Here is a 57,671-nt window from a genome sequence, read left to right as displayed (position 1 = left end):
GTTTTTGCCAAATAGACTCAAAACACGAGCAATAACCATTTTAAAGTAATCTTGCGCGATAACGACGCTGCCAAGCACCAGATCGCCTTGTGTATTATCAGCAAGCGCTGGCTGATAAAAACGCTCAGTGGATACAATAATATGACTTAGGGATTTTTCTGCAAGTACTAACTGTGCGAGATGCTGACGTTCATGACGCGCACCAAAAAACCAACCCACCACAAACAGGACGATAAGCGGTGCATAGTTCATCAGCATTTGGCTGAGAGAGTTATTCATGGGACGTCTCTTGTCATCAAAAACCATCGTTGCTTTAAACCAGTACTTTACATCAGTGCTTTAAATCAGTGCTTTAAGCAGTGGCTCATTCACCAAAAGGGTTGAAACGTGGTAATTCATCCGTAGCTGCTGGCGTCGTAGTGGGTGATTGAGCAGGCGCTTGCGCTGGCTGTTGATAATGCGTATGACCGTAATGGTCGCTCGGAGGCTGAGGCGACGCAGACTGTTGTTGCACGCGTACAACTTTGACAGCGGTACCGTAAACAAAAAGCTCGGAAGCTCCTTGCGCAATGCTAGACGTCGAAAACCGCAAGCCAACGACCGCGTCAGCGCCCAAGGCTTCTGCCTTTACCACCATACGATCTATCGCCTCTTGACGCGATTCTTCTAACAGTTCGGTATAGGCGGTCAGCTCGCCGCCAACGATGTTTTTTAGACCAGCAAACAAGTCTTTACCGACGTGCTTTGAGCGCACGGTACTGCCATAAACCACATCTAAGCGCTCTGTTATCTGGTAGTTTGGCAAGTACTCAAGGTTGGAGAGTTGCACGGTCATAATACTGCCTTATCTGTGAGTTATCTGGATTAAAAACAACGTCTATAGTTCGCCCTAGTCGTTGGTATGAAACAATAAAAACAGCTCAGTCAGATTGCCTTCAATACTATTGGCCATTTGCGCCATTTTATCTTGATCCTTACGCATCTCGATAAGGTCTGGATCTTCGTCATCAATACCGCTCAACACAATCATCGGCAAGGTCAAGACTGCCACATCTTCTGCTGTCTCTTCGTTTTCCATCCAATCACTGGCTTCATCGCCATACATCGCATCGACGAACCCAATCGACCAAGCAACGATATCTGAATCATCAGAAAAGTCGACCGCCACTTCTTCATTGCCCGCATCTTCACCAAACGGCAGCTCAATAGGCGTCTCGTTTTTTAGCTCAGCAATAATAGACTCACGCCAGCGCTGAATACCATCAATCACGTTTGCTGGAATCTCGCTCACATGACCTTCAAACAATGCCTCCAACCAATTAGGCAGCGGACGTCCAATGACGGTCGCGGTCAAAAAACCATGGGTGGCGACACTATCGAGCACAAACTGACTTTCTTCATTGTCTAAATAATCTAATAATTCATCGAAACTTAGTTGGTTATTCATCGTGTGGTTGTCCTTGGAGGATAGCTTGCGTCAAGCGCAATAAATAATGTGTTAAATACAAAATGGTAGGAAATATAAGGATGACATTTATTTGAATTCAGAAAATAAATCCAAATAAACTTTGATAAAGTAAGCTTATTGAAGAGGGCTGGTTGAAAGGCCATTGTCAAAAATAGAATACAACCAGCTTAGCACAGTCAACTGAGGATCATTAGTTAACGATGGTTAGCTAATACCAATTAGGTCATTATCACTTATTAAGAAGTGGTTTTACTGAGTATTTAAGCGAAAACTCTACCGCTTAAATGACGAATTAAATATCGTCATCGTCCCAATCATCACCGTCTTCATCGAAATTATCTATATCGTCAAGATCGTCTTTTAGCTCTTTAGCCAAACGTTTTTCTTCTAGCAAATTATCGATCAAACGGCGTTTTTCAAGACTGCTTAAGCGCGTACGCACACTCGTCTCGGCTTCTTCTACCATCTTTGCATCGTCATCGTCGACAAAATCATCATCAAAATCGTCATCAATATCAGCATCACTCATGACAAACTCCTATCGTTTTTAGGCAAGTGTATTAAAAATATATCGTTATATATATGCCTTATAAAGTCTCTACTAGGCGTTGTCAATCCTTTTTATCACTATGACTGATTTATGAGTAAATACCAAGATAAAGATAACGATTATCGCACAGGCAATTGTAGAGGCTTTGGTTAAGCTAAAGGAGCTATTTACACCTACTCTGCTGCCTCTTCAATCATCAGTACCGCGTTACGCACATCTGCTAAACGCTGAATCATGGCATCATTGCCGCCATCAAATATCGCACACTCACGCTCATAAACAGTCGTTGGACGCATGACACTTTGTACTTGTACATGATTACTGATTTGTTTGAGACCGCCATTGGGGAGCAAGATGAGCATCTGCTCTTTTTTACCCACGCTTTCTAACAGCTGACTCATGGCCTCGACTTGAGCATTATCACTCACCCCAGCTTTTGCTGGCAGAGCAAATCGTGATAACTCGATGTGCTTATCATGAATGATTTTATTGAGCATCAAATACAGCTTACCCAACATGACACCTGCTAAGGCCACTTTTGCGTGGCTATTGTCTGCCTTGAGCATCACATAAGCGCCACTTTCATCAAAGTATGGCTCATTCAATGCGCTCACACCCAGCAACAATGGCTGTTTGAGTAATTCAGTCACCGCTTGATTCAATAGCTGCGTACATAATGCTAAATAAGGCAGGCGCTGAGACGGTGCTAAGCGCTCAAGCATATTAAATTCGTCATGAAATACAATTTGTACGCTGATACTATCAAATGGCCGCGTGGCAGACAATCGAGAGGCATTATGAGATTGATTGCTACTATTAATGCCATTCGCACCGTTTTGACTACTATCTACTGCGTGATTGATCGCATGGCTTTCAGTCGTATTAACAGCATCGGCACCAGTGTCATTAGCATCGAGCGCTGTATCTTGATTCTGCTGTGTTCTTACATACTGATTTACGGCACTATGAATGTCTAATTTTCGAGTATTAGATAAAGGGTTATGTAGCGCACTGGCATCTGCTTGAGGGTTAAGCTGGCTATCTAAAAGACTATCAACATCATACCCCAAACCATCACTCTCGCCAGTTTCCTTCTGAGCAGCAGTAGGCGCTGATTGACGACGTTCCAATTCACGATCGTAGCCGCGCTGATCGAATTGTTTATATTGCTCGCGATGCAAGTCTTGGACATCACGGCTAATGGCGTTGATTTGATCCCTAGTAGGGCGCGCAATGTAACTATAAATGAGCCATAGCAATAAATGTAGCAGCATCGTTCCAATGACAAACGGCCATTGCATCGCAATGATTTCGCCTTTGCTAATATCTTTTAGGGTCAACGCCACACTACCGATAACCGCATCGCCTTTGGTGGCGATTTGGCTAATCGTGTCGCCTTGCTGCATTGGCGCATTGCCGACGGGCACTAATATATCGCCATTATTGTCTTTGATTAGTATACGGGTCACATCCTGCTCGCTGGTATAGCGATTGGCAATGACACTCAAACTGACACGGTCTTTATTTTCTAAAGATAGCCGTGCTTCATCAATGAGCTGAGCGACCATTTGCTCGCCTTTTTGCGCACGACTGTTGCTCAGCTGTTGATCGGTGCTGATGACCAACAATAGAGTTTGCAAACAAAAACTAACCAGAAGAATAATGGCAAACAACCCTTGCCGCGGCGCTAAATAGGTCATGATATGTTAAACTTTTTTGGATAAATGGAATTAAAAAACGAGGCGTTGGCTCATTTTTTAGAAGAATATGTCGCTATATTTGCTTAATTTAATACCGCATCGTCTAAATGAATCCTTATTTAAATAAAGACTATTTATGAGACGCTGCCATCGTACAGTAGATTTGTTGTGCAAGTATGTTTGGGTCAAGCATTTATCAAGTACTTATTAAGCACTCGCCCGCTCATTTAAGCCTACTATATCACCATAGTAAGGGTTATGGCGTTAGCTAGTATCATAAATTTATAGTAATACGTTTCTTTTATTCTACCGACCTTTTTGGACGTGACGGGTGTTTCTATCCGGCTGTGATACTTTGCGCCTCATCTATAGGCGCTGCCGAGTAAAACTGTTATTATTCCTAATCTTATACCAGCATACAAGGGACAATTGAGCGATGCTAAAAAATACATCTTACTCGTTACCAAAAGACAGCAAAGCATGGCAACAAGCCGTCGATTCTGTGGCCTCGCTATTACCAGAGGGTACTAATTTACAGGATTTCGATGCGCTACAATCCTTGCCCATTTTTGCCTTGATTGTGGTACTGCCGACGCATGTATCCTCGCTCGACATCCATCAATATGTGCAGTCATGGGTCGATGAGCAGCCAAATTGGCATCTGGTTACGGTGGCAGAAGATGCCGATGCAAATTTTGTAGATATTGAGATTGCTGATACAGACACGGCGCAAACATTTGCCAAACCCTCGTTTATCGATGTGCAAGTTTTCCGCTATTTGCTGGTACCGGTTACTGATACCTTGATGCATCCTGCTAAAAAAACGGCAGCAGCCCATATCATTGACGATCAATTGACCACGCGGTTGCGTCGCGACTTGACTGAAGACTATAAAAACGCTCAAAGTTCAATAACGAGCGACCAATTGGATGTCGTCGACTGTCATATCCTATCGGTTGGTCATATGCTGCGCACCCATAAGCTTGCTTGCTTTGACATGGACTCTACGTTAATTGAACAAGAAGTCATCGTTGAGCTGGCAAAAACAGCAGGGATTGGCGAGCAAGTAGAAATCATCACTGAGGCGGCGATGCGCGGTGAAATGGATTTTGACGAATCTTTTGCTCAGCGTGTAGCACTATTACAGGGCATCCCAACCAGCGTACTTGATGAGATTTGCACACGCTTAACCTTATCGACAGGCGCTCGCACTACTATCAGCGCGCTTAAAGCCTTAGGCTACCATACGGTATTGGTATCAGGTGGTTTTACCTATTTTGCCCGTTATATCGCTGAGCAATTGGGTATCGATGAAGTGCATGCCAATCCTTTAGATATCGAAGAGGGCGAAGTAACCGGTCATGTGCAACTGCCTATTATTAATGGTGCTAAGAAAGCGGCTATCGTCGCTCATACTGCTGAGCGCTTGGGTATTACAATGTCGCAAGTGGTCTGCATCGGTGATGGCGCCAATGATTTGCCCATGATGGCACTGGCTGATTTGGGCGTGGCTTTTAATGCCAAACCTATCGTACAAGCGCGCGCAGATGCGGCCGTCAATGTCACAGGGCTTGAAGGCACACTTTATGCGCTTGGCTATCCGGCATTCGCCCGTAGCAAATAACGATTACAGACTGCTAATAATAAGCTAGGCTAATGTATTTTTCATTGACCTAGCTTTTGTAGTTTACTCTCTCTTTTATACGGTGTTTTTGGTGCTATTATGCCGCCAAACGTTACCCTCACTTTTACATTGTCAAACAAGAAAGGAATGTCCATGACGGCATCACAATCACCACGGCCAGATGCGCCGTCATCTTCCGATGATTTAGATAAGCAAGCTTTAGATAAACAGCACTTAAATAACGAACATTTAGTTAAAGACAGCACGCCTATTTATAATGATAATCCAAAGCAGCTATTGGGTGTCTACGTCAAGGGTATCGCTATGGGCGCAGCTGATATTGTACCGGGTGTTTCTGGCGGTACGATCGCGCTGATTGCTGGTATTTACGAGCGCTTAATTAATGCCTTAAGTAGTATTGGTCCAAATCTTTGGCAAATATTTCGGCAAGAAGGCGGTATCAAAGGCTTACTGGCAGTATGGCGACAAGTCGATGCCACTTTTTTATTGTGCTTATTGCTCGGTATCGCCACCAGTCTTGTAACGTTAGCCGGTATGATCAAGCATTTACTGGACAATGAGCCTTTGATGATTTGGTCTTTCTTTTTTGGTTTGGTTATCGCGACAGTTTTTCTGTTATTAACTGAGATTAAGCGCTGGAATATCGGACGGGCGCTATTGTTTCTGCTTGGGATGGGTAGCGCTGTCATCATCAGTAGTCTGCCTTTAATGACTACCACGCCAAGCTTACCCTATCTGTTCTTTGCCGGCGCTATTGCTATTTGCGCGATGATACTACCTGGTATATCAGGCTCGTTTATTTTACTATTAATGGGCGCTTATAATACGGTACTTGAAGCCGTACATACCTTGAACTTTGCCATTATCTTTACTGTCGTTGCTGGTATGGCAACGGGACTGTTGCTATTTACCCGCATGCTCAAATGGTTACTATCGCGTTATTATCAAGCAACGCTAGCCTTGCTGATTGGTTTTATCGCGGGCTCCTTAGTCAAAGTATGGCCATGGAAAACCGATGCCCTAGGTACACTAAACAGCGAAGCAATCAATAACGTCATGCCATGGCAGTATCCTACTGGCGCGCATTGGTTGACCACTTTAGGTTTGATGCTATTGGGTGCCATATTAGTGACAGCATTAGCATTTTGGGGTCGCCGTAGTATTCGTCCTTAAGAAATTTGTTCTACTTTTATTAAAAAAGCGCCCATCATTGTGGCGCTTTTTTAATGGCTGTCGCTGCAAAATTTACCGTGTGTTTTTATAAATCAATCTAAAAAACCAAACGTCAGCTGTTGTCGCAAAGTCGCCCTCAGCCTCTTTAGCTTTGTGTTTTAAACTTCCATAATAGCCTTGTTGGAATTCACCTTATGAAGAGCGAGATGAACAATGTTATTAATGATACTTTCCACTTTTGGTAGTGAGCCGTGGAGCACAAGTGCAATATTGGGTTATGGTCTACTTATAGGCTCAGTCGTGGCGCTTGCTTTATCGTCGCAGCGCTGGTTACTATGGTATCTGTTCGGTGGGATGTTATATTGGTTAGCCGTTGAAGTCATTGATAGCTTATTAACGCATTGGTTTGTGTTATCAGAATGGCACAATTACGTGGTCGCAATGGGTATCAGTTGGCTGCCGCTAGGCGCTTGGGTGTTATATCGGGCGCTGCGTTATGAAGATGTCAGTCAGTCCATCAAGAAGCAGCGAGAATTGGAAGCGGCACGCTATATTGAGCACACGCCTGTCTATGATGACGATTATCAGCCACGCTTTCATTGAGAATGTGCCTATCCTGCTAACGTCATCGAATGTTACAAGATACTTAAAGCTCTCTACGTAACTACTAAAGAATTGACACCTAGCAATCGTTTATAATGTAATTATATATTTGTCGCAAAAATTGTTATAAAGTACCCATTATTTTGCGTCTCATTTCTCATTCTTTAGGAGTTCGATTATGTTTACTGTACCTGTTTTAGATATCAAGTCTGATCCATTAGATGTTTTGTTGACGGTGATTGGTTATCGTTTGTCTATGCTTGCTGATAGCGATAACGAAGATGTCAAAGCGCTATTTGCGGATCGTAAAGTAACGATTGAGTTTGCCAGTACTGAATCTGATGTTGCGCGTCATTTTAGCTTCGATAATGGTCAATTTAGCCAACATAGTGGTCATGCTAAAGCAGCCGACCTTACTATTAACTTCAAAGACTCGATGACAGGCGTTAAGCTTTTAACCAAAGGTAATCTTCCTGCCTTTATGACTGCCGTGCAAGAAGGCAACTTAAGCATAGAAGGCGATTATAGCCTAATGATGTGGTTCAATAAGCTTGCCAAACATATCGTGCCAGCCATTCCAGAAGAATATAAACCATATATCCAAAAAGCCAAACCTTACGCTTATAAAGCACAGCAGTTTGCCAACCATTGGGTCGGTGTTGCTAAGCACAAGTTGGGAAAATAGTTGGGAAAATAGTTAGGTAAATAGATCGAGCAAACAGGCAGCTGCTATATGGATCTGATTGACCATTTAGCAGGGTTCTGATTTTCTGAAAAGGTTGCGGTATACTATACCGCAACCTTTTTTTTCTTTAAATTCTACTGCTTAAAATTTTATTTTCTCAAAATTAAAATAAATAAAATACATTCACACTTACCTTATACGTTAATGCTTACTATGTTTATAAAAGGATTTATATGATGGCAGGATTACTTAGTATCTCAGAACCTAGCGACACACTTAATAATCAGATAAACGCTAACAATGACTTTTTAGCGACATTGACAACCGATGCCACTAAATCGACTGAAACAATCATAAAAAAACACAGTCGCGAGCAGATTGCACAATTATTCGATTTGCCATTAATGGATTTATTACTACAAGCACAGACTATCCATCGTCAGAATTTCACCGCCAATGAAGTGCAAATTAGCACCTTATTGTCTATCAAAACTGGCAACTGTCCTGAAGATTGCGGCTACTGCTCACAGTCCGGTCATCACCGTGATACTACCAAGCTACAAGCCGAAAAGCGCATAGACGTCGATAAGGTAATTGCCGCTGCCAAACGCGCAAAAGCCACTGGCTCATCGCGATTTTGTATGGGCGCCGCATGGAAGCATCCAAGTGCGAAAGACATGCCTTATGTGGTTGAGCTGGTCAAAGAAGTGAAAGCATTAGGGCTTGAAACTTGCATGACTTTGGGAATGCTTGATACCGAACAAGCGACGCAATTGGCGGATGCCGGACTGGATTATTATAATCATAACTTGGATACCTCAAGAAGCTATTACGAGCAAGTGGTCAGTACGCGCAGCTATGATGAGCGTCTAGATACTATTGCAAACGTACGCAATTCAGGTATCAATGTCTGTAGCGGTAATATCGTCGGTATGGGTGAAAGCCGTGATGACCGCATCGACTGGGTACATGAGCTGCTAAAAATGCCCAAAGCACCTGAATCTATTCCGGTTAACTTATTGGTTCCTATTGCAGGAACACCGATTGGCGATCGCGTGCTTGCAATAGGTCAGCTGTCAGTCCTTGAATGGATTCGTACCATTGCCGTGACGCGTATTTGCTGTCCGAGCAGCTATGTACGCCTATCTGCTGGACGTGAAAGCTTGTCCGATTCTGAGCAAGCATTGGCATTTATGGCGGGTGCTAACTCATTTTTTTATGGTGATAAACTACTGACTACCGGCAATGCCAGTCAATCAGGTGATAATAGATTGATGCGTGAGCTTGGTTTGACGAAGCAGTTTGCAGCCCCTCGTGCACCTAAGCATGTGCCCGTTGTGGACGCTATGAGCGGTCATCAATCACAAGTCATTTCGGCTGATTTGGGCGGAGTAGTTTTGGCTTAACGCTACCATTATGAGATAATCTGCGCTAAGCTTGCCCGCATTTATTATTGTTAAAAATAACCAGAGAGACTCTAGCATGGCAGATTATTTTAACTGGATTAAAGCAGCACATATTATTTCAGTGGTGACTTGGTTTGCAGCAATTTTCTACTTGCCGCGCTTATTTGTCTACCATGCCATGAGCGATGACAAGGTCAGTCACGACCGCTTTATTATCATGGAGCGCAAGCTATATCGCGGTATCATGACGCCATCTATGATAGCGACTTGGGCTTTTGGTTTATGGATGGTATTTTTAGGCTGGGATGTCTACAAAACCCAAGGCTGGCTACACGTAAAGATTTTCTTAGTGGTTCTATTGTCCGCTTATCATGGCGCCTGCGGTTTTTATCGTAAAAAGCTCGTCGATAGGCCACAATATAAGTCGCATGTTTTTTGGCGCTGGTTTAATGAAGTACCCGTCTTTGCTTTAGTAATTATTGTTATTTTAGTGGTCGTTAAACCTTTCTAACATGAGCTTTAATAGAAGTAATATTTAATAAAAAAGCGTCCATCACTTAATAAAGTGACGGACGCTTTTTTATGTCTAAATAAATTAAATATAGTCAGTTCAAAAGAAAATACATACGATTGTCACAATATTCTGCTGGTATAAATTCTTCTCGCTTGCTGTGCACTTAGTCAGACAGAGGCTTCGAAAAATTCATACCAGCAATACCGTATTCTGTTTATAGTGAATCGACTATGTATTAAATCATGCAATTAATAATCTACATTAAACGTTCGGACGCATGATTTGATAGACGTTGCTCAAATCATAAACACGATAGCGCGCAGGCTCACGGCGGCTTTCGCCAGCATAGCTTAATATCAACGCTTGCTTAGCTTGCTCATCAACCCAGCCTACAAACAAGCCACTATGCTCGACCCCATTATAGCCATGGTTGATATAATAGAGCCAATCACCGACTTCAATCTCGCCACTATTGGCATAAGGACCTTGACCGTAAGTGCCTTTGTGTATGGTGTCGCGGGTCACCCCTGCTCGTTTAAACACGGCATTCAGATAATCCCAGCAGCCGCCTTGAATAATCGTACGCTCGTTTAGCGCCATTTTACGGGCAATGCTAATCACTTCACGAGCGGCAAGACTACTTTGCGTCTCAGCACTGCTCAATAGCGGTAGATACTCGCTATCGACATTATCATAATTACCCGATAAAAATGCCGGTAATACCGTCGGCATTTTTGCTTGTACCTCAGGATAACGATAAGCAGCGTTAACAGCTGGCTGAGTATTCGCAGCATTTGAGCGATAGTTACCAGCACGTTGGATAGTGGAGCGCGTACTGATTTTAGCAGCAGGGACAGCAGGGTACGAGGGTGTATAGCGGGCGCTATAATCGGGTTGAGCGGACTTTTGGGCAATTAGACTACTCATGCTATCGGCATGAACTTGACCAACCGCGCCCAGAGTAAGCAATAATGCACTGCACGACGTTGTGATTGACCAAATGGGCAAACGCGACATGACTAGCTCCTTGTCAATAGAGTATCAATAACAGTAGTAGCGATAACCGTATCAATTATAAGTATGATGAGATTTTCAATCTTACTTATAAACCATTTGGACAGGGGTCTGCAAGCCTTATCACTCTTAAGTAAGCGCTAAAAGGTATAATTATAAGGATAAGCGGTAAATGAATGAGGCAAGATAGACAGGTTGAAAAAGCTTTTGGGATTAAAAATTCCTTTAATAATAAAGGCGCTAATCGTTGCTCATTTTGATGGTGACATGACGCTTCGTCAGGGCTTGACCTTGTAAGATAGCTTTGGTGGCAGTGGCTTCTTGGATATTATCAAAGCCGCTAATGTGATACTTACGTTTAGCATCACCATCAACGATTTCTAATTGCTCATCAATTAGACTGATTTTATCGCCGTCAGCCAGCTGGATAGGCGTACGTTTACCTTGATTGTCATGTACCAGCTCACCAACACGTACCCATAATATGCCGCTATTAATCACACCCGTCATGGCTTTTTTGCGCTGTTGGCGTTGCCGATTAAAAAAGAAGCTACCGATAATCAACAATGCTAGCGCACCAATAGACCATCGTACCGGCAACAAACTCATCGCCAGCGCTACGGCCACTGCGCCTACCAATAACGCCGCGCCAAACCAAAACAACCCATTATCTAATGCTTGGGGCTGTCCTTGTAAGGTAATTTTAGCGCCGTCATCAGTCAGCTTAAGCATGGGTTACTACCTGTTAAAGAGCGTGAGAGGATGATTGAAAAGCGTTGAGCAAGCGGTATAGCTGTCCTACATTACTACCAGCCGAGTGCAGTTTTTTGCATGGCAATAAGCTCAGCGATACCTTTTTCGGCAAGAATCAGCATATCATCAGCTTGCGCGCGAGTGAATGGCTTTTCTTCTGCCGTACCTTGCAGCTCGATGAATTCGCCTTTTTGGGTCATCACCACATTTAGGTCAGTATCACAGCTGGCATCTTCTTCGTAGTTCAAATCCAGATATGCTTCGCCATCTTTCATACCGACAGAAACCGCAGCAACCAAACCAATTAGTGGATCCGCTTTAAGTTTTTTGGTTTTTTGGATGCTCTCTAACGCATCAATAAGCGCAATTGCTGCACCAGTCACACTAGCAGTACGCGTACCACCATCGGCTTGCAAGACATCACAATCAAGGTAAATGGTGTTTTCACCAAGCTTGCTCAAATCAATCATGGCACGTAAGCTACGACCGATTAAACGCTGGATTTCTTGCGTACGACCTGACTGCTTACCACGTGCCGCTTCACGCTGATTACGGGTATTGGTCGCGCGTGGTAGCATGCCATATTCGGCAGTGATCCAGCCTTTGCCCTTACCTTTGAGCCAGCGTGGGACGCCAGACTCAACACTAGCGGTGCACAGTACTTTGGTGTCGCCAAAGCTGACCAATACTGACCCTTCGGCATGCTTAGTATAATGGCGCTCAAAGCTGATTGAACGAAGTTGGTTAAGCTCACGGTTGTCAATACGCATAAAATTTCCTAGTACGAGGTTGTAAAAGCAGTGTTATAAAATAAAAGGTTTAGGTTTATATTCATGGTTATTTGGTTAGCCAGTCGGTATTTACAGAAAATTTATACTTTGAAGTAAATGATAACTGAGTGCCCTAACAGCGCTAAATATTAGGTTATCCTAACGTGACAACGGTGCAATAGCAAGATTCACACAAGCTATCGCACCGTTGTTTTGGATAAGAATAGTCGTAAAAGTTATTCTAAACCTTCCATCTTACGCAATTCTTTACGCAGGATTTTACCCACGTTTGATTTTGGTAATTCATCAACGAATTGAATATGACGCGGACGTTTATAACCGGTCAAGTTCTTTTTGCCAAAATCAAGCAGTTCTTGCTCGGTAACTTCACCTTTTTTGACCACAAACAGCTTTGGATCTTCACCGCGGTCATCATTTGGAATACCAATCGCGCCACACTCTACTACTGCTGGATGCTCGCTCATGACTTCTTCGATTTCATTTGGATAGACGTTAAAACCAGAGACCAAAATCATATCTTTTTTGCGGTCAACGATTTTAATAAAGCCTTTTTCGTCCATGATACCGATGTCGCCCGTTTTTAAATAACCACTGGCAGTAAAGGTCTCAGCCGTTTCTTCTGGGCGATTTTGATAGCCAATCATGACTTGTGGACCTTTGACACAGATTTCCCCACGATCACCTAGTGCGACCACATTTTCATCATCATCGATCAAAATGATATCAGTGCTGGACGCAGGGATACCAATCTTACCAGTAAATTCAGCAATGGTCATCGGGTTAAAGGCAACTACTGGTGAGGTTTCAGACAAGCCATAGCCTTCAACAATTGGTAGACCGGTAATTTTATGCCACTCTTTTGCCACGCTTGGTAATACGGACATGCCGCCACCGATAGAGGCTTTTAGGCTAGAAAAATCTAAATCTGCAAAGCCTTCTTTATGTACTAGACCGTTAAACAAGGTATTGACCGCTGGGATAAAGGCCGGTTTATATTTAGCCATCTCTTTAATCAAACCATCAAGGTCACGCGGATTTGGAATCAACAAACCAGCACAACCTTCATACATGCCATACATGCCACAAACCATAAATGAGAACACATGGTATAGCGGTAGTGCGGTCAAAATAACATCATCCGAATCCACATCATCCTCAAAAGCACTACTCATCAACGCGCTAATCTGTAGCATATTGGCGACTAAGTTACCGTGCGAAAGCATCGCGCCTTTGGCAACACCTGTGGTACCGCCCGTATATTGCAATAACGCCACATCGCTTAAATTCAAATCAGGACGCTTATATTTGCTGGCTGATACGGCATTTAATGCCTGCTTAAAGCTGGTACTTTCTGGTAAACGATACGCGGGTATCATCTTTTTAACATGGCGTGCTACAAGATTAACCACAGTGCCTTTTACTAGCCCCAACATATCACCAAGCTTACAAACGATGACATGCTTAACTTGACCTTTATCTTCAGCGTCTTGGTAGGTCTTGGCGAAGTTTTCGACGATAAATAAAGCTTTGGCACCACTATCATGCAGTTGATGCGACAATTCACGGCTGGTATATAAAGGATTGACGTTAACCAAAATCATACCGGCACGTATAATACCTAACATGACGATTGGATATTGCAAAATATTGGGCATCATCACCGCAACTTTATCGCCTTTAACCAAGCCTAATGACTGCAAATAGCTGGCAATTTGACGACTGTATAAGTCTAATTGCTTAAACGTGATGGACGCACCCATACAAATATAGGCAGTTTTTTGACCATAACGGCTGGTGTTACGCTCAAACACCTCAAGTAAAGATGTACTGTCATCTGGCATATCGATCGTCGCTTCGATACCATAGCGCTCATAAGCACTCAGCCATGGTCTGTCACTCGCTATCGTCGGCATGGTAGGAAATACGTTAGTTCCAGCCATTGATTGAGCGTTGTGCGCAGCTTTATGGTCTGTGGTTTCTTTATTGATACTGTCCGTCATAATCTTCCCTAAATATTACCGTTAAAATATAGAATATATCTAATTAAATCACCGTGGTCGTTAGTCACTCATTTATAAAATCAAAAACTTGTGAATAAGAAGCCTCTTCGCTCATAAGCGAATAGGTTTTATCATTCACAAATTTTTTAAATCAAAAGTTATTACCTTGATACTAAATTTAGTATTTATTATAAAGACCGTTAAAAATGACCTTACTCAATCGCTTTATGGCGATAATTTTGTGAAGGCTTTGGGCTCAAAAAGTCTGAAAACCACGCACTTTTATCGTTAAATATCAAAATATATCGGCACGAACTATAGCAGTTTTGCGGACAATTCTCTATGGATACTAGCAAATCATAATAGAAAAATAAAAAAAATGATAAGGGCTTATACAAGCGACCTTATCATCTTTTATAGCCATTCCTATCAGCGATAAAGATGGCTAAAAGCTACTCTAAACTTGATGGTAAACTATTTACCATGATTTTTTTCTTCAAGCACACGTAGATCTTTATGTAAAATCTTACCAACGTTCGATTTTGGCAACTCATCGATAAATTCAACATAACGCGGACGCTTATAACCGGTTAGATGCTCTTTGCCGTAAGCGAGGACATCTTCAACCGTTAGACTGTCATCACTACGTACCACATAAATCTTCGGTACTTCGCCGCTCTTTTCATCATCGATACCGATGACGCCACATTCTAAAATCTTTGGATGAGCTGACATCACATCTTCTACTTCGTTTGGATAAACGTTGAAGCCTGATACCAAAATCATATTCTTTTTGCGATCAACGATTTTAAAGTAACCTTCTTCATCCATCACGCCGATATCACCAGTACGGAAATAACCATCAGAGGTCATGACTTCGGCAGTGGCATCATCACGCTTCCAGTAGCCTTTCATCACTTGTGGACCGCGAACACAAATTTCGCCGCGCTCGCCAAGTGGAACTTCATTGCCTTCTTCATCCAAGATAGCCATCTCAGTCGCAGGCATTGGCAGACCGATATTACCTGAGAATTCGCCGGTACCTTCCGGGTTTGCTGACGCCACAGGTGAAGTCTCTGACAGACCATAACCTTGTACGATCACATTACCGGTAATTTTTTGCCATTTGTCAGCCGTGTCTTTTAAAACCGCCATGCCGCCGCCCATAGACATCTCAAGCTTGCTATGATCTAAGGCTTTAAATACCTCACTATTTGCCAACGCGTTGAATAGGGTATTGACTGCTGGGAAAAACGCCGGTGGGTAATCTTTATAAGCTTTGATTAAGCTGGCGCCGTCACGTGGGTTTGGCACCAATAGACCGATACAGCCGCGATATAAGCCGAACATGCCGCAAACCGTAAATGAGAAGATATGATATAGCGGCAAGGCAGTCATAATGACAGGCTGCTCAGCCATACCTTCAAACTTATCAAAAGCATCACCAAGATACGTATCACACTGAATCAAGTTAGCCACTAAGTTGCCATGCGTGAGCATCGCGCCTTTGGCGACGCCTGTGGTTCCACCGGTATATTGCAAAACCGCAATATCATCAAGGCAGATGTTATCTGGACGCTTATATTTTTTGGCCGAAAAGCGATTAAGTGCCGTTTTAAAGTTGGTGCTATTTTTAAGATTATAATCAGGTACCAATTTTTTCACATGGCGCACGACCATATTGACAATAAAGCCTTTTAACGGACTCATCAAGTCGCCCATCGACGTCACAACGACATGGTCAACCAAGTTTTTACCAATATCTTCATAAGTTTTGGCAAAGTTCTCTAAAATGAACAATGCTTTGGTATCAGAATCTGTCAGCTGGTGCTCAAGCTCTTTTGAGGTATAAAGTGGATTGACATTGACCAAGGTCATGCCAGCACGCAGCACACCCAATACTGCAACCGGCAGCTGCAAAATATTTGGCATCATAACGCCGACTTTATCGCCTTTTTTCAGTCCCAGTGACTGCAAGTAGGCAGCGATTTGTTTGCTATAGCGATCTAAATCTTCGTAGGAGAGCTTGACATCCATACAGACAAAAGCTGTTTTACCAGCGTGCTTAGTAAAATTCTGCTCAAATATATCGATTAACGAGGTATTGGCAGCTGGCATATCGATATCGTACTGGATACCAAGCTTTTCGTAAGTTTTAACCCATACTTTGTCATTACGACGAATTTGGTTACCTTGATTTTCCATAATCTTACTGCTCCTAATAATAGTGCGCTACTGTAAACCCATAATAATCACAATGTGATAAACGTACGAAGACACGGCGCACAAGCTAACCACTGTGATGGCGAGCGAGGCTAGCGGTATAAAGGTACGGCCATGAGTCAACAATTTAGCGGTAAATGGCCCTTTGTTGTTTAACATACACACTTTGTACAAACTACTCAATATAAAAAAATGCTACTTGAGTTCGCAAAGTAGCTTGACGATGCATATTTTTATTTATATCAGTGAGTTAAGCCTCATTACGGCTAAATAAGCCACCTATTATTGATAAACATTTATCGTCTATTGTGATATAAATTCTATTGAGCTTTGAAAGCAGTATGCAATAAAACGATAAACGCTTAGCCTACACCCAGCTTGCTTAAATCGACTGTATCATTATTAACCTTGTTAAGGTCGCGGTGATTAAAAAGCCAATACTATAAATAGGATAATAAAAACAAGTAAAATGATAAAAAACAGTTAGATTAACTATACTTACCTTATTTTGTAAAAGCTATCAACCAAAACGTTATGCTAAATAGAAACGGCATGCTAAATAGAAACGGTATGCTCAGCACGTCATGCACTGTCGTCTATACTGACTTACACCTTTTTAATTATGCCAATATCCTTTACGATAGCACTATCTTATTTACCTGATTGAACCGATTGTTTATACCTATTAAAAAATTATAAGTGAATCCTATTTTATGTCCGATGTTATTGATAATGCGATTGCCCCAATAATTCCAAGCGAACCGATGGATACACGCTCTGTGGCGGAATTCACTGAGCAAGCTTATCTCAACTATGCGATGTACGTCATTATGGATCGGGCGCTGCCAAATATTGCCGATGGTCTAAAGCCTGTCCAACGCCGTATCATCTATGCGATGAGCGAGCTGGGGCTAAAATCAACTGCGAAAGCCAAAAAATCTGCCCGTACGGTCGGTGACGTGCTGGGTAAATATCATCCGCATGGCGATAGTGCTTGCTATGAAGCGATGGTGCTCATGGCACAGCCGTTTAGTTATCGTTATCCGCTGATTACCGGTCAAGGTAACTGGGGTAGCCCTGATGATCCAAAATCTTTTGCCGCCATGCGTTATACCGAAGCTAAGATGTCCGCTTATGCCAATACGTTACTCGCGGAACTCGGACAAGGCACGGTCGATTGGCAAGATAACTTCGATGGCACCATGCAAGAGCCGACCACCCTGCCCGCCCGTCTGCCCAATATTTTATTAAACGGTACGACCGGCATCGCCGTCGGCATGGCAACGGATATTCCACCGCATAACCTCAATGAAGTGGTTCGTGCTGCCATTCGTCTATTGAAAAATCCTGAGCTATCGGTTAAGCAGCTTACCCAGTCGATACCAGCACCTGATTTGCCAACGCCTGCCGAAATCATCACTAGCAAAAAAGATTTGCAGGCCATGTATGAAAGTGGACGCGGTAGCTATAAAATGCGCGCGACCTTTCATATTGATCCTAAAGAGAAAAATCTCGTCATCATCGACGCCCTCCCTTATCAAGTCTCAGGCAATAAAATCCAAGAGCAAATTGCCAAGTTGATGACCGATAAAAAGCTGCCGTGGATTACTGATATTCATGATGAATCAGACCACGAAAACGCTTGTCGTATCGTGCTAGAGCTGCGCTCAACGCGGGTCGATGTCGATCGCGTGATGAGTCATCTGTTTGCCAGTACTGATCTAGAAAGCAATTACCGCGTCAATATGAATATGATTGGCTTAAACGGTAAACCGCAGGTTAAAAACCTTAAAGAAATCCTAGAAGAATGGCTCGTTTGCCGCCGTTCAGTGGTCACGCGCCGTTTGCAATATCGCCTCGATAAAATCGATAAGCGCTTACATATTCTCGCAGGTCTACTGATTGCTTATCTAAATATTGATGAAGTGATTCGCATTATTCGCGAAGAAGACGATCCAAAATTATCGTTAATGCAAAGCTATGACTTAACCGATATTCAAGCCAATGCCATCTTGGATATTCGTCTGCGTCAACTGGCAAAACTTGAAGAGTTTGAGCTGCGCCGCGAGCAAGACGAGCTGGCTGCTGAACGCGCTATTATTCAAGAGTATTTGGACAACCCAGACAGTTTGACCACTCTGATGATCGATGAGCTCACCGCCGATATGAAAGAGCACGGCAACGAGCGTGTGTCACCACTGGCAGAACGCGAAGAAGCACAAGCGTTAAAAGAATCTGACCTCGTACCAAGCGAGCCGATTACCGCTGTACTATCGAAAGCAGGTTGGATTCGTGCTGCTAAAGGCCACGAGGTTGATGCTGCTGGTATGAGCTATCGCTCGGGCGATGCTTATCAAGCACACGTCCGCGGTAAATCGAATGAAAGAATCTACGTGCTCGATAGCACAGGGCGCAGTTATAGTATCGATGCGCATAACCTAGCATCTGCTCGTGGTCAGGGCGATCCGCTCACCAGTGTATTAAAACCGCCAGCAGGGGCAACTTTTGAGCAATTACTAACCGGCGACAATGACCAGCGTATTATTTTAGCCAGCTCGCAAGGCTATGGTTTTATCAATACGCTTGGCAATTTAGATAGTAATCAAAAAGCCGGTAAAAACATCATTAACCTTGCTGCTAATAGCCGATTGTTACCTATCGCGCGTATCGATGCTCAAGCTGATGTGATTGTAAGCTCTGAGAGTAATGACAACTCTGCTAGCGAAAATAGCGCTACTCCTGACCATATCGCTGTCGTGACAAATGCTGGCTATTTATTAATCTTTGCACTGAGCGATTTGCCTGAACAGGCACGCGGCAAGGGTAATAAGATGATTAATCTAAAAGGTGATGAAGAAGTGCTGACTATCACGCCACTCAGTAAACAAGACAGTCTAGTTATTACTGCTGGCAAGCGTCATGTGACCTTAAAGCCGATGGATTTAGCGAACTATACTGCGAAACGTGGCAGTCGTGGCGGTCAGCTGCCAAGAGGCTTTCAGAATGTAACGAGTGTTGAGGTTGGGTAGTTAGAGCGATATAACTACTAAAAAATGAATCTTAATTAAGGACTTATCATGGAAGATTTAACCATATTTGAGAACTGGCTCGAAAAGCATCTACCTGAGGTTGTGAAAGATTTGAATCCGCCTGCTACTTTAGAAGAAATTCAATTGTTAGAAAAAACAATTGGCAGAAGCTTACCAGAAGATTTTATTTTGTTATATCAATGGCATAATGGACAAATGGGTAATGCCGCTACTGGTCCTTGGTATGGCTTAGAATTCATGCCTATCAAAAAAATTATTAAAAGTATTGAGTTAGAAAAACAGACAATGGAAGAGTTAGGAGAAGATGAACTTAATTCGATGAGTGAATGGATGAAATCAACTCCTGACGGTTATGTTAAAAAGGCTAATAGCAATCCATTTTGGGTACCATTTGCCCACGACCATGGCGGAAACTTTCTAGGAATAGATTTAGATCCAGACAAGCTCGGTACCATTGGACAAGTAATTAACTTTGGTCGTGATGAAGAGCGGAAAATTGTGGCTAGCGAAAGTGTTAGTGACTTCCTATCATGGCTAGTAAAAGAGTTGGGCAACAGTAATTTTAATATAGCTATCGAAGATGATGAAGATGATGAAGATGATGAAGATGATGAAGATGATGAAGATGATGAAGATGATGAAGATAGAAGTTTGAATATACTTACTCCCGAGAGCGGACATTTTTTAGATGCTTTAGCAAAAATTTATCCTGAGCAAAAGTGATGGCATATGATGGATAGCCACATAACATTAACAAAAACACATGAATTCATTTTATTACAACCACGCTACTTCTTTATAGTTAATACGTTTTAAATCACTAGCGATGGTAATATTTAACATAATAGGACTGTTAAACTCACTATGAATAATAAAGCCCCCACCCCCAAAATCATATTTTTTGACATCGATGACACCTTAAGTCGTAACGGCATTATCGCTAAACATAACCAAGCAACGCTTGAAGCGCTAGCTAAGACTGATATTAAACTGGTGATTTCAACCGGACGCTCAAAAGCCATATTGCCTGCTGATATCTTAGCGTTACTGGATGCCGATGTATTAGATGCTATCATCTGTATGAATGGACAATACAGCTTTAATAAAGAGGGCATGATTAGTCATTACCCATTAACAGATACGCAGACCAACAAAATTGTACTGTTATGCCAAAAAAGTGAACTCATCCATAAATTTGACTCAGCAACTCATATTGCATGGTCACATGAGAACGAGCGTCTGCGTGAATACAATGCGATAACGCCAAACTCTATCCTTGACCCAGATTATCATAAGGCCAATACGGTTTATCAATGCTCGGTATTTTTTAACAACCAAGAAGAGAAAATGCAGGAGGTTGACTTTGCACAAGATGATTTAAAACTGGTGCATTGGCATCATATTGGCGCAGATATCTTGCCAGCAGAAGCGTCCAAAGCACGAGGTATCATAGATTTATGCCAGCATTACGCCATTGATACGAAAGATTGTATGGCATTTGGTGATGGGTTGAATGATTTAGAAATGTTTGATTTGGTCGGGTTTGCCGTAGCAATGGGCGATGCAAAAGCAGAACTTATAGAGCGTGCAGATTTTGTCACTGGTACGATTGAAGAATATGGAATACAAGCAGTGGTTGAGCATTTACTTGTAGTCTAGCAGTCAGTTCAAAAATCGTAAAAACCCTTGCTAGTATCTAGTGAGGGTTTTTATTGTTTACAAATTGGTCGTTATCTAAACTAAAGATGATATGCCATTGAATAGCCTGGCGCAAAAAAAACGGTAAGAACCTTTAGTTCTGTTTATATAAAACAATTTTCAACTTTGTTCTTGATATGGAAATGGAAAGTATTGGATACATTCACTCTCATAACACCCAAAACTATAATTAGAGCCATCACTGCATATTGCATAGCCATACGCGCCAGCGTTTAACGTCACCTCACAAATATTATTGTTCAACTCAATATCTTTGAACGTCATATCACAAGTTGTTATAGAATTCATTATATAAATATTACGGTCGGACTCTTCTGTTACCAGTGATAAAATATGTTTTAGATTAGCATCAGATAGTGACCATAAAATACCATTGTCAGCTATATCGTTCTTAATAGAAGTGTCTTTATCAATGCATAATTTTTGATAGCTTTGGCTCTTTTCTTCTTGGCAGGCAGTTGTATATAAAACAATGGATAGTAGGACGATGATCTTATAAATACTTTTTGATAGCCACATACATGGTTCTTCCATTCCTAGCGGTTTTGGCGGCTAGTTTTTCAGCCTATAATGAAGTTAAGCTGAGCTTTTAACTCGTCAAATCAACCACGCTCTGCGACCAACCCATAAACCCAACTGCCTAGCTTATAAAATCCAACAGCAACTAAAATGAAGAGTAATGCTGCCAATAAATACGCTAAAAAATTTGGTATACCAGTTGACCAACCAATACTAAATGCCACGCCAAGATACGCCTCTAACGGCCAGCTAAATATCGATGTGTTTATACCAGCATTAAGGAAAGCAATAATGGCACACAGACCTAGCACAGCAGTAATCATTCCAGCAACTTCACGGTTAGTCATCTCTTCTCTCTTATAGTTTTCATTCAACTAGTAGTCATGCAAAATAAAATACGTTTATTTTCAATAGCGCCAATCATAGCATGATTAGTTAATATCATTACGTCACTTACTCTTAACTAATACGAGCATTAAAAACCAGTAGATTCAAGCAGTTGCCCTTTAAATTTCGACTTAGGATAACCATAACCGTATAATGAATATACTATAACGGTATCATGTGCCCGACTTTTATCTTTTTGCCCTATTTAGGAGAGCCATCTTGTCCCATTTATCATCAAATCTTTCAACTAGCAACCTTACCCGAATGCTACCTAAAGCGCTGTTGTGCGTTGCTATTGGGCTTTCGCTTGCTAGCTGTAGCAAATCTGACAATGCCGCGGCTGATGGTAGTGCTGCTCCCAGTAATGTCACGCTCAATCTTTATAACTGGTCTGAGTATATGCCACAAGAGATTCTCAATGGCTTTACTAAAGAGACTGGGATTCGAGTTAATTACACCACCTTTGATTCCAATGAAGCGATGTATGCCAAGCTGAAACTGCTTGATGATTCTAGCCAATATGACTTGGCGATTCCATCGACTTATTATGTCGAAAAAATGGCAAAAGAAGGTCTGCTACAAGAGCTAGATAAATCTAAATTAAGCAACTTTAAAAACCTCGACACTTCGTTTACTAATACCAAAGTTGACCCTGAAAATAAATACTCGATTCCCTATATGTGGGGCAGCACTGGCCTTGCCATCAACGGCGAAACGGTTGATCCTGCTACTGTTAATAGTTGGAATGACTTATGGCGTCCTGAGTTTAAAGGTCAAGTGATGCTGATGAATGACATGCGTGAAGTGTTTGGCATGGCACTATTGACCCTTGGTTACTCAGGTAATAGCAGCAATCCTGATGAGATTAAAGCAGCCTATGAAAAGCTGACGACCTTGATGCCAAACGTAAAAACTTTTAACTCAGACGCCTCGCGTATGCCCTATATGGAAGGTGAAACGAGCGTAGGTATGACGTGGAATGGTGAAGCAATCATCGCCAATAACGAAGGTCTGACCAGCTTGGTTTATAAATACCCAACCGAGGGCGCGATATTATGGATGGACAACTTCGTCATTCCTAAAAACGCCAAACAGGTCGATGCGGCGCATAAATTTATTGATTATCTAATGCGTCCCGAGAACTCTAAAATCGTCAGTGAAGAGATAGGTTATGCCTCACCAAATATCGCAGCACGTGAATTGATGCCTGAGGACGTTAGAAATAATCCAACCATCTATCCGAGCAAAGAAATATTAGCAAAAGCTGAATTCCAAGAAGATGTCGGTGATGAGGCTTTGCAAGTCTATCAGCAGTATTGGGATAAGCTAAAAACCGGTCGTTAATTATCTAGCTATTAAGCTCAAAAGCCACCTTAGAATATCACCCATAAAAACGCTGACTTTAAATGGTCAGCGTTTTTTTAGCATTGATATTTGGCATTGATACTTGGTATTTATAAATGCAAATCAGTTTCGCTACCTTTATGTTCAATTCGGCGTTGTTCGCGGCGCTGGTAGCGCAGACCAGAAGCAGCAAACCATTGCGCTTGAGTCGCTTGTAATAAGTCACTGAGCCCCTGCAACTGTACTTGTAAGGTTTGGGTCAGCCAAAAATAGCCTTGCCACTCAAAGCCCAAATTTTCTATACTTGGATATTCTGATACCGCAATGCGGGTAATGGGACGAAAGACTTCGTCATTTGGGCTACGTAATACTGCCGCCATATGTTGCATCGCTTGCGTCAATTCATGTTGATAATGTATGAGCAGAATATGATTTTCATCGTCAATCTCAATATTAGCCAAGCGCGGCGCAGCACTTAATAACAAATCAATGGTACCGATAATATTACGATGCGTGCGCTGAATCGTCTCTAGCGTTTCTTTATCGATTCCTGATTCGCTGGCAGTCGCCGCGATATGTGGACGGACGGCTAGCAGGCGCTTATTAATTTTTTGTAACGCCTTAACCAAAGATTTATTAACCGGTGTATCAGGTATAGAGCGGCTTGCAGGATAAGTCAAACTTGATAAGCTGGTGGCCTTGCTAAATTTAAACGGCTTTGGCACCAAAACCTCAGCATCAATATGATTTCCAACCCCTGCATACAGATTGCTGCACGTTTCAAGGTTGCTTGCCAATAAAAATCGCCACATCAAGGTAGATTTAAGCGGTAAAATTAAAGTCGCTGCTACTGCTACCCCAGCGCCAAGCAAAATATTAAAGGCGCGGTAAAGACCATCTTGCGCGATATTACTGTGATCAGGACTCGAGACAATCATAAGCATGGTAATGCCCGTTAATAGACCGATATAGCCCAACTGCTTGACCGCGACATAACCGATGATGCCGCTAATAATGCCAATCAGCGCATAATACAACCACAACCAGCCACCGATATCTTGAATCAGCCATAAAAAACTCAGTCCGACCACCACCCCAAGTGAGGTACCCAATATTCGCTCTTTGGCCTTGGTATAGATCGCCCCTTGATACTGCAACAAGCCCAATATCACAAACACAGTAATGGTCGTCCATTCACCATGCGGCAGGTTCGTAAGCTCATTTAACACTAATGCAGTGAGAATGGCGCTACCCAAACGTATCGCATGCAAGACGTCAGCATGCTGATAGCGTGCATAAGGCTCAATAAGCGGTGCAGTAAATCGTTGCCAAAAATTTAGTTTCACGCAAGACGTCTCTTATAATTAAGGAATAAAAATAGCGTTAAGTAATGATTATAAATTTAGCAATGCACAAAGCCATTATCAAAAAATAACGCCTTTTACCTATTAAAAGATAAAAGACGTTAAAGGTCAAACATGCTAGCACATAATACAAAAAACATGAGTATATGCTAATATTTGGCGCTCTGTTGCTGTAGAAAACTAGACGTCTAAAAAGTCTAATATACCTTCAGCAGCTTCGCGACCCTCCCAAATGGCCGTCACCACCAAGTCAGAGCCGCGTACCATATCGCCACCGGCAAAGATTTTAGGGTTACTGGTTTGAAACCTAAACGTCTGCTTCTCTAAAGCCAAAACGCGACCGGAGTCATCCATCGTTACTTGCTGGGCCTCAAACCAATCAGCAGGACTCGGACGAAAGCCAAAGGCTAGAATCACCGCATCACAAGGAATAATCTCTTCAGAGTTGGCAATCGGCTCAGGATGCTGACGACCGCGTTCATCTGGCGCGCCCAAATGTGTGGTGACAACTTTAACCGCATTAACCTTACCATTTAAGCCAATAATTTCGGTCGGTTGGCGGTTGAATAAGAATTCAACGCCCTCCTCGCGTGCATTGACCACTTCACGGCGTGAGCCAGGCATATTTTCTTCATCACGGCGGTAAGCACAGATAACTTGCTCAGCACCTTGACGGATACTGGTTCGGTTACAATCCATAGCGGTATCACCACCGCCAAGTACCACCACTTTTTTACCTTTAAGATCGATATAGTCTGCTGGATTTTTTTCCCAGTCATTACAGCGATTGACATTGGCTATCAAAAAATCGAGTGCATCATAAACGCCCTCTAGCTCTTCACCGGCGAAATCACCACGCATATAGGTATAAGTACCCATGCCCATAAACACGGCGTCATAATCACTGAGTAGCTCATCGATACTGACGTCGGTACCAATTTCGGTCTCTAAGCGAAACTCAATACCCATGCCTTCAAAGACCACGCGGCGATTGCGCATGACGTCTTTTTCCATTTTAAACTCAGGAATACCAAAGGTTAATAAACCACCAATCTCAGGACGCTTATCAAAGACAACAGGGGTGACGCCATTTCTAACCAAAATATCTGCACAGCCGAGTCCCGCTGGTCCTGCACCGATAATGGCAACTTTTTTATCTGTCCAAATAACTTCTGACATATCCGGACGCCAGCCCAGTGCAAAGGCCGTATCGTTAATATATTTTTCAACGTTACCAATGGTCACTGCACCAAAGCCATCATTGAGCGTACAAGCACCTTCACACAAACGATCTTGCGGGCAAACACGACCGCAAACCTCAGGTAAAGTATTGGTTTGATGACACAACTCTGCTGCTTGAAATATCTGCCCTTCAGCCGCCAGTTTCAGCCAATTCGGGATGTAATTATGTACCGGACATTTCCACTCACAATACGGATTGCCGCATTCAAGGCAGCGGTGCGATTGCTGCGCGACCGATTCACTTTCAAACGGTTTATAAATCTCAACGAATTCGGTGGCACGAGTGGCAATATCTTTTTTGCTCGGCTCAAGCCGTGGTACATCTAAAAACTGAAAATCATTGTCTAAGCGCTTTGCCATGATGCTGTCTCTTTTATATAAGGCTTTTCAATAAGAAGCTTTGACAGTCAACGTATACGAGGCGAATTAACGTGATAAATTAATAAAACTCGCTAATATTTCGTTGCTGTCACGGCTCTGCTTAACATATTTGAATTGCAAACTTAACCTACAATATTTACCTGATGACTGTTATTGTGGGTCGGCCATGGTGGTCTTAAGTAAGGTTGCAATGTTTGCCGCTTTTGGCTTAACCAAGTAAAACTTACGCGCATAATGTTCAAAGTCAGCCAATATAGTTTGACCCCAAGCGCTAGCCGTTTTATCCACATGGTTTTCAATGACTTGCTGTAAATAGATACGATGCCCTTCGGTTTGCTCACTTGAGATACGATTTAAATCAATCAGCTCATGGTTACAGCGGTCAAAAAAGTCACCTTCCATATCAAGTACATAAGCAAAACCACCGGTCATCCCCGCACCGAAGTTAAGACCTGTGCGCCCAAGGACGGTGATAATACCGCCGGTCATATATTCACAGCAATGATCGCCTGTACCTTCGATGACCGCATGAGCGCCTGAGTTTCGGACGCCGAAGCGCTCGCCAGCAGTACCAGCAGCGTATAATTTGCCACCCGTTGCACCGTATAGACAAGTATTACCAATGATAGCCGTATCTTGCGCGGTGAAACTGGAATCCTTGGGTGGATAGATGACAATCTCGCCGCCCGCCATGCCTTTACCGACATAATCATTGGCGTCACCTTCTAACTCAATTTGTAAGCCACCAGCATTCCACACACCCAGACTTTGCCCTGCGGTACCAGTTAAATGCAGCTTAATCGGCATCTCATTCATGCCAAGATTGCCCCAAACTTCTGCAATCTCACCTGAGATACGCGCGCCAATCGAGCGATCACAGTTACCGACGCCATAGCTATAATCGCCGCCATTACCTTGGCGAATATTGAGTAGCATATCCTTAATCATCTGCTCAGCAAGCAAGCCTTTATCAAACGGCTCATTACGGGTAACTTGACAGGTTTGCGCTTTGCCGCTACTGGCTGGATGACTAAATAGTAACGGTGTTAAGTCAAGATGACGCTGCTTATCTGTCGTGCCTTCTAGCACTTCAAGTAAATCAGTACGGCCGACCAACTCTTCCATACTACGCACGCCTAATGCAGCTAGCCATTCACGCGTTTCGGTCGCCACAAATTTAAAGAAGTTAATCAGCATTTCAGCTTCACCAATGAAATGATCATCACGTAGCTGGGCTTTTTGGGTGGCAACCCCAGTTGGGCAATTATTCAGATGGCAGATACGCAAGTATTTACAACCGACTGCTATCATCGGCGTAGTACCAAAGCCGAAGCTTTCCGCACCAAGAATCGCAGCTTTAACCACATCAAGTCCTGTTTTTAGACCGCCGTCAGTTTGAATACGAACCTTATGACGTAAGCCATTCACCCGTAGTGATTGATGAGTTTCAGCAAGCCCTAATTCCCACGGCGAGCCTGCATGATGGATAGAAGACAGTGGCGATGCTGCCGTACCACCGTCATAACCTGAGATGGTAATCAAATCGGCATAGGCTTTTGCTACCCCAGTCGCAATGGTGCCAACGCCCGGACGCGAAACTAACTTGACCGATACCAGAGCATCTGGGTTGACTTGCTTAAGATCAAAAATCAGCTGCGCCAAATCTTCAATCGAATAAATATCATGATGCGGCGGCGGTGAAATTAACGTTACCCCCGGCACCGAATAACGCAGGCGCGCAATCAAAGCATTGACCTTACCGCCTGGCAGCTGCCCGCCCTCACCGGGTTTTGCTCCTTGAGCGACTTTGATTTGCATGACTTCCGCTGAGCGCAAATAGGCTGGTGTGACGCCAAAACGACCGGAAGCGATTTGCTTAATTTTTGAGTTACGCAGTGTGCCGTAGCGTACGGGATCTTCGCCACCCTCACCCGAGTTTGAACGTCCGCCAATGGTATTCATCGCCATGGCAATGGCTTCATGCGCTTCTGGCGACAACGCCCCTAACGACATGCCCGCAGAGTCAAAACGCGATAAAATGTCTGAAATATCTTCAACTTCCTCTACTTCGAGAGGATTTTCGGTTTTAAGCTGTAGTAAATCACGCAAAGTCGCCACTGGACGGTTATTGACCAGATCAGCATACTGACGATAATTATCATAATTGCCCGTCCGTACCGCCGTGTGCAGGCTATTAATCACATCAGGGTTAAAGGCATGATATTCTTTATCAAAAACAAATTTTAGTAAGCCGCCTTGATCAAGTGGCGCGCGCCGTTTAAATGCATTTGCCGCAAGCTGCGCTTGATCGGCTGCCAAATCTGCAAAGGTTGCGCCTTTAATACGACTTTGCACGCCTTTAAAGCACAAGCTGACGACTTCTTCAGAGAGACCAACCGCTTCAAATAACTGAGCGCCTCGATAAGAGACAATGGTAGAGATGCCCATCTTTGATAAGATTTTTAGCAAACCTTTATCTAAACCTTTACGAAAATTTACTCGCGCTTGAATTGGATCGCCAAGCAGCTCACCAGTGGCAACCAAATCATCAATTACATCATAAGCAAGGTAAGGATAAATACAGGTCGCACCAAAGCCAATCAGAACTGCCACTTGATGCGAGTCACGAGCAAGACCGGTCTCAATAATTAAATTGGCATCGGTACGAATACCTTGGGCAATCAGATAATGATGTACCGCGCCAGTGACCATAATGGCATTAGCGGGCACTTTAGCAGCAGCAATGTCTTTATCAGATAATACAATTAAGGTATGACCTGCGCGAATGCTACTAGCGACTTGCTCACAAATAGTGGTAATGGCAACGGACAATTCTAGATTGCGCTCATAATTTAAATCGATACGAGCCATTTTAAATGCAGGATCAGCCAAGGTTTCAAGTTGCTGCATCTTACTGGCTGACAACACCGGCGACGATAAGATAATGCGATGGGCATCTCTTGCCGATGGCGCAAAAACATTGGTTTCAGCACCTAGACACGTCTGTAACGACATCACAATAGACTCACGTAGCGGATCAATCGGCGGATTAGTGACCTGTGCAAACTGCTGACGGAAAAAGTCACCGACATGACGAATTTGCTGTGACAACACTGCCATCGGTGTATCATCACCCATCGAACCGACTGGCTCTTGCGCATTTTCAGCGTTAGGACGAATGATTTCTGTACGCTCTTCATTGGTGATGTGATACATTTTTTGTAGTGCTTTTAGCGGCTCACCGCGACATGCCTGCGCGGCGAGCTCTTCTTCTAAACGCTCATCATCACGGATACGTGTCGCTTCTTCACGTAACCATTTACGATAGGGATGCGCCTTTTTCAGTAAGGTCGCAATCGCCTTAGTGTCCATGATTTGACCCGTCTGCGTATCGATGACCAGCATCTGACCGGGGCCAACGCGACCTTTGGCGAGCACATCTTTTGGTTTGTAGTCCCAAACGCCAACCTCAGAGGCCACGGTAATATAACCATTCTTAGTCGTTACCCAGCGCGACGGACGTAGACCATTACGATCCAGCATACAGACCGCATAGCGACCATCTTGAATGACTAACCCTGCTGGACCATCCCACGCCTCCATATGCTGCGAGTAAAACTCATAAAACGCGCGCAAGTCCATATCCATACTATCGACATTTTGCCAGGCAGGTGGCACAAGGATAGACATAGAATGGAACAAACTCATACCACCTGATATCAGCACTTCTAGCATATTATCTAAGCTGGATGAATCTGAACCACTGCTATTTACCAATGGTGTTAATTCATTCAAATTGGGCAGTTTTGCTGATTTTAATTTTGGCGTACGTGCCTCAGACCAGCTGCGGTTACCCGTGATGGTATTCAGCTCACCATTATGGGCAAGATAGCGGAATGGTTGTGCTAATGGCCAACGCGGCAAGGTATTGGTTGAAAATCGTTGGTGAAATACCACAATATGCGACGCCAAATGTTCATCTTGTAAATCTAAGAAAAAAGCAGGCAAATCGGATGGCATGACCAAACCTTTATAAATGATAGTCTGACAGCTCAATGAACAAACATAAAATAGCTCATCACTCACTAAGCGCTGCTCAGCTTTTTTACGGGCAACAAACAGCTTACGGTTAAAATCATCCGCAGCTAGACTATCAGGTGCATTGACAAATACTTGCTTAAAACCTGGTAACGTCTGACGACCAATCTCACCAACAATGCTCAAATCAAGCGGCACATCGCGCCAGCCAGCTATCTCTAGTCCTTGTGCGGTAATCTCCTCGCTTAATACTTGCTGGCTATGCTGTGCTTGGATTTTATCATCATGAACGAACACCATACCAACGGCAAAGTTATCCGTTAACTTAAACTCTAGCTCTGCTGCAATGCCTTTAAAGAAGGCAATTGGGGTCGCTAATAACAAACCACAACCATCACCGGTTTTGCCATCAGCCGCGACACCGCCGCGATGGGTCATACAACTTAAACTATGAATGGCCGTTTTTACTAAATCATGGCTGGCTTGTCCCTCAATATGAGCAATCAAACCAAAGCCGCAATTGTCAGAAAAATCATCTGGCGTGGCCAAATGCGTGTGGGAAGAAATCATTGACATAGCTTGTCCTTTTAAGTGAGCGGTAGTCTATGCAACCAATGTGATGCACAAACTATTCTCCGCAAGCAGAACGGGTTAAATATATTCACATATCCGGATTAATAAAGCGCAGGCAGAGAAAATAGTGCAAGCGTTTTGAGCCTGATAAAAATACTTATCATGACTCCATTTATTCTAGAGCAATTAGAGCGATTGACTTAACGCTAGCTACTAAAATAACATCGGTAACAAGATGAGATAGTCATCAAAAGACCAAGTTATTCAGCATTTAGGCTTTATAATCTACCGGTATCATCTGCCAGTATTGTCTCTGTTATAACGTTCAATGTGAACGCCACAACACCTGATGACTAACCCGTAAAACAGCTCATATAACGCTAGTTTTCCATTACATCTGAATATCAGACACCCTGTATCTAAGCGCCTTAATAATCCTAATAAGGATAATAAGAGGGATTGCGCTATTTACGATAACTATACAGAGCATCGCCCAGCTTTATATTATTGAATGCTAGCTAAAAAATCTAGTTTTTTTATTAATTTATCCATCAGATTTTGTAAGCGCTTATATTATCTTTCGTTATATTAAACATAAGAACACATGGATAAATTATTTATAAAAAAAGCCCACTACAATTTTGAGTGGGCTTTTTAATACAGATTTATATTTTAACTTAATTACTCTTTTCTTCGATCAGCTCTTTGATAGTATCGCTGTTCTCTTTTGCTACCGCTGCACTTTTACCCTTGCTATTATCTTTTGGTGCTGCTGCAGTTTTAGCATTGCTATTGGAGTTTTTATTCGCCGAGCCTGTATTTTGATTCTTAATATTGGCATTTGCACTATCAGGATTAGCACTGTTAGGGTTAGCATTATTACTGTTGCCGTTATTAGCACTAGCAGCCGGCGGCTTAGGAGTAGCAACCACTGGTGGTTTCTTCGGTGCATTGGTATCGGTATTCTTGGGTGCTGAAGTAGTCGGTGCTTGTTCGTCTGTGCCGACAATACGCTCTTCATTGACAGATAAGGTTTCAGAGGTATCGACGGACTGGCGAATGCTCTCAGCATTGGCAGCGTCTTGAGCATTACGATTGGCAGTATTGCTTGCTGCTTGGTCAGTGTTGTTATTGGTTTGCTGACGAACTGGTACTTCTCGTTTGGTTGGTCGCAAATTTACCGAACGCGTGCGTTTAGCGCTTAAGTCTTTGACAGGGTCAGGGCGTTCATAATTATCGATAATACTGACGTAGCGATTAATCTCTTCAGGCAATACTCGTACATTAGCAGGCAGCTTAAAGTCTATTAGCTTGGCAGCCCCGACCGCTTCTTGTGGACTGCTCATCAGCCCATAAGTCAGCATATAACGTACTTGCTCGTTATCATCAAGATAGCGGAAGTACGCAAACTTGTTGCGATCTTCACGACCTTCTAAGTAACTAACAATCACATCATTTTCAGCGACATTCATCACCTGTACGGTCCATTTGCCTTTGTTGGCGAGCAAATAACGCTTATCTTTAAATTCATCAGGATAGCTACGCAAATCACGAACGGTGGCATCAAAACTTATCGGCTGCACATCGGTATCAAGCTCATGCAATGATTCGATTTTTAATGGTTGTTCAAGCTCAGTGCTCAACGTTTGCGGCGCTGATATTGGGGCGTTTTCTATTTTGGCACCCATCGCTGGTGTTTGACTAAACATCCAGACTAAAGCGGTAAACACGCCCAGCAGCAAGGTCGCTATCAGCCAAATCAATGCTTGACGGCGATAGGATTGGCTAGCGGTGCGAGTCGTCGAGCGGGTTGCTGCCATGGGAGTGTCCTTGGTAAAGATGTACTTAGAATTTATACTTAGTGCTCATAAAAAACACAGTCAAATAAAAATAAGACCAAACTGCCTAATTTGAATGCCCATTTGCCAGCAGCTATTTATAAGATGCTTTCTGTCGTACCTTGCGAGTGATGTTTTGCCAACACCTCAGTCAGTAGCTGCGCATCAAAATCACTGGTTAAGACTGCCTTACCTAATGATTTTAACAAAATAAGGCGAATTTGTCCCTGTTTCACTTTTTTATCATGACCCATCAAGCCTAAAGCCGTCTGTACCTCTATAGGCGGCGGATTGATTGGTAAATTGGCCAAGGACAATACGCGTTTAACACGGGCGACTTCATTACAAGTTAACCAGCCAATTTTTTGCGATAGCTCAGCAGCTTGCACCATACCAGCAGCGACCGCCTCACCATGTAGCCAGTTACCATAGCCTTCATGCGTTTCAATCACATGACCAAACGTATGACCAAAGTTTAATAACGCCCGTACGCCTGATTCTCTTTCATCTTGGGCGACGATATTGGCTTTATATTCACAGCAGCGTTTCACCGCCTCGCCAAGTACCGCCAAATCTAATGCCATCATCGCAGGTAGATTCTGCTCAAGCCATGTCAAAAAATCCACATCCATAATGAGGGCGTATTTAATAACTTCAGCCAATCCTGCTGATAACTCTCGCGCTGGTAAGGTTTTGAGCGTACTCATATCAGCCAATACCATTTGCGGCTGCCAAAATGCCCCAATCATATTTTTACCTTGCGGATGATTGATGCCCGTTTTGCCACCAACGCTTGAATCCACTTGTGACAGTAATGTAGTGGGGATTTGAATAAAATTTACACCGCGCATAAAGCTCGCCGCCGCAAAACCTGTCATATCGCCAACCACACCGCCACCAAGCGCGATAAGGGTGACATCACGATTAAAGTGCGCCGCCATTAGCGCATCATAAATTTGGTTAATACTGGTCTGATTTTTGTATTGCTCGCCATCTGGCAGTATACAAACCTTAACGGTAAATTGTTCTTCTAATAGTTGCTGTAGGGCTTCTAAATATAAGGGTGCAACCGTCTCATTGGTGACGATCAATACTTGCTGACCCACAATATATGGGGCAATTTGGCTTGCCATACTCTCGTGGTCTATGGCTGTTTTTTCAGTAATGACGATTGGATAATCATGACTTTGCGTATGTACTGTCAAGTCAGCATGAAACAATGGCGTTGCCATGAAAGTCTCCTTAAGTCTTACAATTAAAAGTTAAATAAATAGGTATTCGATAATATTTATCACATCAACCATTTTTTGACATCAATCTTTTTCAGGTTCTGAAGTGACAGACGTAGAGGCGCAAAATGTGTTGAGCTGCTGTAACAATTGATTGACCATATGCCGTGGATACGTATGCCCTGTTGGCATGATAATATGCGCTACTTGCCGATATAAAGGATCGCGCGCACTATATAAACCTTGCAGTATTTTTCTAGGATTCGGTTGTTGTAACAATGGACGCGATTTATCTTTTGCAGTACGAGCCATTTGCACATCAACAGGCGCATTGAGATAAATAACGATACCGCGCTTTTTTAAATACTCACGATTCTCAGCTGCCATAACCGCACCGCCGCCAGTTGCTAAAACAATTTGCGGTTGCTGCGTCAGCTCATCTATCGCACGTGTTTCCCGTTCGCGAAAGCCGGCTTCACCTTCTTTGGCGAATATCCAAGCAATATCAGCACCGGTCTGCGACTCAACATACCAGTCACTATCTACAAACGTCCGCCCGAGCTGCTTTGCCAATAATCTACCGATTGTGGTCTTTCCTGCTCCCATCGGCCCTACCAAAAATACCGACGGTAATTCCTCAACCATAGTACTCACTCAGCTAAATTAGGTATGATACAACGTCATTGATATTCTGGCTAGTAATGAGCTGTGATTATTGTCAGTAAAATCCATGTAATCATAGAAGTGATAATCATCACAACCATAAAAAAAGCAAGCACTAAGGCTTGCTTTTTCTGACTGAAAACATATTAAAGGCTTATTAATCTAAGCGACTAATGCCATCATTGATCAGTTTTGGCGTGATAAATATCAGTAGCTCTTCTTTAGAGGTGCTACGTACATCTTTGCGGAAGGCGCGACCAATATAAGGCAAATCGCCTAAGAAAGGTACCTTGTCGACACCATTGCTGGTACGGTTCTTAAAGACGCCGCCCAATACAATCGTTTGACCATCTTCAACAATCACGTTGGTTGAAATAGAGTCTTCGGCGATAGCAACCTGATTGTTAATAATGGTAGGTGTGCCATTAGTGATTAACAGTTGCAAACCAATCTTACCATCTGGGGTAATGTTCGGCGTGGCTTCCAGACTTAATGCTGCTTCTTTAAAGCTGGTGGTGGTAGCGCCACTGGCCGATGCTTCTTGATAAGGAATCTGCGTACCAGAGGATACTTTTGCGGTTTGTTTATCAGCCGTCAAAATCTTTGGTGTAGAGATAACTTCACCACGATTGTCTGCTTGCATGGCTGACAACTCAAGATCCAACATAAAATCAGAGATACCAAGTAGACCAAAAGCAATACGGCCAGCAGGATTATCAACACCCAGGTCGACGTTTAAGTTATCAGGACGGCTGATATCGTATTTAGGATAAGAGATCGTTTGTCCATTGACCGTCGTTGTCTCTACATCAAAATCTTTTAAATCCCATAAGGTTTGATTGCTACCACCAACCAGCAAGTTTCGGTTATTGGCGGCGCCGTTTGACAAGATACCCCAACGAACCCCAATCTCTTTACTAAAGTTATCGCTAGCGCTGACGATACGTGCTTCAATCATTACCTGACGGACAGGAATATCAATTTTGCCAATTAACTTATGAATATTTTCAATACTGGCTGCCACATCTTTAACGATTAAGGTATTGGTACGCTCATCGACCGTTACCGTACCACGATTAGACAATAAGGTATTGCTGTCATTTGCGTTGCCTGTACTACTGCTGCCAGAAGAGCCTCCGCTACCTTGCGAGATAAGCGTCAAAACATCCGCTGCTTTTGCATAGCTTAGACGAATATATTCAGTGCGTAGTGGTGCATAAGACTCAACGGCTTGCTGTGCTTCAAGGTCTTGAGCTTCTTGCTGCGCAAGCTCAGTAGAGGGCGCAACCAAAATCACATTGCCATTTTCGCGCTTGCCCAGATTCTTACTCTTAAGAATAATATCAAGCGCTTGATCCCAAGGTACATTAATAAGGCGCAAGGTAATATTACCAGCGACCGAATCACTAGCAACGATGTTCATCTCTGTAAATTGTGCCAAAATATCTAAGACACTACGAATTTCGACGTCTTGAAACTCCATAGATAGCGCTTCACCCGTATAAACTTTTTCTTCAAGCGTTGGTTCGCGTAGTAGCTCTGGTTTTCTGATACCGATATTTAACTGATTACCTGACTGATAGGCTTGATATTCATAATCTTCTTTCATATTAATGGTGATGACACCATTTTGACCTTGGTTTTTAGTATCAATACTATCAACTAGACCGCTATTAATATTCAAGCGGCGTAATAGATTTCTAGGCACAGTACTTCCAGTCAAGCGTACGACCAGTTTATTACCTTGGCGCTGAACATCCACTGGAATTGCTTCATTGGCAAGGGCAATACTTACATTACCGCCGCCATCATTCCCTGCTGAAAAATTAACAGCGCTTAGTCCGTCATAACTATACTGCTTGCTAACTTGTGAGGCCGCAAGCTGTGGACTTAACAAGGGGTTGACTCGTACTACCATAGTGTCAGCAGGCACTTGGGTTTTTGTTACGGTCGGCTTAATAGGAGCAACTGCTACGCTATTGCTCTCTACTATTGGGGTGACAATCGCAGTGGTAGTGATAGCAGCATTGCGATTAAGCACATCTTGAACAGGATCATTGGTAATCACTTGGCTACCCACGGGAGCAATCACGGCACGATTAGGATCAGTAATAGTCAGCAATAACTCATTACCATCAATAGCCGTGGTATAGTTGCCAGCTTTTTTTAGGCCAACAATAAGACGCGTGGTACTATCGCTGTTCAGCGTAGTGACGTCATTGATTATACCGATATTATATTCATTAAAGCGACTGGCAAGCCCATTTTGCACCTGTTCAAAATCCAACACCAAACGGCTTGGATTATCTAACTGGTAAGCGGCAGGTAATACTGGCGCGCCTGTAAATCCCAAACGCATTTGCGTCACAGCTGGGGCAGTCTGCACGACAGAGACATTATTGATGCGCTGTTCGGCATAGGCACTGCTACTTATTGCTACCATACTCATTGCCAATGCTGAGATGGCAAAAGTAGAAGATACGCGCTTGCTCATCGTCATTACCTTGTTATTGCGTACTGTCATTATTTATTCCTCAAAAAATCTGCCGACTTAGCTTATAGGGGACACCAGTGACTGGGGTTTTTCAACAAACCCAGCACGGCTGTCTGGCACAATTTCAATCAAGTTAATCTGGGTCGGCGTGATTTCAACAATACGGCCGTCATTTATTCCAAGATAATTACCAACTCTAACGCTCGCAACCGAACCATCAGGACGCTGTACTAAAGCGTATTGCTGACCTTCGGGTGAAATAACGATACCGCGAAAGACCAGTTGCGATAGCTCGTATTGCTCAAGCGGTTCTTTGACTCGGGTTATGTCAGGGCGCACGCCATCAATAGAGGTCGTCGGACCTTGTACATTCACTAAACTTGGTGGCAAAAATGGGCTACGCTGTGCACTGGCGCTATAGACAAAATCTTCTACCAGCTCAGCTTTAGGCGGTGGCTCAATCGGCTGTGCTGGCTGGTTGCGAACATCAGCCATCGCCTGCTCTGCCAAACCAATACGATCAGTACAACCAGTCATAGATAAAACTGCAGCGCTTAAAATCAGTAGCATGGGTAGTTTTTGGCTAGTCATTAGTTGCCTCCTGCAGCATCAGTAGGAGCGGCTTCGGCAGTGGCAACCGTTTCATCGCCTTCAGGAGCCGCTTCTTTTGAGCGATAAGTTTTGGTTTGTAGTACCAAATTAAGCTCCGGTAAAACATCCAAGGTCGGCTGTGGATTACTGACTTCAAAATCGTGCATGGTGATAATGCGCGGTAAAGCGGCCAAACCACTGATAAAGCTACCAAACTGATGGTATTCACCCAACGCAGCGATACGAATAGGCTGCTCAATGAAGAATTCATTTTCAATTTCAGGCTCTACTGAAATATCTTGGAAACGTATATTACTACCCACGCCCGTCATATTGATACCTTCTACTAATTCTGATACGCGAGTATCTTTTGGTAGCTGGTCGAGTAAGGTATTAAACTCAGTTTCCATCTGAATAACTTGTGCTTGATACGCCTTTAGATGGCGAGCACGTGATTCTTTTTCACGGTAGCTATCAAGTAAAGTTTGCTGTTGACTTTCAGCCGCGGTAATTTCGTCGATTTTACTGCTAATTGGTAGCGCCCATGACAGAGCAGCGATCAAAGCAATGATAAATCCAATGACTGTAATTTTTACAGGAAGTGGCCAGCTGCCGTAGTTTTCAGCATCCAATGACTCAAAACTGCGTCGAAACTCATTTAAATCAAATTGCTTCTTTGATTTTAAAGCCGTCTTTTTGGTTTTAATGAGCGTTTTTTTACGGGTCAGCTTCATAACTCACCTCCAGGTCCAGTAGTGCCATCTACAGGTGCAGCTGTCTCCGACTGTACTTTAGTCGTTACCACAAACTGTACATAACTGTCTTCAGGATAAATAGGACGCGGTTGTTCACCAGTGGTGACCGTGGTTTCCAAAGTAGGCGCAGCTTGATAAGCCGTGATATTTTGCTGGATATTACTAACGGCTGAATTACCCATCCACTTACTATTATCAAGATTACGAATCAAACTTGATACGATATTTGGATTGTCTGCAAGGCCTGTCAACGTCAGCACATCACCTTCACGCTTTAAATTATTTAAATAAAGTGCTGGAGGAATGGCTTTGGCAAGATCATCCCATAAACGCACAGGCACAGGGCGTCGACCTTGTAAGTCTTGGATAACCTGCATACGTGAGATGATATCTTCACGGCGCTGCTCCAAGCTATCAATTTCTACTAAAGCTTTATCTAAGAGCGCATTTTCTTGCTCAATCAGCGCATTGGCGTTCAATTGTTCTTCGAGTTCATTGTTAAAATAACTCCAAGAAGCGAATGCAGCGAGCAAAGTAAGCAAAGTCACTGCCATCACTAAGGTGATAAATTCTTTATTACGGCGTGCGCGCTCTTCTTGACGCCAGGGCAATAAGTTAATACGAGCCATTAGTCAAAGCTCCTTAACGCTAGACCGCAAGCGGCCATTAAGCTTGGTGCATCAATCGCCAGCTGCTCATTATCGATATGCGGAGCAATAGTCATATTGATAAACGGATTTGCTATGCTAACAGGCACGCCCAATCTCTGTTGGGCCATACCAGCAAGACCAGCAATAGAGCTACTGCCACCAGCAAGTACCACATGATCAATACTGCTATATTGGCTTGAGGAGAAGTAAAATTGCAACGAACGAGTAATCTGTTGAATAGTATTTTCTATAAATGGGGTCAATACATCAGGATAGTAATCATCAGGTAAAGTACGCTCACGTTTACTAATAGTGGCTTCTTCAGCCGATAGTCCATAACGGTTCTGTATCGCCTCAGTTAGTTGGCTTCCACCAAATAGCTGCTCTCGGCTATAAATAAACTCACCGTTTTTAGCAACATATAAAGTCGTTTGATTGTGCCCAATATCGACTAAAGCCACCAAATCTGGTAGATTTGGCAAACTGTCTGCCATCAAACCAAAAGCACGTTCGATCGCATGAGACTCAATATCCATGACTTTAGTTTGTAGACCGCCAAACGTTAAGGCGTCAACCCTTTGGTCAACGTTTTCCGAGCGAGAAGCGGCGAGTAGCACTTGCACCATGTCGTCGTTTATAAGAGACGGACCTAATACCTCAAAATCCAAATTAACATCTTCTAATGGATAAGGCACATATTGATCAGCATCTAGACGAATTTGAGCTTCTCGCTCTACGTCATTGAGCACCATATCCATATCGATGATTTTAGTAATCACCGCTGACCCTGAGACTGCGGTTGCAGCGCTGCTACCCGAAGCTTGGCAACGTCGAGCCAAGCTTGCTATGGCATTTCCTACAGTCTCAGTGTCTATAATGAGTTTGTCGATGACTACGCCTTCTGGTAGTATTTCAGTACCATAAGATTTTAGATGAAAAACGCCTTGTTGGCGCTGTATGTCGACCAACTTCACTGAGGTGGTACAAATATCCACGCCAATTAAATGTCGACTCTTAGAAGTAAATAGCCTCACAAACTCTATACCTTATATTAAGTGTACAATCTGATAGTTATTTGTAATAATTTAGTACAATACTTTACTTAACAGACATGTTCAAGTATTTAAATTGTCTATCAAAGATAACTTACACATTTATTATTACTTGCTTATTTTGTTCAAGGTATAATGCTGTACCTGTTGCAAATTTTAATTGATAAGTCTGATTATGACCAAAAAAAATGCTATCGTTCGTCTCATTCACTTTTTGGTGGGGCTTTTCATCGCTTGTTTAGCGTTAGCGGTTATATTGGCGCTTGCCGTACCTATTGGATTTTATGGTATGGCGATGTATTTATCGCCGACGTTGCCCAGTACTCAAGAGATTAAAACGGCAAATTTAGAGATGCCATTACAGATATATAGTAGTGATGATAAGTTAATTGGGCAGTATGGCAATCGCCTATCACTACCTATTACCTTTGACGAGATACCAGAAGATTTGACCCACGCTTTTTTGGCAGCAGAAGATGCCTCATTTTTTCAGCATAGTGGTATCAGCATTAAAGGGCTTGGTCGTGCCGTTACTGAAGTAGTGACTGACGATGACAGCCAAACTGGCGGCTCAACCATCACCATGCAGGTGGCCAAAAACTATTTTTTAAGCTCAGAACGTACCTTAAATCGCAAGCTGACAGAGTTATTTCTAGCTCGTAAAATTGAAGACGAGCTGAGTAAAAACGATATCCTCACCCTTTATGTCAACAAAATTTATTTAGGAGAAGGCGCTTACGGTATTCGCGCCGCTGCTAAAAAATATTATAGTAAATCACTAGAAAGCCTCACCATTGCCGAAATGGCCATGCTAGCAGGGTTGCCAAAAGCGCCTTCTAAATATAATCCGGTGGCCAATCCTAGTCGCGCGCTCACGCGGCGTAACTGGATTATCGGACGCATGCATGAATTGGGCTACATTAATAAAGCCCAACATGACGAAGCTATCAACGCCCCAATCGGCATTAACCTTTATCAAGAAAAACTTGATGTTAATATGCCTTATTTGGCAGAAATGACACGTTCTGCGTTGGTTGACCGCTATGGTGAGCAAGTCATGCATGGCGGCTGGCGTGTACGCCTTACCGTTGATAGTAAAGCACAGACAGATGCCGAGGCTGCCGTACTAACAGGATTGGTTGCTTATGAGCATCGCCATGGTTGGCGCGGCGCTGAAGCAAATGACGAACCCCTTGAAAACTTCCGCCGTTATAGCAATATGTCGCCTGCTAAAGTCACTAAGGTTAATTCCCGTAGTTTTGAGGCGACAATGCCTTCAGGTGAAAGTATTACGGTCAACTGGTCTGGTATGAGTTGGGCGCGCAAATATATTTCTGCCGATCGTATCGGTTACTTTCCTAGTAATGCCAGCCAAATTGTCAGTAAAAACGACATCATTCGCCTGATACCTACCGCTAATGGTGGTTGGCAGTTGGGACAAATACCTAAGGTACAAGGTAGCTTGGTCTCTTTGAATCCTGAAACGGGTGCCGTTCGAGCGTTGATTGGTGGCTTTGATTTTAACCACAGTAAATTCAATCGCGCCCTTCAAGGCTGGCGCCAACCGGGTTCAACCATCAAACCACTTGTTTACACTGCGGCGCTAGAAAAAGGCTATCGTCCAGATAGTATTGTCTCCGATCGTCCGATTCAAGTAGGTGACTGGAAACCTAAAAATTCTGATGGTCGTTTTTTAGGTGATATTACCTTACGCCGCGGGCTATATTTATCACGTAACTTAGTTTCTATTCGCTTACTGCAAGCGATTGGAATCTCTGATGTGCGCAATCTATTGGATGAATTTGGACTGGATAAAGAAAAGCTGCCAACCACTTTGTCTCTGGCCTTAGGTGCCGGTCAAGCCACCCCATTACAAATGGCAACAGCTTACGCCACCTTTGCCAATGGCGGTCACCGCGTTCAGCCTTATTTTATCGAACAAATTTATAACTATAATAATAAACTCCTCTTTCAAGCCAATCCTCAGCAAGCTTGTGCCTTATGTTTCAATGATCAGCTTGACGACGTTAATAAAAAACTCCTCGAAGATTATGAATTGAAAAAAGAAAACGATAGTAAGGCAGTTGATTCTAGTGATGAAAAAGCTCGCTCTAAAGCTAACTCTTCAAATGAAAATCCAGATAGTGATATAAATGTAGAGAATGGTGACAGTACGTCCAAAGCTAGTAAAGAGATGGATCTAAGCATTTATGATGCTAGCCCAGAATCGGATCGTCTAAAAGCGCCTGTTATACAGTACGTACGTGCTGAGCAAGCGCCGCGTATTTTAAAACCAAGGGTGGCTTTTGAGATGGCAGATATCTTACGCGATGTGGTACAGCGTGGTACAGCCTTTAAAGCAAAATCTTTGGGACGTGATGACATTGGTGGCAAGACTGGTACTACCAACGAGGCAAAAGATGCTTGGTTTGCAGGATTCCATCCTACCAACGCAACAGTGGTATGGATGGGGTTTGATCAACCCTCAACGTTGGGTCGACGTGAGTATGGTGGTGTAGCAGCATTACCAGTATGGATGGACTTTATGAAAGCCCAATTAAAAGACACACCTCATCAGTGGGTCTCTATTAATAACCGAGCTAAGTCTAAAAAACAAAAGCAAAGTATTATAGAGATGATAGATGAAGGGGTTACCGATCTTGAAGACGAAGATGCCGATATAGGCAAATCAGAAAAGCCCGTCAAGACCACCACACAACAACGTCAACCACCTACTCCTAAGCCTGTCGAAATGCCGGAGAGTACACCGGTAGCAAAACCTACTAATAACAGTAGTGCTAATAGTAACAGTACAACGCAGAAACCAAAACCGTTAGCGCCCACGCCTGTGGAACGTATGCCAACGATGCCAGAATAAATATACCACTGACAATATAGACTCATACCTTAAACAAAAGGCTTGTTCAGTATTTCCTGAGCAAGCCTTTTTGTTTGTCCTCTTAAAACTCTACCATACCAGCACGTAGCTGTTCTATCAGCTCCAAAAACTGCTGGCGCCATTCACGTATTGTTGCATCATCCGGCAACCACTGATTCGATAATGTAACGACATTTACAATAAGATCGGGCGACTCTGTTGTACCCCTATTTACCTGCTCATCGATTATAGAATCGGATACTACGGCATATAAACAACGCTGATACGCGTGATCTATATTTGCTAAAAATCCCTGTTGCTGCAATTGCTGTAAGCGCTGCACTTCAGGCGATACTTGGGTACGCTTACTGAGCGCCGCTTCAATATCTGACAGCGTTGGTGCCGCCAACGTTATATTATAAAAATGACTAAGCTCTTGTACAAAAGCTAAAAAAGTACCGTATAAGTGGAAAATAGCCGTTTCACAATGCGCTTGATAGTGCTGCTTATCGTTAGTACTTGCCGCAGCTTGACAGGCCAGACGACAAAAATATAGCTTTTGATTGGTACGGTCAGCTTGATATTTAGCAACGCGAGTCTTACCAGCCATGTACCTATCCTTTTTAATTATTAATGATGATGAGCTATTATCCAAACAGCCATGACTGTTTTATAAAGCTACTTTATTGCAGTGTACTATTTTCTTAAGTAACTTCCTAAGAAAATAACCCGTTATGCTTCACTTTCTTAAAGGCGCAAAAAAGCCAGCAACATGGCTGGCTTTTTATTTATAAAAACAATTGAACGTTATTTCAATTAATGATTACCTTGATTAAGCTCTTGAGCAAACGCTTCATCGAAGCTAGCAAAATCTTTGCTATCTGTACTGGCTGTCATATCAAACGCTGCATTCAAATCTTTATCATGCAGTTTTTGCTCCGCTTTTTCTTTACGTGCTTTATGATAAGCAAGACCAGTACCAGCAGGAATCAAGCGACCGACCACTACGTTTTCTTTCAGACCACGTAGCTCATCGACTTTACCAGTAACCGCAGCAGCAGTTAAGACACGTGTGGTCTCTTGGAAAGAAGCCGCCGAGATAAAGCTTTCAGTTGCAAGGCTTGCTTTGGTGATACCAAGTAATTGACGCTCATACTGTACTGGGAATTTATCTTCCGCAACCAGCTTCGCATTCAACGCTTTAATATCAGCATACTCTACCTGATCGCCTTTGAAGTGGCTTGAATCGCCGCCGTCGGTAATTTCAACTTTACGCAACATCTGACGAATAATGACTTCGATGTGTTTGTCGTTGATTTTTACACCTTGCAAGCGATATACATCCTGTACTTCGTTGACGATATAGTCAGCAAGCGCGGTTTGTCCTTTTAGACGTAAGATATCGTGCGGGTTTTGTGGACCATCAGCGATCACTTCACCACGTGCAACCGTCTCGTTTTCAAAGACGTTGATTTGACGCCATTTCGGGATCAGCTCTTCATGAATCTCGCCATCTTCATTGGTAATGATGAAGCGATTTTTGCCTTTAGTCTCTTTACCGAAGCTCACGACACCAGTCATCTCAGCCATGATAGCGTGATCTTTTGGACGACGTGCTTCGAATAAATCAGCAACGCGTGGTAGACCACCGGTAATATCTTTAGTACCTGATGATGCTTGTGGTACACGGCCTAAGATCGAACCTGCTGCTACTTTTTCACCATCGCTCACGCGAATAATGGTTTCAGCTGGTAAGAAGTAAACCACTTCTTTACCTTCGTCCGTGTTCAAGATAATCGCAGGACGTAAGTCTTTTGCTGAGCTTGAACGGTCACGAGTGGCTAGAATCTCAAATGAGCTCATACCAGTCGCATCATCAACCTTCACAGTCGCAGTTAAGCCATCAGTAATGTCACTGAAGCGTGCTGTACCGGCGAATTCTGTGATGATAGGATGCGTGTGCGGATCCCATTTAGCGATGGTTTGACCACCTTCAACCTGATCTTCGTTTTTCACGAGTACGCTTGAACCATAAGGTACTTTATAGCGCTCACGTTCACGGCCAAGCTCATCAGTCAATGCGATTTCAGCTGAACGCGATACGATAACCAAATGACCATCAGTATGCTGAACGGTTTTCATGTTTTCGAAATGCGCTTGACCAGCACTACGTACAGAGATGCTATTGTCCACAGATGCTGAGCTTGCGGCCCCGCCCACGTGGAAAGTACGCATCGTTAACTGAGTACCCGGCTCACCGATAGACTGCGCTGCCATAACACCGACTGACTCGCCGATATTGACTTGATGACCACGCGCAAGGTCACGACCATAGCACTGTGCACAAACGCCATGTTCGATATCACAAGTAATGACCGAACGTACCCAGATATCATCAATTGCGTTGTTATCAAGGACGTTAACCCAATGCTCATCGATCAAGGTACCAGCTGGAATCAGAATTTTTGATTCGTCATCGTTATAAGATACGTCACGTGCCGTCACACGACCAAGCACTAATTCGCCTAGCTTCTCAATGATTTCACCACCTTGAATGTGTGGTTTCATGAGCAAGCCTTGCTCAGTACCACAATCTTTGCTAGTAATAACCAAATCTTGTGCCACGTCAACCAAACGACGAGTCAAGTAACCTGAGTTAGCCGTTTTCAATGCCGTATCAGCTAGACCTTTACGCGCACCGTGAGTTGAGATAAAGTACTGTAGTACGGTCAAACCTTCACGGAAGTTGGCTTTAATTGGCGTTTCGATAATTGAACCATCCGGTTTAGCCATCAAACCACGCATACCCGCCAACTGACGAATCTGTGCCGCACTACCACGAGCACCAGAATCTGACATGATAAAGATAGAGTTAAATGACTTCTGCTCTTCTTCCTCACCTTGCGCATTGATTACTTTATCTGTAGCCAAGTTATCCATCATCGCTTTAGCGACTTTGTCATTGGTACGTGACCAGATATCAACCACTTTATTATAACGTTCACCAGCCGTTACGAAGCCTTGCTCAAATTGGTCTTCAATTTCGCGAACTTCGGCTTCTGCCACTTCAATGATTTGCTTTTTCAGTGGTGGGATGACCATGTCATCAATACCAATAGACACGCCAGATAATGTTGCTTGAGCAAAACCAAGATACATCAATTGGTCAGCAAACATAACACTTTCTTTGACGCCTACTTTACGGTAGCAAGAGTTGATCAATTTAGAGATGTTCTTCTTCGTCATCTCTTCGTTACATTCATCAAACGACATACCTTTAGGCATGATGTTCCAAATCAGTAAGCGACCAGCTACGGTGTCTTGTAACTTGATTTCTTTAGTCTCATTACCATCGTCATCGATATGCGTTTCAGTCACACGGACTTTAATCTTAGCGTTCACATGTAAATCGTTTGAGCCAATCGCACGCAATGCTTCATTAACCGTGGCAAAAATCATGCCTTCGCCTTTGGCGTTGACCGATGAACGGCTGATGTAATACAAGCCCAATACCACATCTTGTGATGGTACGATGATTGGCTCACCGTTCGCTGGAGACAAGATATTGTTGGTAGACATCATTAGTGCGCGCGATTCAAGCTGAGCTTCTAGCGTCAATGGCACGTGGACCGCCATTTGGTCACCATCAAAGTCAGCGTTGAATGCAGTACAAACCAGTGGATGCAACTGGATTGCTTTACCTTCAATCAATACTGGCTCAAATGCTTGTAGACCCAAACGGTGAAGCGTTGGTGCACGGTTCAAGAGTACTGGATGCTCACGGATAACCATGGCCAGCATATCCCAAACTTGCGGCTCTTCACGCTCGACCATCTTTTTGGCAGCTTTAATCGTCGTTGCTAAACCATGAGACAATAGTTTGTTATACGTAAATGGCTTGAATAGCTCAAGTGCCATTTTCTTCGGTAAACCGCACTGATGCAGACGCAGCGTTGGGCCAACAACGATGACCGAACGACCAGAATAGTCAACACGCTTACCAAGTAAGTTTTGACGGAAACGACCTTGCTTACCTTTGATCATATCAGCCAAAGATTTCAATGGACGCTTATTACTACCCGTAATCGCACGCCCGCGACGACCGTTATCTAACAAGGCATCTACTGATTCTTGCAACATACGTTTTTCGTTACGTACAATAATATCAGGCGCACTCAGCTCAAGCAGACGCTTTAGGCGGTTGTTACGGTTAATCACGCGACGATACAAATCGTTTAGATCTGATGTCGCAAAACGACCACCTTCTAGCGGCACTAATGGGCGCAAATCTGGTGGTAGTACTGGCAAGATGGTCATGACCATCCATTCAGGCTTGTTATGCGAATCACGGAAAGCTTCTAATAACTTAAGACGCTTAGACATCTTTTTAAGCTTAGTCTCAGAGCCTGTTTGTGGAATCGCTTCACGTAGCTCATCAATCTCAATATCTAAATCGATATCTTTTAATAGGTCTTGAATCGCTTCTGCACCCATCTTGGCAACGAACTCATCACCAAATTCTTCAAGGGCTTTATAGTAATCTTCATCATCAAGCAATTGATACTTCTCTAAAGAAGTAAGACCAGGCTCAGTAACGATATAGCTTTCAAAATATAGGACGCGTTCGATATCACGAAGCGTCATGTCTAGCAATAGACCGATGCGGCTTGGTAATGATTTTAAGAACCAAATATGCGCAACAGGACTCGCTAGGTCGATATGACCCATACGATCGCGACGAACTTTAGCCGTGGTAACTTCGACACCACATTTTTCACAGATAACGCCTTGGAATTTACGGCGTTTGTATTTACCACACAGACATTCAAAATCTTTTACTGGACCAAAAATTTTGGCACAAAAAAGACCATCACGTTCAGGTTTGAACGTACGGTAGTTAATCGTTTCAGGTTTTTTAACTTCACCATGTGACCATGACTTAATAACGTCAGGCGATGCTAAGGTAATTTGAATGCTATCAAACTCTTGATTACCGTTGCCGGTAGGGCTTTGCATGATATCGAGTAAATCTTTCAAGTTGCTTCTCCGTTATCTTTATAGTCATCTGACAGCGTATTATGAGCGCGGTTGAGATGAATGAAGGCAATGAATAGGGTTGAGACAAATCACTAAAAGCAGCAGCAATGAGCATACTGCCTTTAGTTGACAACTAAGTTAAACAACGGATTTAGTTGCTTTGTTTTAACTCAATATTGATACCCAGTGATTTGATTTCTTTGGTCAGTACGTTAAACGATTCAGGCATACCTGGATCCATATATTGCTCACCATCGACGATGTTTTTGTACATACGCGTACGACCTTCAACGTCATCCGATTTCACAGTCAGCATCTCTTGCAAGGTATAAGTCGCGCCATAAGCTTCTAATGCCCAGACTTCCATCTCACCGAAACGCTGACCACCAAACTGAGCTTTACCGCCCAATGGCTGCTGCGTTACTAGCGAGTATGAACCAGTTGAACGTGCATGCATCTTGTCATCGACTAAATGGTTCAATTTGAGCATATACATGTAGCCAACAGTTACTTTACGGTCAAACTTCTGACCCGTACGACCATCATATAACGTCTGCTGACCATCACGATCCATACCAGCAAGCTCAAGCAAATCTTTTACTTGATGCTCATGGGCACCATCGAATACTGCTGTACCCATTGGCACACCCGCACGCAAGTTATCTGCTAGAGCCATGATGTCATCATCAGTCAAGCTATCAAGATCGACCTGCTCGCCGCCTACTTGGTTATAGATTTTGTCTAAGAACTCACGCAAATCTTTAATTGCTGCTTGTGATTTAAGCATGCCATCAATCTTCTCACCCAAGCCTTTCGCCGCCATACCTAAATGCGTCTCCAGTACCTGACCGATGTTCATACGTGATGGTACACCAAGCGGGTTCAACACGATGTCAACAGTATTACCATGCTCATCATACGGCATATCTTCTACTGGCATAATGCGTGATACCACACCTTTGTTACCATGACGACCCGCCATTTTATCACCAGGCTGGATACGACGCTTAACCGCTAGATAAACCTTAACGATTTTTTGCACGCCATGTTGCAAGTCATCACCAGCTGTCAATTTACGTTTTTTCTCAGCAAATTTCACATCGATGTCTTTTTGCTTATCGACTAAGTACTCTGCAATTTGCGTCAAACGTTCAGAGATTTCTTCTTCAACTGGCTGGATATCAAGTAAAGTTTCAAGGCTCATATCTTTCATATCAGCCAACGCCATCACTGTACCGGCTTTTAGACCAGAACCACCACTGACTTTTTGGCCATCTAGCAGATTACCAATACGGCCACGGGCTGCTGCTTCAAAAATACGTAGCTCTTCTTTTAAATCTTTACGATAGCTGTCAAGTTGTGACTTTTCAATAGCACGTGCGCGCGCATCTTTTTCGACACCGTCACGGGTAAAGACTTGTACGTCAATAACCGTACCCTTGCTTGATGTTGGTACACGTAAAGACGTGTCTTTCACATCAGCCGCTTTTTCACCAAAGATAGCCCGCAGTAATTTCTCTTCTGGCGTTAGTTGTGTCTCACCTTTAGGCGTGACTTTACCAACTAAGATATCACCCGCATCGACTTCAGCACCGATATAAACGATACCGGCTTCATCAAGACTTGATAATGCAGCTTCGCCAACGTTTGGAATATCAGCAGTGATCTCTTCTGTACCTAGCTTGGTATCACGCGCCACACAGGTCAGTTCTTGAATATGAATCGTGGTAAAACGATCTTCTTTCACTACTTTTTCAGATAACAAGATTGAATCTTCGAAGTTGTAACCATTCCACGGCATAAATGCGATGCGGATATTCTGACCCAAGGCAAGCTCACCAAGATCCGTTGACGGACCATCGGCTAAGATGTCACCTAAAGCAATAGCATCACCTTGGTTAACAATAATACGTTGGTTGATACAAGTGTTTTGGTTCGAACGAGTGTATTTAACTAAGTTATAGATATCAATACCGGCTTCACCAGCAATCATCTCTTCTTCATTCACACGAACAACGATACGCGACGCATCAACGTCTTCGATCACACCGCCACGCTTAGCGATCACACAAACACCTGAGTCACGCGCAACGTGACGTTCCATACCTGTGCCTACTAACGGCTTATCAGCACGTAGCGTAGGAACTGCCTGACGTTGCATGTTCGAACCCATCAAGGCACGGTTAGCATCATCATGCTCTAGGAATGGAATTAAGCCTGCTGCGACCGATACAACCTGACTTGGCGACACATCCATATGCGTCACTTTTTCTGGTGGCATACGGACAAATTCACCATAGCTACGAACACTGACCATCTCATCAGACAACGCGCCATCAGCGGTCACTGGTGAATCAGCCTGTGCAATGACTGTACCTACTTCTTCAATCGCTGATAGATACTCAATAATATCCGTAACTTTACCATCAACTACACGGCGATAAGGTGTTTCTAAGAAACCAAAGCTATTGGTCTTAGCAAACGTCGCTAGTGAGTTAATCAAACCAATGTTTGGACCTTCAGGAGTCTCAATCGGACATACGCGACCATAATGGGTGTCATGTACGTCACGTACTTCAAAACCAGCACGTTCACGAGTCAAACCACCGGGTCCTAATGCTGACACACGGCGTTTATGCGTCACTTCAGACAATGGATTGTTCTGATCCATAAACTGTGACAACTGACTTGAACCAAAGAACTCTTTAACTGCAGCCGCAACCGGCTTAGAGTTAATCAAATCTTGTGGTGATAAGTTATCAGATTCAGCTGAGCTTAAACGCTCTTTGACCGCACGCTCAACACGTACTAGACCAACACGGAATTGGTTTTCTGCCATCTCGCCTACTGAGCGAATACGGCGGTTACCTAAGTGGTCAATATCATCTACTTCACCGCGGCCATTACGAATCTCAATCAGCTCTTTTAATACGTTGACGATATCAGCATTGGTCAATACGCTACGTTCACGCTGAATATCAGCGTCATCCGTATCTACAAAATCAAGACCTAAACGACGGTTAAACTTCATACGACCGACATTTGATAAGTCATAACGATCGGCGTTGAAGAACATGCTATCAAACAGCTTCTCAGCAGTTTCAACCGTTGGTGGCTCACCTGGGCGCATGACTTTATAAATCTCAACCAACGCTTCTTCGCGGCTTGAAGTGCTATCAGCGCGTAACGTATCGGCAATATAACTGCCTTGATCGATATCGTTAGTGAATAAGATACTGAACTCTTTGATAGATTCACTGGCTTCAAACGCGCTCAATTTAACCAATAATTCATGGTCAATAAGGGTGTTTGCTTTAGCGATTACTTCATCATTCACGATGATGTCTTCGGCTAAAATACGCTCATATAAGTATTCATCAGGAATCGAGATTTTCGTCATACCTGCTTCTTCAAGCTGGCGGATACGGCGGGCATTAATACGTTTGCCCTGCTCAACAACCACGTCACCTGCAGGTGTAACGATATCGAACTGTGCCATCTCGCCACGTAAGCGATCCGCAACCAGATCAATCTCGAATTGCTCTTCGCCTTTATAAACTTTCACTTTATCAAAGAATAAATCTAAGATCTCAGAAGTGCTTAAGCCTAAAGCGCGTAGAATAATAGATGCCAGTAATTTACGACGACGGTCAATACGAGCAAAAACTAAGTCTTTAGCATCGAATTCAAAGTCAAGCCATGAACCACGGTAAGGAATAATACGGGCGTTATAAAGCACTTTACCACTTGAATGCGACTTGCCTTTATCGTGGTCAAAGAACACACCCGGTGAGCGATGTAATTGCGACACGATAACACGCTCAGTACCATTAATAATAAAGGTACCGTTAGCGGTCATCAATGGCATCTCGCCCATGTAAACGCTTTGCTCACGGATATCTTTAATGGCCGCTTTGCTGTCTTTATCTTTGCTGTCTTTGTCTTTGATAATTAAGCGAATTTTGACACGCATAGGCGCAGCAAAGGTTGAGCCACGTAAAATACATTCACGCTCATCAAACTCAGGCGTACCTAAATAGTATTCAACGAATTGTAGCTCTGCGTTACCAGAGTGACTCTCAATTGGGAAAATAGAGGAATACGCAGCTTGCAAACCAGTATTCTCACGAGCTTTTGGCTTTTTGTGCTCTTGCAAAAATTGCTCATAAGAATCTACTTGAATAGACAGTAAATAGGGAATGTCCATCACAGTGGGCAATTCAGCAAAACTTTTGCGAATACGCTTTTTTTCAGTATAAGAATATGCCATCGAGAGTCCTTACAGTAAACGTGGAAACAAATTAAAAGCGTGGCCAGCGTGCATAAATACTATGCAAACTTAGCAACGTAAACGATAATATAAAACGGGTGTTCGTGTTCAAACTAAATCTTTGTATCAATTACTACTTTGCCAATCAGTACTTACTTATTTAGCACATTTCATTTAATCTTGTCATAACTATCTAAGTCAGTATATATGACCATTCAGACCGGAAAATTCAATATTATATTGTTTGTAATATGTCACCCTTAAGGTTTAAACTACAAATATAATTGCGCAGAGATAACTTCTGTTAGCACTTTATTTAAACCATTTGCCATTTAAATAACTTGTTATGCAAACAACCTGCTATCAAAACCTAATATCGTCGCCGATGTCTACCATCTATGAGACTATACAGTGACAGTAAAACCATACCAGATAACTTGTTCAACCGTTTTCAGATTAATAATAACTGGGATAACTATAAATTTAGATAACTATAAATTTTAGAATCAGTAAAGTTCAGAATCAGTATAAACTATAGTGTTAATAGGAAAGCATGCAGACACAAAAAAATGCCAAACATCTCTAGACGTTTAGCTCATATTAACTGATTTCAATAACTGGCATGTGTGCTTGCATGTATATCGTCTGTCCTTTTGATGGGTATCCACCGTGTTGTTGCTTACGACTGTTGGCAGACACAAAAGGTCAAGCTACGAATTATAATAAAAAAAAGCTGGCAATGCAAGGCATTACCAGCTTTTTTTGTACAACACTAAGATAAGCGAGGCTTATTTTAGTTCAACAGTTGCACCAGCTTCTTCAAGTTTCTTTTTCAACTCTTCAGCTTCAGCTTTGTTAACGCCTTCTTTGATTGGAGCTGGAGCGCTTTCAACCAAATCTTTCGCTTCTTTCAGACCAAGACCAGTAGCTTCACGTACGGCTTTAATTACGCCAACTTTCTTCTCGCCAAAGCTGGCAAGAACTACGTCAAACTCGTCTTTTTCTTCAGCAGCAGCAGCAGCAGGACCAGCAGCAGCAGGTGCAGCAGCAACAGCAGCTGTTACGCCGAATTTTTCTTCCATAGCGCTGATTAATTCAACGATATCCATTACTGACATTTCAGCGATTGCGTTTAACACATCATCTTTAGATAGTGCCATGAGAACTCTCCGTTATCTGATAAAAATTAATTGATTTTAATATCGCTTGGATTGCTTGCCAAGTTTTCAAATAGTTATGACAATAAAGTGCAATCGGCGATGTCAAAGTTACGTTAAAACAAGCAATTATGCCGCTTCTTTTGCGTCTTTGATTGCTGCTACCGTGCGAACAAGCTTACTAGGAACAGCGTTCATAGTCTGGACAAGCTTGGTCACTGGTGCATTCATAGTAGCCATCAAGATAGAGATTGCTTCGTCGCGAGTTGGTAGCTTCGATACGCGCTCTAGCTCTTCTGGACCATAAACAACACCACCAACTGATACCAATTTGGTCTCTAAAGCTTTGTGATCTTGGCTGAAGTCATAAATGACTCGAGCTGCAGATCCCAAATCTTCCATAGAGAAAGCCAAAAGTAATGGACCAGTCATACGGTCTGACATGCTCTCAAACTTAGTGCCTTCAAACGCACGTTTTGCTAGGGTATTTTTTACCACTTTCAAAACGACGCCTTTTTCACGGGCTTGTTCGCGCAGCTTAGTAAGCTTTGCAACACCAATACCATGATATTCGGCAGCTACTGCTGAGTAAGCATTAGCAGCAACTTCAGACACTTCAGCCACAACTTGTTGTTTTTGCTCTAGCGTTAATGCCATAAGTTGACTCCTTTAATCTTATCAATCAGCTGAGTATTTAATCATTCAAACCTAAGTTTCCAACAATCAAACGACACGCTTAGACTGACTTGATACGATACGTTATTAGCAATTACTAAAAAATCTAGCGCCCGCCAATAACGACTGATTACGGCACCGTTATCAGAATGACATCAAGTGATAGCCTAGCGCTTATATTAATTAATAATAAAAGTACTACTCTATCGGCTCTTATCAACAACTGGGTGGGTCACCGTCTGCGTAGGACAATTAAGATTTTCATCTGTCATCGATTAACAAAAGCAGCTTATTTTTATTAATAACAACTCAAAAGAGTCATACTTAATTTCGCTAAACTGCTCTCTACCTACGGTCTTAGACAGCATAGCGTTTGCTACGCTGACCTAATTTTTACAAATAGTTTGTACCTTTATTCAAAATATTTGAATATTAAGTACGTATTATTTCGCTGTGCGATATGGAACTGGATCAATACTTAGACCAGGACCCATTGTGCTAGACAAAGTAATTTTCTTGATGAAAATACCTTTAGAAGTAGCAGGCTTAGCACGTCTTAAATCTGCAATCAGTGCTTCAGCATTCTGTATGACTTGCTCAGCAGTAAAACCAATTTGACCGATAGTCGTGTGGATAATACCCGCTTTGTCTACACGGTACTGTGCTTGACCGGCTTTAGCGTTAGTAACCGCTTCAGCAACGTTAGGCGTAACTGTACCGACTTTAGGGTTAGGCATTAAACCACGTGGGCCTAGGATAGTACCTAGTTGACCAACAACACGCATTGCATCAGGAGCAGCAATAACGATATCAAAGTCCATATTACCGGCTTTGATTGATTCTGCTAGGTCTTCAAAACCAACGATGTCAGCACCCGCTTCTTTAGCGGCTTCAGCAGCAGCGCCTTGAGCAAATACAGCAACGCGTTTGGTTTTACCAGTACCAGCAGGTAGGTTGGTAGCGCCACGAACTACTTGATCAGATTTACGTGGGTCAACGCCCAAGTTTACTGCGATATCAATAGACTCTTTGAATTTTAGAGGTGGCAAATCATTTAGGATTTGAACCGCTTCTTCGATAGTGTATTGTTTTTCGTGCTCAATACGGCTATTGATTTCTTTTTGACGTTTGGTTAGCTTAGACATTATACACCCTCCACGGTAATACCCATTGAACGAGCGGTACCAGCGATGGTACGGACAGCAGCATCAAGACCAGCAGCAGTTAAATCTGCATCTTTAGTCTTAACGATCTCTTCTAATTGCGCACGATCAACTTTACCGACTTTAGCGGTATTTGGTGTACCAGAACCTTTAGCAACACCTGCAGCCTTACGTAATAAATACGCAGCTGGTGGTGACTTCATGATGAAGGTAAATGACTTATCGCTGTATACAGTGATCTCAGTAGGAATCGGTAGACCCGGCTCTTGATTTGAGGTCGCAGCGTTAAATTCTTTACAGAACGCCATGATGTTCACGCCTTTTTGACCCAATGCTGGACCAATCGGTGGTGAAGGATTTGCTTTGCCTGCAGGGACTTGTAGTTTGATGTAACCATCAATCTTCTTAGCCATGATTTTCTCCTAAATGGGTAATAGCGCCAAATCAACATTGTATATGTATACGCAATTGACTAACAGCTCCCCGGTTGATGATTTTTTTTGCTTGTTTAGTCTAGTTTTTCAACTTTACTAAACTCAAGCTCAACCTGAGTCGGTCGATTAAATACGTTAACGGTTAAATGTAGCTTAGATTTCTCGTAATCCACTTTTTCAACCAACCCTTTAAAGTCAGTAAATGGACCATCGATAACCAACAACTCTTCGCCCGGCTCAAATAGCGTTTTAGGACGTGGGTCAGTTTCAGTTTGATTAAGACGATTTAAAATGCGATCGGCTTCTACTTGCGTAATCGGTGCTGGCGTTTCGGGTGTACCACCGATAAAGCCCATAATACGTGGGCAGTCTTTAACGATGTGCCAAGTATTATCGTTCATTTCCATCTGGATTAAAACATATCCCGGAAAGAACTTACGCTCACTTTTACGTTTTTTGCCGTCTTTCATTTCGACGACTTCTTCAGTAGGAACCAATACATCACCGAATGATTCAGCGAATTCACTACGGTTAATACGATCAGTTAATGAACGCTGTACTTGTTTTTCATATCCTGAAAACGCTTGGACAATATACCAACGCATATCACGCTCCTAATCGTTATAAGTAAGTCATTAAAGTTAAGTCGTTAGCCGTAAATTTTGGATTAACGGTCGCTAATACGCGCCATTAACCAATAAATATGCCAACGAACCAAGTAAAAAAGTTATCCAACAACCAAACTATAAAACCAACAATCGCAATCATGACAATCGTTTGCCAGGTGTATTGAAAGGTTTCGTCTTTGCCTGGCCATGTAACGCGGCGTAGTTCTACAGCAGCGTCTTTCAATAAAGTTTTAAAGGCACGGCCTTGATTAGTCAATGCCAGACATAGCAGTGCAAAGACAAAAAGCGCAACGATAATACCAATACGTACCCAAAGATCATTAGCAGGTTGCCAATAGCCGGGTAGATATTGATTGACTAAGGTTGCACCAATTAAAACGGCTGCGGCAAGTAGCCACAAGATCACATCTTTTATTGAGCCCGTCTTAGCAACTTCAACAGCAGAGGTATTAACCGCTGAGATGTGCTTATCTTTAGACAGCATTCCACCAGCAATTGCCTTGGCATCAGATAACTTATTCTCGAGGTTATCTTGATTATTGCTCATAAAGAACTCACTTCGGAGATGATGGGGTATGACAAAGATGTGATAAGAAGATGGCAGGCGATGTAGGACTCGAACCTACAACCCTCGGTTTTGGAGACCGATGCTCTACCAATTGAGCCAATCGCCTAGGGGTGTTAAGGCTGATAATTATACAAGGTTTTGATGATAATGCAAGTTTTAAGACGATATTTTATCCGATTAATTCAATGAATGATTTTTTTAGCCATAAATATCAAGAATATCAGAAATAAATCTACAATCAATAGCTGTTTTCGTTGCAACTGTTTAGACAATAAATTAATTCATTTAACGGTTTAGCCACAAAAAAGCCGTTCTCAATAAAGAGAACGGCTTTTAACTAACTACTTAACATAAACTAAGCATCAGATTGCTCTGATGTTTCAAATCTTAGTTCAATACAGTAGCAACAACACCAGCGCCTACAGTACGGCCGCCTTCACGAATAG

43 protein-coding genes and 1 tRNA gene (1 of these 44 running past the window's edge) are annotated in these 57,671 nt (G+C 43.0%); 11 read left to right on the top strand and 33 right to left on the bottom strand.

Annotation, left to right across the window (positions count from 1 at the left end):
• The 5 genes from EPB74_RS12000 to EPB74_RS11980 all read right to left on the bottom strand — a co-directional run.
• Nucleotides 1–279, bottom strand: partial view of a YbjQ family protein gene (locus EPB74_RS12000; RefSeq protein WP_274904373.1) — the 5' portion only. Its footprint begins 192 nt before the window's first position; only the first 279 of its 471 coding nucleotides appear in the window; the start codon lies at nt 277–279; its stop codon lies off the left edge, out of view.
• Between the two features lie 85 nt (nt 280–364).
• Nucleotides 365–835, bottom strand: a complete 471-nt coding sequence (locus EPB74_RS11995) for a YbjQ family protein (protein WP_089554541.1) — start codon at nt 833–835, stop codon at nt 365–367.
• A 54-nt stretch (nt 836–889) separates the two neighbouring features.
• Entirely contained in the window at nt 890–1,447 is a 558-nt protein-coding gene (locus tag EPB74_RS11990) for a YecA/YgfB family protein (protein WP_079692646.1), read from the bottom strand.
• A gap of 313 nt (nt 1,448–1,760) precedes the next feature.
• The gene (locus EPB74_RS11985) at nt 1,761–1,997 is read right to left on the bottom strand and encodes a PA3496 family putative envelope integrity protein (protein WP_079692647.1); all 237 of its coding nucleotides are present in this window, start codon (nt 1,995–1,997) and stop codon (nt 1,761–1,763) included.
• Between the two features lie 194 nt (nt 1,998–2,191).
• On the bottom strand, nt 2,192–3,718 hold the full coding sequence (locus EPB74_RS11980) for a hypothetical protein (RefSeq protein ID WP_274904371.1): 1,527 nt from the start codon (nt 3,716–3,718) through the stop codon (nt 2,192–2,194).
• 436 nt (nt 3,719–4,154) lie between these two features.
• On the opposite strand from EPB74_RS11980, the gene serB reads away from it, so the two are divergent.
• The 6 genes from serB to hemJ all read left to right on the top strand — a co-directional run bounded on the left by serB (nt 4,155) and on the right by hemJ (nt 9,741).
• Entirely contained in the window at nt 4,155–5,342 is a 1,188-nt protein-coding gene (gene serB, locus EPB74_RS11975; RefSeq protein WP_274904370.1) for a phosphoserine phosphatase SerB, read from the top strand.
• Between the two features lie 153 nt (nt 5,343–5,495).
• Complete coding sequence (locus EPB74_RS11970; RefSeq protein ID WP_274904368.1) at nt 5,496–6,536, top strand: DUF368 domain-containing protein; 1,041 nt, start codon at nt 5,496–5,498, stop codon at nt 6,534–6,536.
• 222 nt (nt 6,537–6,758) lie between these two features.
• A complete protein-coding gene (gene aciT / locus EPB74_RS11965) occupies nt 6,759–7,139 on the top strand; it encodes an AciT family ciprofloxacin tolerance protein (RefSeq protein ID WP_227516795.1) in 381 nt (126 codons plus the stop codon).
• Between the two features lie 178 nt (nt 7,140–7,317).
• Complete coding sequence (locus EPB74_RS11960) at nt 7,318–7,824, top strand: SCP2 sterol-binding domain-containing protein (protein WP_079692652.1); 507 nt, start codon at nt 7,318–7,320, stop codon at nt 7,822–7,824.
• Nucleotides 7,825–8,060: 236 nt separating this feature from the next.
• Nucleotides 8,061–9,230, top strand: a complete 1,170-nt coding sequence (gene bioB, locus EPB74_RS11955; RefSeq protein ID WP_274904365.1) for a biotin synthase BioB — start codon at nt 8,061–8,063, stop codon at nt 9,228–9,230.
• Nucleotides 9,231–9,306: 76 nt separating this feature from the next.
• Nucleotides 9,307–9,741, top strand: a complete 435-nt coding sequence (gene hemJ / locus EPB74_RS11950; RefSeq protein ID WP_079692654.1) for a protoporphyrinogen oxidase HemJ — start codon at nt 9,307–9,309, stop codon at nt 9,739–9,741.
• 264 nt (nt 9,742–10,005) lie between these two features.
• Here hemJ and EPB74_RS11945 read toward each other — a convergent pair whose 3' ends face one another.
• The 5 genes from EPB74_RS11945 to EPB74_RS11925 form a co-directional block, all read right to left on the bottom strand.
• Complete coding sequence (locus tag EPB74_RS11945; protein WP_274904363.1) at nt 10,006–10,761, bottom strand: hypothetical protein; 756 nt, start codon at nt 10,759–10,761, stop codon at nt 10,006–10,008.
• A 237-nt stretch (nt 10,762–10,998) separates the two neighbouring features.
• Complete coding sequence (locus EPB74_RS11940) at nt 10,999–11,490, bottom strand: hypothetical protein (RefSeq protein WP_274904362.1); 492 nt, start codon at nt 11,488–11,490, stop codon at nt 10,999–11,001.
• Nucleotides 11,491–11,564: 74 nt separating this feature from the next.
• Nucleotides 11,565–12,281: a ribonuclease PH gene (gene rph, locus EPB74_RS11935; protein WP_079692657.1), complete on the bottom strand. Its 717-nt coding sequence runs from the start codon at nt 12,279–12,281 to the stop codon at nt 11,565–11,567.
• Nucleotides 12,282–12,517: 236 nt separating this feature from the next.
• The gene (locus EPB74_RS11930) at nt 12,518–14,302 is read right to left on the bottom strand and encodes an AMP-binding protein (protein ID WP_274904361.1); all 1,785 of its coding nucleotides are present in this window, start codon (nt 14,300–14,302) and stop codon (nt 12,518–12,520) included.
• A 474-nt stretch (nt 14,303–14,776) separates the two neighbouring features.
• A complete protein-coding gene (locus EPB74_RS11925; protein WP_079692659.1) occupies nt 14,777–16,507 on the bottom strand; it encodes an AMP-binding protein in 1,731 nt (576 codons plus the stop codon).
• A gap of 731 nt (nt 16,508–17,238) precedes the next feature.
• On the opposite strand from EPB74_RS11925, the gene parC reads away from it, so the two are divergent.
• From parC to EPB74_RS11910, 3 genes are all read left to right on the top strand, one after another.
• Complete coding sequence (gene parC / locus EPB74_RS11920) at nt 17,239–19,554, top strand: DNA topoisomerase IV subunit A (protein WP_274904358.1); 2,316 nt, start codon at nt 17,239–17,241, stop codon at nt 19,552–19,554.
• Between the two features lie 48 nt (nt 19,555–19,602).
• Nucleotides 19,603–20,298 carry an SMI1/KNR4 family protein gene (locus EPB74_RS11915; RefSeq protein WP_274904357.1) on the top strand — a complete coding sequence of 232 codons (696 nt, stop codon included), beginning with the start codon at nt 19,603–19,605 and terminating at the stop codon, nt 20,296–20,298.
• A gap of 141 nt (nt 20,299–20,439) precedes the next feature.
• Complete coding sequence (locus EPB74_RS11910) at nt 20,440–21,234, top strand: Cof-type HAD-IIB family hydrolase (RefSeq protein WP_274904356.1); 795 nt, start codon at nt 20,440–20,442, stop codon at nt 21,232–21,234.
• A 159-nt stretch (nt 21,235–21,393) separates the two neighbouring features.
• On the opposite strand, the gene EPB74_RS11905 is transcribed toward EPB74_RS11910, so the two are convergent.
• Both EPB74_RS11905 and EPB74_RS11900 read right to left on the bottom strand, forming a co-directional pair.
• Nucleotides 21,394–21,813 carry a hypothetical protein gene (locus EPB74_RS11905; protein ID WP_274904355.1) on the bottom strand — a complete coding sequence of 140 codons (420 nt, stop codon included), beginning with the start codon at nt 21,811–21,813 and terminating at the stop codon, nt 21,394–21,396.
• 83 nt (nt 21,814–21,896) lie between these two features.
• Nucleotides 21,897–22,160 (bottom strand): hypothetical protein, encoded by a 264-nt coding sequence (locus tag EPB74_RS11900; protein WP_274904354.1) that lies wholly within the window; start codon nt 22,158–22,160, stop codon nt 21,897–21,899.
• A 259-nt stretch (nt 22,161–22,419) separates the two neighbouring features.
• Between EPB74_RS11900 and EPB74_RS11895 the strand changes: the two genes are divergently transcribed.
• On the top strand, nt 22,420–23,544 hold the full coding sequence (locus tag EPB74_RS11895; protein ID WP_274904353.1) for an ABC transporter substrate-binding protein: 1,125 nt from the start codon (nt 22,420–22,422) through the stop codon (nt 23,542–23,544).
• A 110-nt stretch (nt 23,545–23,654) separates the two neighbouring features.
• On the opposite strand, the gene EPB74_RS11890 is transcribed toward EPB74_RS11895, so the two are convergent.
• The 11 genes from EPB74_RS11890 to EPB74_RS11840 form a co-directional block, all read right to left on the bottom strand.
• The gene (locus tag EPB74_RS11890) at nt 23,655–24,890 is read right to left on the bottom strand and encodes an FUSC family protein (RefSeq protein WP_274904352.1); all 1,236 of its coding nucleotides are present in this window, start codon (nt 24,888–24,890) and stop codon (nt 23,655–23,657) included.
• 198 nt (nt 24,891–25,088) lie between these two features.
• Nucleotides 25,089–26,510 (bottom strand): glutamate synthase subunit beta, encoded by a 1,422-nt coding sequence (locus tag EPB74_RS11885; protein ID WP_274904351.1) that lies wholly within the window; start codon nt 26,508–26,510, stop codon nt 25,089–25,091.
• Nucleotides 26,511–26,681: 171 nt separating this feature from the next.
• Nucleotides 26,682–31,145 (bottom strand): glutamate synthase large subunit, encoded by a 4,464-nt coding sequence (gene gltB, locus EPB74_RS11880; RefSeq protein ID WP_274904350.1) that lies wholly within the window; start codon nt 31,143–31,145, stop codon nt 26,682–26,684.
• 674 nt (nt 31,146–31,819) lie between these two features.
• Entirely contained in the window at nt 31,820–32,962 is a 1,143-nt protein-coding gene (locus EPB74_RS11875) for a hypothetical protein (protein ID WP_274904349.1), read from the bottom strand.
• Between the two features lie 116 nt (nt 32,963–33,078).
• A complete protein-coding gene (gene aroB / locus EPB74_RS11870; RefSeq protein ID WP_274904348.1) occupies nt 33,079–34,212 on the bottom strand; it encodes a 3-dehydroquinate synthase in 1,134 nt (377 codons plus the stop codon).
• Nucleotides 34,213–34,293: 81 nt separating this feature from the next.
• Nucleotides 34,294–34,854 carry a shikimate kinase AroK gene (aroK, locus tag EPB74_RS11865; protein WP_274904347.1) on the bottom strand — a complete coding sequence of 187 codons (561 nt, stop codon included), beginning with the start codon at nt 34,852–34,854 and terminating at the stop codon, nt 34,294–34,296.
• A gap of 175 nt (nt 34,855–35,029) precedes the next feature.
• Nucleotides 35,030–37,396, bottom strand: coding sequence for a type IV pilus secretin PilQ (gene pilQ / locus EPB74_RS11860; protein WP_274904346.1), 2,367 nt, complete (start codon nt 37,394–37,396; stop codon nt 35,030–35,032).
• Between the two features lie 27 nt (nt 37,397–37,423).
• Nucleotides 37,424–37,957, bottom strand: a complete 534-nt coding sequence (locus EPB74_RS11855; protein ID WP_274904344.1) for a pilus assembly protein PilP — start codon at nt 37,955–37,957, stop codon at nt 37,424–37,426.
• Entirely contained in the window at nt 37,957–38,691 is a 735-nt protein-coding gene (locus EPB74_RS11850) for a type 4a pilus biogenesis protein PilO (RefSeq protein WP_274904342.1), read from the bottom strand. The genes EPB74_RS11855 and EPB74_RS11850 overlap by 1 nt, the downstream gene beginning before the upstream one ends.
• Nucleotides 38,688–39,341 (bottom strand): PilN domain-containing protein, encoded by a 654-nt coding sequence (locus EPB74_RS11845; RefSeq protein ID WP_274904341.1) that lies wholly within the window; start codon nt 39,339–39,341, stop codon nt 38,688–38,690. Before EPB74_RS11845 ends, EPB74_RS11850 begins: the two co-directional genes overlap by 4 nt.
• A complete protein-coding gene (locus EPB74_RS11840; protein ID WP_274904339.1) occupies nt 39,341–40,396 on the bottom strand; it encodes a pilus assembly protein PilM in 1,056 nt (351 codons plus the stop codon). Before EPB74_RS11840 ends, EPB74_RS11845 begins: the two co-directional genes overlap by 1 nt.
• A gap of 193 nt (nt 40,397–40,589) precedes the next feature.
• On the opposite strand from EPB74_RS11840, the gene EPB74_RS11835 reads away from it, so the two are divergent.
• Complete coding sequence (locus tag EPB74_RS11835) at nt 40,590–43,292, top strand: penicillin-binding protein 1A (RefSeq protein ID WP_274904337.1); 2,703 nt, start codon at nt 40,590–40,592, stop codon at nt 43,290–43,292.
• An 82-nt stretch (nt 43,293–43,374) separates the two neighbouring features.
• On the opposite strand, the gene EPB74_RS11830 is transcribed toward EPB74_RS11835, so the two are convergent.
• The 10 genes from EPB74_RS11830 to EPB74_RS11785 all read right to left on the bottom strand — a co-directional run bounded on the left by EPB74_RS11830 (nt 43,375) and on the right by EPB74_RS11785 (nt 57,331).
• The gene (locus tag EPB74_RS11830; protein WP_274904336.1) at nt 43,375–43,902 is read right to left on the bottom strand and encodes a DUF6586 family protein; all 528 of its coding nucleotides are present in this window, start codon (nt 43,900–43,902) and stop codon (nt 43,375–43,377) included.
• Nucleotides 43,903–44,108: 206 nt separating this feature from the next.
• Nucleotides 44,109–48,329: a DNA-directed RNA polymerase subunit beta' gene (rpoC, locus tag EPB74_RS11825; RefSeq protein WP_079692680.1), complete on the bottom strand. Its 4,221-nt coding sequence runs from the start codon at nt 48,327–48,329 to the stop codon at nt 44,109–44,111.
• 151 nt (nt 48,330–48,480) lie between these two features.
• The gene (gene rpoB, locus EPB74_RS11820; protein ID WP_274904334.1) at nt 48,481–52,599 is read right to left on the bottom strand and encodes a DNA-directed RNA polymerase subunit beta; all 4,119 of its coding nucleotides are present in this window, start codon (nt 52,597–52,599) and stop codon (nt 48,481–48,483) included.
• A gap of 788 nt (nt 52,600–53,387) precedes the next feature.
• Nucleotides 53,388–53,759: a 50S ribosomal protein L7/L12 gene (gene rplL / locus EPB74_RS11815; RefSeq protein WP_011514491.1), complete on the bottom strand. Its 372-nt coding sequence runs from the start codon at nt 53,757–53,759 to the stop codon at nt 53,388–53,390.
• A gap of 126 nt (nt 53,760–53,885) precedes the next feature.
• A complete protein-coding gene (gene rplJ, locus EPB74_RS11810; RefSeq protein ID WP_079692682.1) occupies nt 53,886–54,413 on the bottom strand; it encodes a 50S ribosomal protein L10 in 528 nt (175 codons plus the stop codon).
• Between the two features lie 461 nt (nt 54,414–54,874).
• Complete coding sequence (rplA, locus tag EPB74_RS11805) at nt 54,875–55,576, bottom strand: 50S ribosomal protein L1 (RefSeq protein ID WP_079692683.1); 702 nt, start codon at nt 55,574–55,576, stop codon at nt 54,875–54,877.
• On the bottom strand, nt 55,576–56,007 hold the full coding sequence (rplK, locus tag EPB74_RS11800; RefSeq protein ID WP_079692684.1) for a 50S ribosomal protein L11: 432 nt from the start codon (nt 56,005–56,007) through the stop codon (nt 55,576–55,578). Before rplK ends, rplA begins: the two co-directional genes overlap by 1 nt.
• A gap of 95 nt (nt 56,008–56,102) precedes the next feature.
• On the bottom strand, nt 56,103–56,633 hold the full coding sequence (nusG, locus tag EPB74_RS11795; RefSeq protein WP_079692685.1) for a transcription termination/antitermination protein NusG: 531 nt from the start codon (nt 56,631–56,633) through the stop codon (nt 56,103–56,105).
• 85 nt (nt 56,634–56,718) lie between these two features.
• Nucleotides 56,719–57,204: a preprotein translocase subunit SecE gene (secE, locus tag EPB74_RS11790; RefSeq protein WP_079692686.1), complete on the bottom strand. Its 486-nt coding sequence runs from the start codon at nt 57,202–57,204 to the stop codon at nt 56,719–56,721.
• Nucleotides 57,205–57,255: 51 nt separating this feature from the next.
• A tRNA-Trp gene (locus EPB74_RS11785) sits at nt 57,256–57,331 on the bottom strand.
• Between the last annotated feature and the right edge of the window lie 340 nt (nt 57,332–57,671).

It is taken from the genome of Psychrobacter sp. DAB_AL62B (assembly GCF_028895345.1).
In the GTDB taxonomy this organism is placed as follows: Bacteria; Pseudomonadota; Gammaproteobacteria; order Pseudomonadales; family Moraxellaceae; genus Psychrobacter.
This window is presented reverse-complemented; position numbering and strand designations above follow the sequence as displayed.

Bases quoted from the DNA above. Each gene is read 5' to 3' on its own strand.
- EPB74_RS11940 (WP_274904362.1), bottom strand. From the start codon at position 11,490: ATGCTTAAGCTGACTGATGACGGCGCTAAAATTACCTTACAAGGACAG.
- parC (WP_274904358.1), top strand. From the start codon at position 17,239: ATGTCCGATGTTATTGATAATGCGATTGCCCCAATAATTCCAAGCGAA.
- EPB74_RS11885 (WP_274904351.1), bottom strand. From the start codon at position 26,510: ATGGCAAAGCGCTTAGACAATGATTTTCAGTTTTTAGATGTACCACGG.
- aciT (WP_227516795.1), top strand. From the start codon at position 6,759: ATGATACTTTCCACTTTTGGTAGTGAGCCGTGGAGCACAAGTGCAATA.
- EPB74_RS11980 (WP_274904371.1), bottom strand. From the start codon at position 3,718: ATGACCTATTTAGCGCCGCGGCAAGGGTTGTTTGCCATTATTCTTCTG.
- EPB74_RS11875 (WP_274904349.1), bottom strand. From the start codon at position 32,962: ATGGCAGCAACCCGCTCGACGACTCGCACCGCTAGCCAATCCTATCGC.
- hemJ (WP_079692654.1), top strand. From the start codon at position 9,307: ATGGCAGATTATTTTAACTGGATTAAAGCAGCACATATTATTTCAGTG.
- gltB (WP_274904350.1), bottom strand. From the start codon at position 31,145: ATGTCAATGATTTCTTCCCACACGCATTTGGCCACGCCAGATGATTTT.
- EPB74_RS11900 (WP_274904354.1), bottom strand. From the start codon at position 22,160: ATGACTAACCGTGAAGTTGCTGGAATGATTACTGCTGTGCTAGGTCTG.
- EPB74_RS11830 (WP_274904336.1), bottom strand. From the start codon at position 43,902: ATGGCTGGTAAGACTCGCGTTGCTAAATATCAAGCTGACCGTACCAAT.
- serB (WP_274904370.1), top strand. From the start codon at position 4,155: ATGCTAAAAAATACATCTTACTCGTTACCAAAAGACAGCAAAGCATGG.
- EPB74_RS11910 (WP_274904356.1), top strand. From the start codon at position 20,440: ATGAATAATAAAGCCCCCACCCCCAAAATCATATTTTTTGACATCGAT.
- secE (WP_079692686.1), bottom strand. From the start codon at position 57,204: ATGAGCAATAATCAAGATAACCTCGAGAATAAGTTATCTGATGCCAAG.
- aroK (WP_274904347.1), bottom strand. From the start codon at position 34,854: ATGGTTGAGGAATTACCGTCGGTATTTTTGGTAGGGCCGATGGGAGCA.
- rplJ (WP_079692682.1), bottom strand. From the start codon at position 54,413: ATGGCATTAACGCTAGAGCAAAAACAACAAGTTGTGGCTGAAGTGTCT.
- EPB74_RS11945 (WP_274904363.1), bottom strand. From the start codon at position 10,761: ATGTCGCGTTTGCCCATTTGGTCAATCACAACGTCGTGCAGTGCATTA.
- rplL (WP_011514491.1), bottom strand. From the start codon at position 53,759: ATGGCACTATCTAAAGATGATGTGTTAAACGCAATCGCTGAAATGTCA.
- bioB (WP_274904365.1), top strand. From the start codon at position 8,061: ATGGCAGGATTACTTAGTATCTCAGAACCTAGCGACACACTTAATAAT.
- EPB74_RS11990 (WP_079692646.1), bottom strand. From the start codon at position 1,447: ATGAATAACCAACTAAGTTTCGATGAATTATTAGATTATTTAGACAAT.
- EPB74_RS11845 (WP_274904341.1), bottom strand. From the start codon at position 39,341: ATGGCTCGTATTAACTTATTGCCCTGGCGTCAAGAAGAGCGCGCACGC.
- rph (WP_079692657.1), bottom strand. From the start codon at position 12,281: ATGCGTATTGACAACCGTGAGCTTAACCAACTTCGTTCAATCAGCTTT.
- EPB74_RS11960 (WP_079692652.1), top strand. From the start codon at position 7,318: ATGTTTACTGTACCTGTTTTAGATATCAAGTCTGATCCATTAGATGTT.
- nusG (WP_079692685.1), bottom strand. From the start codon at position 56,633: ATGCGTTGGTATATTGTCCAAGCGTTTTCAGGATATGAAAAACAAGTA.
- EPB74_RS11850 (WP_274904342.1), bottom strand. From the start codon at position 38,691: ATGAAGCTGACCCGTAAAAAAACGCTCATTAAAACCAAAAAGACGGCT.
- EPB74_RS11985 (WP_079692647.1), bottom strand. From the start codon at position 1,997: ATGAGTGATGCTGATATTGATGACGATTTTGATGATGATTTTGTCGAC.
- rplK (WP_079692684.1), bottom strand. From the start codon at position 56,007: ATGGCTAAGAAGATTGATGGTTACATCAAACTACAAGTCCCTGCAGGC.
- pilQ (WP_274904346.1), bottom strand. From the start codon at position 37,396: ATGACAGTACGCAATAACAAGGTAATGACGATGAGCAAGCGCGTATCT.
- EPB74_RS11905 (WP_274904355.1), bottom strand. From the start codon at position 21,813: ATGTGGCTATCAAAAAGTATTTATAAGATCATCGTCCTACTATCCATT.
- EPB74_RS11970 (WP_274904368.1), top strand. From the start codon at position 5,496: ATGACGGCATCACAATCACCACGGCCAGATGCGCCGTCATCTTCCGAT.
- EPB74_RS11835 (WP_274904337.1), top strand. From the start codon at position 40,590: ATGACCAAAAAAAATGCTATCGTTCGTCTCATTCACTTTTTGGTGGGG.
- rplA (WP_079692683.1), bottom strand. From the start codon at position 55,576: ATGTCTAAGCTAACCAAACGTCAAAAAGAAATCAATAGCCGTATTGAG.
- aroB (WP_274904348.1), bottom strand. From the start codon at position 34,212: ATGGCAACGCCATTGTTTCATGCTGACTTGACAGTACATACGCAAAGT.
- EPB74_RS11995 (WP_089554541.1), bottom strand. From the start codon at position 835: ATGACCGTGCAACTCTCCAACCTTGAGTACTTGCCAAACTACCAGATA.
- EPB74_RS11925 (WP_079692659.1), bottom strand. From the start codon at position 16,507: ATGGAAAATCAAGGTAACCAAATTCGTCGTAATGACAAAGTATGGGTT.
- EPB74_RS11855 (WP_274904344.1), bottom strand. From the start codon at position 37,957: ATGACTAGCCAAAAACTACCCATGCTACTGATTTTAAGCGCTGCAGTT.
- EPB74_RS11915 (WP_274904357.1), top strand. From the start codon at position 19,603: ATGGAAGATTTAACCATATTTGAGAACTGGCTCGAAAAGCATCTACCT.
- rpoB (WP_274904334.1), bottom strand. From the start codon at position 52,599: ATGGCATATTCTTATACTGAAAAAAAGCGTATTCGCAAAAGTTTTGCT.
- EPB74_RS11930 (WP_274904361.1), bottom strand. From the start codon at position 14,302: ATGACGGACAGTATCAATAAAGAAACCACAGACCATAAAGCTGCGCAC.